This is a genomic window from Caldimonas thermodepolymerans (assembly GCF_015476235.1).
In the GTDB taxonomy this organism is placed as follows: domain Bacteria; phylum Pseudomonadota; class Gammaproteobacteria; order Burkholderiales; family Burkholderiaceae_C; genus Caldimonas; species Caldimonas thermodepolymerans.
In genome coordinates, this window is the sequence record NZ_CP064338.1 from 3,583,680 (window position 1) to 3,639,008 (window position 55,329).

Below are 55,329 nucleotides of genomic sequence, written 5' to 3' on the forward strand. Positions count from 1 at the left end.
AGACGCGAGCTTAACGGCTGCCCGGCCGCAGCGCTGCTCAGGCGAGCGCCGGCACCGGTCCCGGCAGCGCCGCGGGCGGAGGCGCGTCGAAGGCCTCGGCGAAGCGCTCCATCAGCCGCCGCACGCGCAGCGGCTGGCGCCGCGAGCAGTAGGCCAGGTGCACCCCGACCGGCGCCGGCCCCCAGGCGCCCAGCACCTGCTGCAGCTCACCCTGCTGCAGCGCCGGCTCCGCAAGCGCCGCCGGAAGCAGCGCCAGCCCCGAGCCGTGGCGGGCGGCAGCCAGCAGCGCATGGGTGTCGCTGGCCTGCAGGGTCGCGGGCACGTCGATCTCGATCGCCTGCTGCGTGACCGGGTGGCTGAAGCGCCAGGCGCGGCTGCGTCCGCGCACGCCGTGCACCAGGCAGGCGTGCTGCGCGAGGTCCGACGGCTGGCGCGGCAGGCCGCGGCTGCGCAGGTAGTGCGGCGCGCCGTAGACGCCGAAGCGCACCTCGCCGGCGCGGCGCGCGATCAGGCTGCCCGGCAGCTCGTCGGCCACGCGCACCGCAAGGTCGATCGATTGCGCCACCAAATCCAGCGGCTCGTCGGTCAGCAGCAGCTCGACCTGCACCCGGGGATGCTCGGCCATGAAGCCCGACAGCACGGGCGCGAGCGGCAGCACGCCGAAGTAGCTCGGCGCGGTGAGCCGGATCGCCCCCGCCATGTCCGAGGCGCTCTGGCTGCTGGCCGCGGTCAGTTCGGCGTAGCTGTCGAGCAGCCGGCGGGCGCGTTCGAGCACGTCCAGTCCTTCGGCCGTCAGCGCGACGCGGCGCGTCGTGCGCTGCATCAGGCGCACCCCCAGCACGGCCTCGAGCTCGCGCACCGAGCGCGAGACCACCGGGTTCGACAGGTTCAACGCTTCGGCCGCCTTCACGAAACTGCGCTTGTCGGCCACCGTCTTGAAGATCTCGAGGGCTTTGAGTCGGTCCATGGCACAAGTGTGGGCCGCGCGTGCTGCACCGCGGTAGCGCGTTCCTGCGCACTTCATGCGCGATCCTGCAAGCACGCGAAAGCGGGAAGAAACAGGAAAGAAGAAGGCGCGCGCGCGGCGCTCAGGTGGGCAGGCCGGTCTGGCGCAGGTAGCGGATGTCGTGCGCCGGCGGACGGCCGAACAGGCGCACGTATTCACGGCTGAACTGCGAGGGACTTTCGTAGCCGACGCGGTGCGCGGCGGTGGCCGCCGACACGCCTTCGGCCAGCATCATGCGGCGCGCCGCCTGCAGGCGCAGCCGCTTCTGGTACTGCAGCGGGCTCATCGCGGTGACCGCCTTGAACTGATGGTGCAGCGAGGAAATGCTCATGTGCACGCTGCGCGCCATGTCCTCGATGCGCAGCGGCTCGCGGTAGTGCTCGTGCAGCCAGGCGATCGCGCGCGCGACGCGCTGGCTGCGGCTGTCGGGCGTGGCCATCTGCGCCAGCCGCCAGCCGTTCTCGGAGGTCAGCAGCCGGTAGAGGATCTCGCGGATCGCCAGCGGCGCCAGCGCCGGGATGTCCTGCGGCGTCTCCAGCAGCCGCACCAGGCGCAGCACCGCGTCGAGCAACGGCGTCGGCGTCACGCCGGTGAACACGCCCAGCGCGCAGTCCTCGTCGTCCTGCGGCGAGGGCAGCCGGCCGGCGTCGATCATGAGCGAGGCGATCTCGCGCGGGTCGAAGTTGAGCCGGAAGCTGAGGTAGGGCGCATCGGGCGCGGCGCCCAGCACCTGGCCGGTCAGCGGCAGCTGCTGCAGCGCGCAGAAATGGTGCCGGGTGTCGTATTCGGCCAGCTCGTCGCCCAGCCAGACACGCTTGCGGCCCTGCGCGATCAGGCACAGCGACGGCTCGCAGACATTGTGGATGGCGCGGATCTCCTGCGAGGAACGCGCCAGGTACATGCCAGGGATGGCCGTGGCGTGCAGCCCGTCCTCGGGCACCTGCCGTTCGATGCAGGCGGCCAGCTCGGCTCGGCGCAGCACGGCCTGCAGGGCGTCGTCGTCGGCGCCCTGGCGATTCGGGAGCACGGATATCGACATGCACGCAGCATAGGCCGCCGCGCGCGCCGCGCGCCATACCCCTGATGCCGGAATTGCAGGATCGGGCAAGAACGCCGCACTGGGCGGCAAGCCGCCGGCGCCGGTATGCTGCAAGGCGCGCCGCCCGCGATGCCGGCGGCGGACCCGGCCTGCCACCCGATTCCCCCATGCGCCTGCAACTGCTGTCCGACCTGCACCTCGAGACCCAGCCCGACTTCGTCGCCCCGGTGGTCCCCGGCGCCGACCTGCTGGTCCTGGCCGGCGACGTCGGCTCCTACCAGTCCGGCTCGCAGCTGGCGGAGGACGACTTCGGCCTGGGCCGCTTCTCGCCGCGCCGCGGCGCGCCCTGGAAGCGGGTGCTCTACGTGCCCGGCAACCACGAGTACGACGGCCTGGAGTTCGACACCGCCCACGCCCGGCTGCGCGCGCTGTGCGAGGAGCTGGGCATCGTCTGGCTGGAGCGCGAGGTCCTCGAGCTGGAAGGCATCCGCTTCGTCGGCTGCACGCTGTGGACCGATTTCGACGCGCTGGCCGCCGGCGCGCCGGCGGCCGAGGCGCTGGCACAACGCGGCAAGGCGTTCCGCGCGGCGGACTACTACCTCAGCCGCAACACCACGCTGCGCGACGGGCGGCCGATGCTGGCCGCCGACCTGCGCGAGCTGGGGCTGGCCAGCCAGGCCTGGCTGGAGCAGGTCCTGCGCACGCCGCATGACGGCCCGACGGTAGTAATCACACACTTTGCCCCGTCGCTGCGCAGTGCCGACCCGCGCTACGGCGTCACGCCGGCCACGGCGGGCTTCTGCAACGCGCTGGACCACCTGCTGCCCCACGCCGACCTGTGGCTGCACGGGCACCTGCACTGCCGCAACGACTATGTCGTCGAGGGCGAGCACGACGGCCGCCACTGGCGTTGCCGGGTCGCGGCCAACCCGCTGGGCTATGCCCGCAAGGGCGAACAGGCGGCCTTCCGTGCCGACTTCTTCATCGACCTGCCCAACGAGCTGCAGGCGCTGCGCGGTGCGCAAACGTAAAATCCTTGGTTTCTCGACCCCAAGACTGAGGAGTCCATCATGTCGATGGCTGACCGCGACGGAAAGATCTGGCTCGACGGCGAACTGGTGGAATGGCGCGACGCCAAGATCCACGTGCTGACCCACACGCTGCACTACGGCTGCGGCGCCTTCGAAGGCGTGCGCGCCTACAACACGGTCAACGGCACCGCGATCTTCCGCCTGCGCGAACACACCGAGCGCCTGTTCAACAGCGCCAAGATCCTGCGCATGAAGATCCCCTTCTCGTTCGAGCAGGTGATCGAGGCGCAGAAGGAAGTCGTGCGCGCCAACCAGCTGGAGAGCTGCTACATCCGGCCGCTGGTCTGGCTGGGCGACGAGAAGCTGGGCGTCAGCCCCAAGGGCAACCGGGTGCACCTGATGGTCGCTGCCTGGGCCTGGGGTGCCTACCTGGGCGAAGAGGGCATGAAGCGCGGCATCCGCGTCAAGACATCGAGCTTCACGCGCCACCACGTCAACATCACGATGACGCAGGCCAAGACGGTGTCGAACTACACCAACTCGATCCTGGCCAACATGGAAGCCACCGACGACGGCTACGACGAGGCCCTGCTGCTGGATTCGGCCGGCTTCGTCTCCGAAGGCTCGGGCGAGAACATCTTCATCGTCAAGAACGGCGTGGTCTACACCCCCGACCTGTCGGCCGGCGCGCTCAACGGCATCACCCGCAACACGATCTTCTCCATCTGCGCCGACCTGGGCCTGAAGATCGTCGAGAAGCGCATCACCCGCGACGAGGTCTACATCGCCGACGAGGCCTTCTTCACCGGCACCGCCGCCGAAGTGACCCCGATCCGCGAGCTGGACCGCGTGCAGATCGGCGCCGGCGAGCGCGGCCCGGTCACCGAGAAGATCCAGAACGCGTTCTTCGACGTCGTCAACGGCCGCAATCCCAAGTACGCCGAGTGGCTGACCCAGGTCTGAACCAGCAAGGACAGCGATGAGCGCCACCCCGAAGAGCTTCGTGAAATCGGTCGTCGAGGTATCGGCCAAGGACCTGCAGGGCCACGGCGTCGTGTTCTGCCCGAACCCGAAGATGCCGCTGTGGAGCAACCACCCGCGGGTGTTCCTGCAGGTCGCGGCCGAAGGTGAAGCCCGCTGCCCCTACTGCGGCACGGTCTACCGGCTGAAGGCCGGCGAGAAGGTCCACGGCCACTGAGCCGGCCTGCCCGCCGCGCCGCATGAGTTTTTCGCGGCTCAAGCTGCTGATCCTGTCGCTGCGCGACCTGATCCCGGCCACCGCGCCGGTGATCCTGGTCGCGCTGCTGCTGGTCGCGGGCGCCTTCTGGCTCCTCGACCCCACCCCGCCCAAGCGCCTGGTGCTGGCCACCGGCGCGCCGCAAAGCGCCTACGAGGTGCTCGGCCAGCGCTACCGCGACGCGCTGGCACCCTACGGCATCCACGTCGAGCTGCGCCCCTCGGCCGGCTCGGCGGAAAACCTCGACCTGCTGCTCGCGCCCGACTCGGGCGTGGACATCGCCTTCGTGCAGGGCGGCACCTGGCGCCCGCCGCCGGGCGAACACGACCCTGAGGACCTGGGGCTGGTCTCGCTGGGCAGCCTGTTCTACGAACCGGTGTGGCTGTTCTACCGCGAGGACAGCGCGCAGCAGCTGCTGAAGAAACCGCGCCTGGAGGCACTGCCCGAGCTGCAGGGCTGGCGGCTCAACGCCGGCGCGCCGGGCAGCGGCGTCAAGGTGCTGGCCCAGGAGCTACTCGAGCTCAACGCGATCGAGGCCTCCGCGCTGCAGCTGAGCCACCTGGCCAACACCCCGGCCGTCGTCGAGCTGCTCGAGGGCCGCATCGATGCGCTGCTGTTCGTGTCCTCGCCCGACTCCCCGCTGGTGCAGATGCTGCTGCAGACGCCCGGCATCCGGCTGTTCAGCTTCGCGCAGGCCCAGGCCTACGCACGCAAGCTGCCGTACCTGTCGGCGGTGACGCTGCCGCGCGGCGTGGTGGACCTGGGCCGCGACCTGCCGGCCGAGGACGTGCAGCTGATCGCCCCCACCGCCTCGCTGGTCGCGCGCGACGGGCTGCACCCGGCACTGGTGCAGCTGTTCATGCAGGCGGCCACGCGCATCCACGGCGAGCCCGGCTGGTTCGCGCGCAAGGGCGAGTTCCCCAACGCCACGGGCACCGACCTGCCGCTGTCGGGCGAAGCCGCGCGCTACCTCAGGAGCGGCGCGCCGTGGCTGCAGCGCTACCTGCCGTTCTGGGTGTCCAATCTGGTCGACCGCATGTGGGTGGCGCTGGTGTCCATCATCGCGGTGCTGATCCCGCTGTCGCGCCTGGTGCCGCCGCTGTACGAGTTCCGCGTGCGCTCGCGCGTGTTCCGCTGGTACGCGCGGCTGCGCGAGGTCGAGGCCGAGCTGGAGCGGGGCAGCGCCGACCCCGACGAGCTGCTGCGCCGGCTCAACGACATCGAGAACCGCGCCACGCGCGTGACGCTGCCGCTGTCGTATGCGGACGAGCTGTACGCGCTGCGCCAGCACATCGACCTGGTGCGCGGCAAGCTCAAGGCCGCCGCCCCCGCACCGCGGGCCGGCACCTGACGGCTCAGCGCGACCCGCGCCGGCGCCGCGCCACGGCCGCCACGGCGATCAGCCCCAGGCCCATCAACGCATAGGTCTCGGGCTCGGGCGCGTGGGCCACGTAGGAGACGCCCATCGTCGCGTCGTAGTGGCCCGGCTGCGTCAGCCCGATGTTGGAGCCATAGATCGCCAGCGTGTAGTCGCCCGGGTCCAGGTCGGCCGCGTAGAAGCTCGCGCGCTCGGCGCGGGCGATGCCGAAGCCGGTGCCGATCGCGGTCTCGATGCCGCCGCGGATCAGCGAGATCAGGTCGATGCTGAGGCCCGAGAGGAACGAGCCGCGCGTGGGGCTGTCCGGATGCAGGTCGCGCACCGGATGCAGCGCCAGCTGGCCCCACAGCCACGAGACCGGATCGGTCAGCGTGAAGGTGTAGTAGCTGACGAAGCTCCGGTCGGGGTCGTCGTGGCCACCGCTGCCGCCGGTGCAGGTGCCCGAGAAGGTGACCGGCGTGTCGCCCGGCAGCGCACCGAGGCTGAAGCTGGGGGACGTGCAGGTGGCGGCGTGGGCCACGCCCGCCGCCCACGTGGCCGCGGCCACGAGCAAGGTTCGCAGGAACATGTGGACTCTCCCTGGGGTGTTGGTATGCCGTGCATCGTCGAAGCACCGCCCCGGGGCGTCAATCCCTCGGCACCCCCTCGCTTCGGGGGAAGCCGCTCAGCGGCCGATGCGCGCCGTGCCGATCTGCACGTCGCCGTCGGCGTCGCCCACCTCCAGCGTGCGCCAGCTGCCCTTGGGCACGACGACGAACAGGCAGGGCTGCGTCAGCGCGGCGCCGTGCATGCGGTCCGGCGAGGGACGCTGCAGCCGCACCGGCAGGCGCAGCACCTCGCCGCGCTGCACGACCTGCGCGGCCAGCAGCTCGATGCCGTAGCCGAGCGAGGGCTGCGTGCCCATCGAGTAGGCCAGCACGCGCTGGCCCGCCCAGTCCACCGGCGCCTCGAACACCGACGCCGCGGCCTCGCCCAGCGTGCGGCGCCAGGCGGCCTCGTCGTCGAACAGCGCGGCGCCCTCGCCCGGCCAGGGGCATTGCGTGGCGTGCCGCTGCTGCAGCACCGGCACCGGCGTGTCGCCCATGCGGGGCGGGTGGGCGCAAGCCGAGGCCAGCGCCGCCAGGGTCAACGCGGCCAGGGGACGGCCGCAGGCGGAAAGTCGTCTCATGCCGATGTTCTAACCCAGCCGGCGGCCGACCGTGCATGCAGCCCGACGCGCGGCACGAGGATTCCGCCGCAGGGCCGCAGGTCCGCGCCTCCGTACAATCACCGGGTCCCCAAACGCCCGAAAGCGTGCATGAGCTCCACGTCCGAATTCGTCCTCACCCTCTCCTGCAAGGACAGCAAAGGCATCGTCTACGCCGTCTCCGGCCTGCTGTACCAGGCGGGTTGCAACATCATCGATTCGCAGCAGTTCGGCGACGTGCAAGGCCAGGGCGGCACGGGCCTGTTCTTCATGCGCGTGCATTTCGAGGCGCCGCCGCACCTGGCGGACGTCGAGACGCTGGACAAGCTGTTCGCCAACGTGCGCGAGCAGTTCGGCATGCAGGCGCAGTTCCATTCGCTGGCGCGCAAGCCGCGGCTGCTGATCATGGTCAGCAAGCACGGCCACTGCCTGAACGACCTGCTGTTCCGCTGGCATTCGGGCCAGCTGGCGGTGGAAATCCCGGCCATCGTCTCGAACCATCCCGACTTCGCCGAGCTGGCACGCAGCTACGGCATCCCGTTCCACCACCTGCCGCTGGCCGCCGGCGCCTCGCTCGAGGCCAAGCGCGCGCAGGAAAAGCAAGTGGAGGCGCTGGTGACCGAGCACGGCGTCGACCTGGTCGTGCTGGCGCGCTACATGCAGATCCTGAGCCCCGAGTTCTGCGACTTCCTCAAGGGCCGCGCGATCAACATCCACCACAGCTTCCTGCCCAGCTTCAAGGGCGCGAAGCCCTACTACCAGGCGCATGACCGCGGCGTGAAGCTGATCGGCGCGACCGCCCACTACGTGACCGCCGACCTCGACGAAGGCCCGATCATCGAGCAGGACGTCGAGCGCGTGGACCACACCCTCGGCCCCGAGGACTTCACCGCGGTCGGCCGCGACGTCGAATGCGTGGTGCTGGCGCGCGCCGTGCGCTGGCACGTGGAGCACCGGGTGCTGATGAACGGCCACAAGACCGTCGTGTTCAAGTAAGCCCCGCCGATGTCCTCCGCCCCGCCCCCGTTCGCCTCGCCCGACGAAACCGAAGCCCTGTTCTACGAGTGCCTGCAGCGCGGCGACATCGAGACGCTGATGTCGCTGTGGTCGGACGACGACGAGATCGTCTGCGTCCACCCCGGCGGCCGGCGGCTGGTGGGCCTGGCCCAGATCCGCACCGCCTTCGAGCTGATGTTCGCCAACGGCTGCCTCAACATCCGGCCCGACCACGTGCGCCGCGTGCAGACGCTGACCACCGCGGTGCACAGCGTGCTCGAGACGGTCGGGCTCGGCTCGGGCGACAAGCCCCGCGTCGGCTACGTGCTGGCGACCAACGTCTACGTGAAGACGCCGCAGGGCTGGCGCATGGTGTGCCACCACGCAACCCCGGGCACGATGGGCGAGACGCAGGACACGGCCCAGGGACCGACGACGCTGCACTGACCACGACGCCCATGCACGCCTACCGGTCGCCACGCTGGCTCATCGGGGGCCACATGCAGACGATCTGGCCGGCGCTGTTCGCGCGCCGCTTCGCAGGCACCCGCCCCGACTACGCGCGCGAGCGCTGGACCACGCCCGACGGCGATTTCGTCGACGTGGACCGGCTGGTGCACCCGGCCGGCGCGGTGCCGCCCGCGCACGCGCCGCTGCTGGTGCTGTTCCACGGCCTGGAAGGCTCCTCGCGCAGCCACTACGCCGAGGCCTTCGCGCATTTCGCGCAGCAGCGCGGCTGGCACTACGCGGTGCCGCATTTCCGCGGCTGCTCGGGCGAGCTGAACCTCGCACCGCGCGCCTACCACTCGGGCGACTACGAAGAGGTCGGCTGGATGCTCGGGCGGCTGCGCGCCGCGCACCGCGGGCCCATGCTGGCCGTGGGCGTGTCGCTCGGCGGCAATGCGCTGCTGCGCTGGGCCGAGGAAGCCGGCGACAGCGCGGCCCGCGTCGTGCGCGCGGTGTGCGCGGTGTGCTCGCCGCTGGACCTGGCTGCCGGCGGCGCGGCGATCGACCGCGGCTTCAACAAGCAGGTCTACGCGCGCATGTTCCTGCGCACGATGAAGCCCAAGGCGCTGCGCAAGCTGGCCCAGCATCCCGGGCTGTTCGACGCGCAGCGGCTGATGCGCGCGCGCACGCTGTACGAGTTCGACAACGTCTTCACCGCGCCGCTGCACGGCTTCCGCGACACCGACGACTACTGGCGCCGCGCCTCGTCCAAGCCGCACCTGGCGCTGGTGCGCGTGCCCGCGCTGGTGCTCAATGCGCTGAACGACCCGTTCGTGCCGGCGGCCAGCCTGCCGCGCCCGCGCGAGGTCGGCCCCTGCGTGACGCTGTGGCAGCCGCGGCACGGCGGGCACGTGGGCTTTCCGGGCGGCGGCTGGCCGGGCCACGTGTTGACACTGCCGGAAAAGGTGTTGGACTGGCTCCAGGCGCAACTTTGAGCGAGGATGTCTCTCGAGGCGCCCGAAGGCGCGAGACCCACGAGGAAGCCCCGCATGGACGAGATCGTCAAGGCAGCCCTGAAGAAATGGCCCAACGTGCCGGCCTGCCACGGCTGGCTGGCGCTCGATGCGCGCGGCGACTGGTACATGCGCGACGACCGCGTCCAGGCCGCCGGCCCCTTCCCGCAGGTCAAGGGCAGCCGCATCACGCACGACAAGCTCAAGGAATTCATCCACCGCAACTACGCCGCCGACGAGCACGGCGCGTGGTTCTTCCAGAACGGGCCGCAGCGCGTCTACGTCGAGCTGGAAGCCGCGCCCTGGGTGTGGCGGCTCGACGCCACCCCGGACGGCAGCGTGCGCATCACCGCGCACACCGGCGCGCCGGCGCAGTTCCGCTCGGCCTGGCTGGACGAGCACGGCCGGCTGTTCCTCGACACCGACCTGGGCCTCGGCGTGGTGCACACGCTGGACATGGAAGCCGCCGCGCAGACGGTGGAAAGCGGCCGGTGGCCGGTGACCGAGGTGCGCTTCGAGGAGCTGCCCGCGCGCCACGGCTACGTGCTGAGCCCGCAGCGCGCACGGCAGCAGCAGGCCTGATCCGGCACCCCGGAAAACGAAAAAGGCCGGGCAATGCCCGGCCTCGTCTCGTGCAGCGCGCCTGCGGTGCTTACTTGACCGCGTCGACCATGTAGCTGACCGCCGCGCGGATGTCGGCTTCGGAGGCGGTCATCGCGCCCCCCTTGGGCGGCATCGCGCCCTTGCCGTTGAGCGCGCTGGCCACCAGCGCGTCCAGGCCCTGGGCCAGGCGCGACTCCCACTGGGCCTTGTCGCCGAACTTCGGCGCACCGGCCACGCCGGCGGCGTGGCAGACCTGGCAGGCCTGGTTGTACAGTGCCTGGCCGGCAGCAGCGCCACCACCGGCGGACGGCTCGGCGGCCGGCGCCGCGGCGGCCTGGTTGGCTGCGGCCACGGCCGCAGCCGCCTGCTCGGCCGCCGCGGTGTCGGCAGCGGACGGCTCGGTCTGGGCCGCCTCGGCAGACTGGGCCGCCGGGGCCTGGGGCTCGGCCAGCTTGCCGCCCGACTGGTTGGCCATGTAGACCACGGCGCGGCCGATCTCGAAGTCGGTGAAGTCGCCGCCGCCTTGCGGGCCCATCGCGCCCTTGCCCTTCAGCGCCGAGTTCAGCAGGGCGTCATAGCCCTGGGCCAGGCGCGGCGCCCAGGCCGCGTTGTCGCCCAGCTTGGGCGCGCCCGCGGCACCGGTGGCGTGGCAGGCCGCGCATTGCGCGGTGAAGACCTGTTCGCCGGTGCGCAGCGTGGCGGGGTTGGACATGTCGCGCAGCTCGACCGTGCCGACCGGCTGGATGCGACGCAGCACCGCCTCCTCGCTCAGGCCGTCGCTGCCGGCGCCGGAGCGCTTGTCGGACGCGACATAGGTGACCAGCAGGATGATGCCGATGATCGGCACCAGAAACGCGAACACCACCGTGGCGATCAGCTGCTTGGGCGTCCTGATCGGGCCTTCGTGCGGCGCGTCATGTTCGTCGTGCGTGTGTTGGTTCTCGCTCATGGGGCTCGGATCCTTGACTGCGGGAGCGTGTGTTTGGAAGTGGGGCGGGCGTCCGCGGCGCAAAACTTTGGGATTATAAGGGCCCGCCCTTGCGATCCGGTGCCGGTTTCCACACCCGGACCGCGTCGGCGCTTCCCCGCCACGCCAGGCGCGCCTTTCGCACGGCAGCACCGGCCCGCGCCGCATCCCGGCGGCCGCGAAGATGCGCATGGACTTTCGCGGGCGCTGGTGCATATTGTGGGCAGCGCGCCGGCCGCGGGCCGGACGCCGCATGCCGCACACCACCACGATGAATTCGACCGTGATCCCCCTGCGCCCGGCGCAGGCCCCCGACCGTGAACGCCGCCGCCGCGCCCCCAAGGGCCGCCAGGTGGACCCCCGGGCCCTGCAGGACGTGCGCGAGACGCTTGCCGAGCTGCCGCTGCGACGCGACCTGCTGATCGAGCACCTGCACGCGCTGCAGGACCGCTTCCGCCAGCTCACCACCGCCCACCTCGCCGCGCTCGCGCAGCTGCTGAGGCTCTCGCAGGCCGAGGTCTACGAGGTCGCGAGCTTCTATCACCACTTCGACGTGGTGCGCGAGAACGCCGACGGCAGCTTCGACGCGCCGCCGCGCCTGACCGTGCGCGTGTGCGCCGGGCTGTCGTGCGAGCTGGCTGGCGCGCGCGGGCTGCTGCAGCGCCTGCCCGCGCTGCTGGACGCCGACGTGCGCGTCGTCGCCGCGCCCTGCGTGGGCCGCTGTGCCGAGGCGCCGGTCGCGGTGGTGCACCAGCGGCCGGTGCCGCAGGCCACGCCCGAGTCCGTCGCGGACGAGGTGGCTGCCGGCCGCATCCGCGACGAGCTGCCGCCTGCGATCGGCTACGACGCCTACCGCGCCGCGGGCGGCTACCGCCTGCTGCAGGACTGCGTGCAGGGCCGGCGCGACGTCGAGGCGGTGCTGCAGGCGATGGACGACGCCGGCCTGCGCGGACTGGGTGGCGCGGGCTTTCCGGCCGGGCGCAAGTGGCGCATCGTGCGCGCCGAGCCCGCCCCGCGCCTGATGGCGGTCAACATCGACGAGGGCGAGCCCGGCACCTTCAAGGATCGGCATTACCTGGAACGCGACCCGCACCGCTTCCTCGAGGGCATGCTGGTCGCCGCCTGGGCGGTGGGCGTCGAGGCGGTCTACATCTACCTGCGCGACGAGTACCACGGCTGCCGCGGGCTGCTGCAGGCCGAGCTGGCGCGCCTGCAGGCCGACCCGCCCGTGCCGCTGCCGCGCATCGAGCTGCGCCGCGGCGCCGGCGCCTACATCTGCGGCGAGGAGTCGGCGATGATCGAATCGATCGAGGGCAAGCGCGGCATGCCGCGCCTGCGCCCGCCGTACGTCGCGCAGGCGGGCCTGTTCGGGCGGCCCACGCTGGAGCACAACTTCGAGACCCTCTACTGGGTGCGCGAGATCCTCGAGCGCGGCCCGCAGTGGTTCGCCTCGCACGGCCGCCACGGACGCCGTGGCCTGCGCTCGTTCTCGGTCTCGGGCCGCGTGCGGCGCCCCGGCGTGCACCTGGCGCCGGCCGGCATCACGCTGCGCGAGCTGATCGACGAACACTGCGGCGGCATGGCCGAGGGGCACGAGCTGTACGCCTACCTGCCGGGCGGCGCGTCGGGCGGCATCCTGCCCGCGCGCCTGGCCGACCTGCCGCTGGACTTCGACACGCTGCAGCCGCACGGCTGCTTCATCGGCTCGGCCGCGATCATCGTGCTGTCGCAGCACGACCGCGCGGTCGATGCAGCGCGCAACCTGATGCGCTTCTTCGAGGACGAGTCCTGCGGCCAGTGCACGCCCTGCCGCGTCGGCACCGCCAAGGCACGCCGGCTGATCGAGCAGGAGCGCTGGGACGTCGCGCTGCTCACGCAGCTGTCGCAGGTGATGCGCGATGCCTCGATCTGCGGGCTGGGCCAGGCCGCGCCCAACCCGATCGACTGCGTGCTGAAGTACTTCGCCCACGAACTGGAGCCCGCCGCATGAGCGCGCCGACCTTCACCTTCACGCTCGACGGCCGGGACGTGGACGCCCTGCCGGGCGAGAGCATCCTGCAGGCCGCCCGGCGCCACGGCGTCGAGATCCCGCACCTGTGCCACAAGGACGGCCTCGCGCCGGCCGGCAACTGCCGCGCCTGCGTGGTCGAGATCGAGAGCGAGCGCGTGCTCGCCCCTTCCTGCTGCCGCGCGCCCGCGCCCGGCATGCAGGTGCGTGCGCGAAGCGAGCGCGCCCGCGCCGCGCAGAAGATGGTGCTGGAGCTGCTGCTGTCCGACATGCCGGCGCAGCCGCGCACCCGCGACGACGAGCTGGCGCACTGGGCGCGGCGACTGGGCGTGGACCGGCCGCGCTTCGCGCCGCGCGAGCAGCCCGCCCCCGACACCACGCACCCGGCCATCGCGGTCAACCTGGACGCCTGCATCCAGTGCACCCGCTGCCTGCGCGCCTGCCGCCACGAGCAGGTCAACGACGTGATCGGCCTGGCGCACCGCGGCGCGCACGCGAAGATCGTGTTCGACATGGACGACGCGCTCGCCGCCTCGACCTGCGTGGCCTGCGGCGAATGCGTGCAGGCCTGCCCGACCGGCGCGCTGGCGCCGGCCAACGGCACGGCACTGCAGGAAGCCGAGCGGCAGGTGCCCTCGGTGTGCCCGTACTGCGGCGTGGGTTGCCAGCTGACCTACCACGTCAAGGACAACCGCATCCTGCGCGTCGAAGGCCGCGACGGCCCGGCCAACCACGGCCGGCTGTGCGTCAAGGGACGCTACGGCTTCGACTACGCGCACCACCCGCAGCGGCTGACGCAGCCGCTCGTCCGCCGCGCCGACGCGCCGCCCAAGCGCGGCGACTTCACGATGGACCCGTCGCGCTGGCAGGAGGTGTTCCGCGTCGCGACCTGGGAAGAAGCGCTCGACCTTGCCGCCTCGCGCCTGCGCGAGATCCGCGACGCGCACGGCCCGCGCGCGCTGGCCGGCTTCGGCTCGGCCAAGGGCAGCAACGAGGAGGCCTACCTGTTCCAGAAGCTGGTGCGCACCGGCTTCGGCAGCAACAACGTGGACCACTGCACGCGGCTGTGCCATGCCTCGTCGGTCGCGGCACTGCTCGAAGGCATCGGCTCGGGCGCGGTGTCCAACCCGGTGATGGACGTGCTGCAGGCCGAGCTGGTCATCGTGATCGGCGCCAACCCGACGGTGAACCACCCGGTGGCGGCCACCTGGATCAAGAACGCGGTGCGCCGCGGCACCAAGCTGGTGGTGTGCGACCCGCGCCGCCCGGACCTGGCGCGCCACGCGTGGCGCTACCTGCAGTTCAAGCCCGACACCGACGTCGCGCTGCTCAACGCGATGATGCACGTCATCGTGCACGAGGGCCTGGTCGACGCGGACTTCATCGCCGAGCGCACGCTGGACTACGAGGCGCTGCGGCGCAACGTCGAGGGCTACGCCCCCGAGGCGATGGCGCCGGTGTGCGGCATCCCGGCCGAGACCATCCGCGAGGTCGCGCGCGCCTACGCCACCTCGCGCGCCTCCATGATCCTGTGGGGCATGGGCGTGAGCCAGCACGTGCACGGCACCGACAACGTGCGCTGCCTGATCGCGCTGGCGCTGATGACCGGCCAGGTCGGCCGCCCCGGCACCGGCCTGCACCCGCTGCGCGGCCAGAACAACGTGCAGGGCGCCTCGGACGCCGGGCTGATCCCGATGATGTACCCCGACTACCAGCGCGTCGACGCGCCCGACGTGCGCGAGCGCTTCGAGCAGCTGTGGGGCACCAAGCTCGATGCCCGCCCCGGCCTGACGGTGGTCGAGGTGATGGACGCCGCGCTGGCCGGCCAGGTGCGCGGCATGTACATCATGGGCGAGAACCCGGCGATGTCCGACCCCGACGCCAACCATGCGCGCGAGGCGCTGGCCGCGCTGGAGCACCTGGTCGTGCAGGACATCTTCCTGACCGAGACCGCCTACCTCGCCGACGTGGTGCTGCCCGCCAGCGCCTTCCCGGAGAAGACCGGCACCTTCACCAACACCGACCGCACGGTGCAGCTGGGCCGCCAGGCGCTGACCCCGCCCGGCGACGCACGCCAGGACCTGTGGATCATCCAGCAGATGGCGCGGCGCCTGGGGCTGGACTGGGACCACGCGCACCCGCGCGAGGTGTTCGAGGAGATGCGCCGCTGCATGCCCAGCATCGCCGGCATCACCTGGGAACGGCTGGAGCGCGAGCATGCCGTCACCTACCCCTGCCCCGAGGAAGGCGCGCCGGGCCAGCCGGTGGTGTTCACCGACCGCTTCCCGACGCCTACCGGGCGCGGGCGCTTCGTGCCGGTGGACGTGATCCCGGCCGACGAGCGCCCGGACGACGAGTACCCGATGGTGCTGATCACCGGCCGCCAGCTCGAGCACTGGCACACCGGCAGCATGACGCGCCGCACCGGCGTGCTCGACGCGCTGGAGCCCGACCCGGTGGCCCTGGTGCATCCGCTGGACCTGGAGCGCCTGGGCGTGGCCCCCGGCGGCATCATCACGCTGCAGTCGCGCCGCGGCGAGGTGTCGCTGTACGCCCGCGCCGACGACAGCTCGCCGCCCGGCGCGGTGTTCGTGCCCTTCTGCTACTACGAGGCCGCGATCAACAAGCTGACCAACCCGGCACTGGACCCGTACGGCAAGATCCCCGAGTTCAAGTACTGCGCCGTGCGCGTGCGGCCCGGCGGCCGGGTGCCGCAGCGCACCGGTTACGCGGGCTTCACGGAGCAACCGGCCGAGAACGCGTTACCATAGCGGTCTTTGCGCCCGTAGCTCAGTGGATAGAGTATTGGCCTCCGAAGCCAAGGGTCGCTGGTTCGATTCCAGCCGGGCGCGCCAGATCGACCTTCCCCGGCCGGCCGTCACGCGCTGACCTCGGGCCGCCCGAAACTCCCTCGCCTCGCTCCCCGCCGCCCTCCGTTGGCCGGTTGAACGCTTCCGTCAGGAATGCCAGGAACGCCTGGATCTTCGGCGCCAGGTGCTGGCGCGAGGGGTAGACCGCATGAAGCGTGGTCTCGACCGTGCGCCAGTCCTGCAGGACGCATTGCAGCCGCCCGGTAACGCGCGGGGACTGGCGCGCGGGGACTGGCGTCCGGCCCCATGGCCGGCTTCGACGCCGAAGGGGTGCGGCGGGAATTCGGCCCCGGACCGGACGACGTGCCGGTGATGCGGGTCGCCGTCGGCTGCCCCGCGCCCGGAAACCGGCCGCGAGCCTCGCCGGCCGCTGGCCGGGGTGCTGGAGTTCCCATGAAGTCGAACACACGCAACGTCCTGCTGACCGCCATCGCACCGGTCGTCTGGGGCACCACCTACGCGATCACCACCGAGTTCCTGCCGGGCTACGCGCCGATCACCGTGGCGATGCTGCGCGCGCTGCCGGCCGGGCTGCTGATGCTGCTGCTGGCGCGGCAGCTGCCCACCGGCATCTGGTGGCTGCGCGTGTTCGTGCTGGGGGCGCTGAATTTCTCGATCTTCCTGAGCACCCTGTTCATCGCGACCTACCGCCTGCCCGGCGGCGTGGCCGCCACGGTGGGCGCGGTCCAGCCGCTGCTGGTGGTGTTCCTGGCCTACGCGCTGCTCGGCACGCCGATCCGCGCGCTGGCGATCGGGGCGGCACTGCTCGGCGTGGCCGGCGTGGCGCTGCTGGTGCTGACGCCCGGCGCCGCGCTGGACCCGGTCGGCATCGTCGCGGCGCTGGTCGGCGCGGTCGCGATGGCCTTCGGCACGGTGCTCAGCCGCCGCTGGCGGCCGCCCGTCCCGCTGGTGGCCTACACCGCCTGGCAGCTCACCGCCGGCGGCCTGCTGCTGGTGCCGGTGGCGCTGCTGTTCGACCCGCCGATGCCGGTGCCGACGCTTGCCAACCTGCTGGCGCTGGCCTGGCTGGGCCTGATCGGGATGGCACTGACCTACCTGCTGTGGCTGCGCGGGATCACGCGCCTGGAGCCCTCGATCGTCTCGCCGCTGCTCCTGCTCAGCCCGGTGACCGCGGTGGTGGTCGGCTGGGTGGCGCTGGGCCAGGCGCTCACCCCCTGGCAGGTCACGGGCGCCCTGCTCGTGGTGGCCAGCATCTGGCTGGGGCAGCGCTACGCGGCACCCCGGCCGGTGGCGGGCGCCGCGGCGGACGCGGCGCGCTGAGGCGTCGCCCGGGTGGCGGGCGGCGCGTCCGTCAACCGGCCAATGCCACGGCGTCTGCGGGCAGGTTCGCCCCGCCCGTGCCGCGCGGACGTGCGCGCTCGGCGCGGGTTTCGCTCGGCGGGTGGCCGATCACGCGCTTGTAGGCGCGGCTGAACGAGGCTTCCGAGTCGTAGCCGAGGCGATGCGCGGCCACCGAAATGCGCATGCCCTCGGCGATCCAGCGGCGCGCCTGGAACATCTTGATCCTGGTGACGTACTTCGCCGGGCTTTCGCCGACGGTGCGCGTGAAGGCCTCGGCAAAGCTCGAGCGCGAGGCCCCCATCAGCGCGGCCAGTTCCGGCACGCGCCAGTCGCGCTCGGGCTCGGCGTGGATCGCCGCCAGCACCTTGCCGACGCGGGGGCAGCGCACCGCGGCGATCCAGCCGGTGGCGTCGCTGCAGGCGCATTCGACCCAGGCGCGGATGATGGTGGCGGCCACCACGTCGGCCAGCCGCGCCAGGATGCCGCAGGCGCCGATGCGGCGGAGCTCGACCTCGCGCTCCATCGCCTCCAGCAGGGCCGGCACGGTGGGGTCACGCTGCGCCAGGTCGGCCGCGCGCATCACGTCCGGCATCATCGCGACCAGCGGGTGCAGCGGGTCGAGGTTGAAGCTCATCGTGCCGCAGAACATCACGTCGGGCAGCCCGTCGTCCGACGTGCCGGCCGCGTCGCCGCGCACCAGGTAGATGTTCTCGGACACCGCGACGCGCGCGAGCGAGGCGATGTCCACCGCCGGCACCGCCGGGTCGCTGGCCAGCACGTGGGAGCTGCCGCGCGGCAGCAGCACCGCGTCGCCGGGGTTCAGGCGCATCCAGTCGTCCGAGGTCGCGGTGCGCAGCCAGCAGCCGCCGTGCGAGACGAAGTGGAACCCGGCCGCACGCTGCGCCGGAAACGCCACCGCCCAGGGCCGGCGCAGCTCGCAGCGGCCGTACTCCACCCCGTCCAGCCGCAGGCCCAGCAGGATCTCGGTGAGCGTGTCCGGCACGCCAGGCGGCGGCGCAGGCGGGCGATGGCAGACACTGCCGGAGAAACGGTCAAGCATTTCGGATTCCTCGGCATGGAAACGCCGGGATCCTATCCCTAAGCTCGCGGTTCGCACAACACGAAACCGCTTGCTCGACATGTCTTCCACCTCGCCTACCCCCTGCCTCGATGCGGGCGCGGCCCGGGCCTGCCCGGCGGCCCGCCCCACCTCCGCAGCCCAGGCCCGCTGGCCTGCCGTCGCCTCGCTGACGCTCGGCGTGTTCGGCCTGGTCACGACCGAGTTCCTGCCGGTGAGCCTGCTGACCGCGATGGCCGGCGACCTCGGCGTGACGGCCGGCATGGCCGGCCAGGCGATCACCGCCACCGCGCTGGTGGCCGCGGTCGCGGCACCGTCGCTGCCGGTGCTGACGCGCCGGCTGGACCGCCGCCACGTGGTGCTGGGGCTGACCACGCTGCTGGCGCTGGCCAACCTGCTCGCGGTGCTGGCGCACAGCTACGCGCTGCTGATGGCCGCGCGGGTGCTGCTTGGCGTCGCGCTGGGCGGTTTCTGGTCCATGGCCGCGGCGCTGACGATGCGCCTGGTGCCCGCGTCGCTGTTCGCGCGGGCGATGTCGGTGGTGCTGGCCGGCGTCTCGGTCGCGACCGTGTGCGCCGCGCCGGTCGGTGCCTGGATGGGCAACCTGTGGGGCTGGCGCAGCGCCTTCGTCGCCGCCGGCGCGGTGAGCCTGCTGGCGCTGGCCGTGCAGCTCCGGACGCTGCCGCCCCTGCCGCCGCGCGACCACCCGGACCTGCGCGCGCTGGGCGCGCTGCTGCGCCGCCCGGCGGTGCGCATCGCGCTGCTCGCGGAGCTGCTGGTGATCTCGGGGCACTTCGCCGGCTTCACCTACGTGCGTCCGCTGATGGAGGACGTCACGCGACTGAGCGTGGGCACCATCTCGGCGATCCTGCTCGGCTACGGCATCGGCGGCTTCTTCGGCAACTTCGCCGGCGGCTGGATCGCCGAGCGCAGCGAGCGCCGCGCGATCGTGTCCGGCGGCGCGCTGATCGTGGTGCTGGCCACCAGCCTGCTGCTGGCCGGCGATTCGCCGCTCGTCACCGCGGTCGCGGTGTCGCTGTGGGGCTTCGCGTTCGGGGCCTTCCCGGTCGGCTTCCAGACCTGGATCGTGCGCGCCGCGCCGGACCAGGCCGAAGGCGCCGGCGGCCTGCTGGTGGCGGCCTTCCAGGTCGCGATCGCCACCGGCGCGATCGGCGGCGGCGTGCTGGTTGACCACATCGGCGCGCTGGGCGGGCCGGCGTTTGCCGTCACCACCCTTGCGCTCGGCACGCTGCTGACGCTGCGCCACGGCCCGCGGCCGGCGCGGGCCTGAACACCGCACACCTGCTCAGGGAGACCTTCATGACCACCGACCTCAACCGCCGCATCGTGCTCGCCGCGCATCCGCACGGCCTGCCCACGGTGCAGGACTTCCGCCTCGAGACCGGCCCGGTGCCCGAGCCCGGCCCCGGCCAGGTGCTGCTGCGCACGCTGTGGCTCTCGCTCGACCCCTACATGCGCAACCTGATGGAGCCCGTCGGCCCGGGCTATGCCGAGCCGGTGCCGCTGGGCGGGACCATGGTGGGCGGCACGGTCAGCCGCGTCGTCGCCTCGCGCCATCCGCGGTACGCCGCAGGCGACCTGGTGCTGGCCCAGGCGGGCTGGCAGGACTACGCGCTGTCCGACGGCGGCGACCTGCTGCCGCTGGGCGACGTGACGCCGCCCTCGCTCGCCCTGGGCGGGCTGGGCATGCCGGGCTTCACGGCCTACGTGGGCCTGCAGGACATCGGCCAGCCGCGCCCCGGCGAGACGGTCGTGGTGGCCGCGGCCACCGGGGCGGTCGGCCAGGTGGTCGGCCAGCTCGCGCGGCTGCACGGGGCCCGCGCGGTGGGCATCGCCGGCGGTGCGGACAAGTGCCGCATCGCCGTCGAGGAGCTGGGCTTCGACGCCTGCCTCGACCGCCACGACCCGCAGTGGCCGCAGCACCTGGCGGCCGCCTGCCCCGACGGCATCGACGTCTACTTCGAGAACGTCGGCGGCGCGGTGTTCGATGCCGTGCTGCCGCTGCTGAACCCCGGCGCGCGCGTGCCGGTGTGCGGCTTCATCGCGCACTACAACGACGGCGCCCCGCCGCCCGGGCCGGACCGGCTGCCGAAGCTGACCGCGACGCTGCTGGTCAAGCGCGTGCGCATGCAAGGCTTCGTCATCCTGGACCACTACGGCAAGCGCTACGAGGCCTTCCGCCGCGAGATGGGCCGCTGGGTCGCGGACGGCCGGGTCCGGCTGCGCGAAGCGCGCATCGACGGGCTGGAACGCGCCCCCGAAGCCTTCGTCGACCTGCTGCGGGGGCGCCACGTCGGCAAGGTGGTGGTGCGGGTCGCCGGCGGCTGAGGCCGCGGCCCGCGGACCTCAGGCGGCCTGCGCCTGCGGCGCACGCAGCTGCTGCAGCGGCTGCGCGTCCACCCAGTCGTCGACGGAGAAGTCGTGCTGCAGGATGCCCCAGCGCAGCAGGAAGTCCTTGAAGTGGCGCACGGCCTCGACCTGCTGCGGCTCGAGCGAGATGCCCAGCAGCTCGTGCACCGGGCCGTTGGAGGCACGCACCGCGTCCTCGCTGGTGCCGATCTCGTTGGCGACGAAGCGCAGCGCCTCGTCGGGATGGGTCCTGGCCCACTGGCCGGCGCGGTCGACCGCGCGCAGCAGCTCCACGACCAGGTCCGGGCGCCGCTCGGCCAGCGAGGCGTCCACGGTCAGCAGGCGCGGCGTGCCGTTGTTGATGCGGATCTTCGCGTCGGGGTGGTGGCCGAACTCGACCAGCTGCTGCGCGCCGATCAGGTTGGCGACCACGATGCCCTCGGCGCCCTTGACGAAGATCGCGTCGGCCTCGCCCTGCACCAGCGCCTGCACCTCGCGGAAGTACGGGTGGCGGCGCGGCAGGCCGAACAGGCTGGGCTCGCCGCGGAACTGGATCACCGATTCGGTGATCGGCAGGTCCACCAGCGTCACGTCGCCGGTGCCCAGCCCGACCAGCGACAGCCCGGACTCGGCGCCCTTGAGCGCGGTGGCGCGGTGGAAGTCGATCAGGTCGTTGACGCGGCGCGGGATGCCGATGCGCTTGCCCCTGAGCTGCCCGGCGCTCTCCAGCCCTCGGCCCGGCAGCGTGATCAGCGCCTGGAACTCGTCGGTCCAGGTGATCGCGACCAGCCGCGTGCGCCGACCTTCGGAGCGCGCCCAGATCGGCGGGATGTTGCCGCCCTGGCGGAAGGACCATTCGAGGTGGTGGTCGAAGTGGCTCTCGCGCACCTCGCGCAGCGGCGAGTCGATGATGGACTCCACCGCGATGCCCTGGCGGGCGAAGGCCTCGGCCAGCCAGCCTTGCCGCGCCGCGATGCCGAGCGGCGACGGCACGGGGCAGCGCGTGTACCAGACCTTGTCGGGTTGGGGCAGTCGTGCGTTCATGGGATGAGGCTCCAGTCGGAAGGATCGAGCGGGGGTCGGTGGCGGGCGCCTCACGCGTCCGCGGCGAGCCAGACGTCGGCCAGGTTGCCGGCCGTGCCGTCGGCGCCCACGGTGTGGTTGCGCACGCGCCGGTCGGCGACGGTGAAGTTCTGCTGCGCCAGCAGCGTGATGTCGGGCAGGTCGCGCGCGATGTGGCGCTGGAACTCGACGATCAGCGCGCGGCGCTTGGCGGGATCGGGCTCGGCCGAGGCGGCTTCGAGCAGGCGGTCCACCTCGGGGTTCTGGTAGCCCGAGCCGTTGGAGAACGGCAGGCCGCGCTTGAAGTTCTTCGACCAGTACAGGCGCTGGATGCCCACCGTCGGGTCGAAGGTGTTGCTCATCACGCTGACGTGCAGGTCGAAGTCGCGCTGCGTGTAGATGCGCCGCACGTAGCTCGCGAAGTCCTGCGAGGTGATGCGCAGCTCGATGCCGATGCGCCCCAACGCCTGCTTGAGGTAGTCCGCGATGCGCTGGCCGAACTCGTTGGGGATCGGCGTGGCCTGCAGCACCAGGCGCTTGTTCGGCCCGGCCTTGCCGAGCGGCAGGCCCGCCTCGTCGAGCAGGCGCGCCGCGGCCTTGAGGTCGAACGGCAGCACCGGCAGGTCGGGCTCGTAGAAGCGCGACAGCGAGGGGTGCACCGGCCCCGGGATCACCTGGCCCTGCCCGTACCAGGCCACCTTGAGCATGTGCGCGCGGTCGACCGCATGGGCGATGGCCTGGCGCACGCGCAGGTCCTGCAGCACCGGGTTCTCGAGGTTGAACTCGATGCGGTAGACGTTGTTGATGTACTCGTAGCCGCGCGTCTCGAACACCAGGTTGGGCCGGGCCTTGAGGCGCTCGACCTCCGACAGCGGCACCGGCGACGCAGGCGCGAGCAGCACCTCGCCGTTCTCGATCGCGGCCACGCGCGCGGCGGCATCCGGGATGAAGCGCGCGATCAGCCGGTCGATGTAGGGCTTGTCGCCGTCCCAGTAGTGCGGGTTGCGCTCGTAGAGGACGTGGCTGCCGCGCACCCATTCCTTGAAGATGAACGGGCCCGTGCCGACGGGCTTGTTGTTGTACGGGTTGGTGTCGGCCTTGCCGTCGCCGTACAGGTGCCTGGGCACGATGGGCGACTCGGAGGCCGCCAGCGCGGTGATGAGGTACGGCACCGGCTGGCTGAGCCTGAGCACCACCGTGTGCGCATCGGGCGTGCGGATCTCGGCGACGCGCGAGAAGGTCGCGCGCCCGCGCGGGTGGAACTCCTTGAGCAGCTGGATCGAGTGCGCGACGTCGGCCGAGGTGAAGGGCTTGCCGTCGTGCCAGCGCACGCCCTGGCGCAGCTTGAAGGTGTAGGTCAGGCCGTCGGGGCTGATGGTCCAGGCGGTGGCCAGCTGCGGCTGCGGGTTGAGCTGGAAGTCGTAGGTCAGCAGCCCTTCGACCACCTTGCCCGACACCAGCACCGAGGCGCCGGCCGAGTGCGCGATGGTGGTCAGCACCGGCGGCTCGGGGAACACCAGGTAGGTCAGCGTGCCGCCGCGGCGCGGCGTTTCCCGGGTGGCTTGCGCGAGGCCGGCCACCGGCAGCGCGGCGCCGGCCAGGCCCGCGGCGCCCCATTGCAGCAGCTCGCGGCGGGAAGAATCGAAGCGATGTTGGCCCATGGTGGGGTGATCTCCGTACAGGGGGGTTGCGGTCGTGCCGGCAGCGCTCAGGCGGCGCGCGCGGCGGTCGGGGCGTCGGCAGCGGCACGCTCCAGGGCGCGGCGGCCGGCCAGGGCACGCAGCAGGCTGTTGGACGGTGCATGGATGTGCCCGCACAGCACGTTGCGCAGGTGGCGCTCGAGCGGGTTGCGGCGCGCCAGGCCATGGTTGCCGGCCAGTTCCAGCGCCAGCCGCGTGGCCTGCACCGCGTTGTCGATCACGGTGTGCTTGACGACGCCGGCCAGCTGCGGGTCGACCGGCTCGCCGCCAGCCAGGCTCTGGTCGCAGGCGCGTGCATGGGCGCGCAGCAGCAGCGCGTTGGCAGCCAGCGCCACCTCGATCTGGCCCACCGCCTCCTGCACCGTCGGCAGCGAGGCGAGGTTGGCCCCGCCCAGCGCGGCCGGGCGGCGCTCCTGCAGGAAGCCGAGCAGCCAGTCGCGCGCGGCGCGCGCCGCGCCGTCGTAGACGGTGGCCACGAGCAGGAAGTACCACGCGTTGCCCTGCACGTCGCGCTGCAGGCCCAGCCGCGCCGGGTGCAGGCCGACGGCGTGCTCGAGCGGCACCGCCACGTCCTCGAGCACCACGTCGTGGCTCGCGGTGGCGCGCATGCCGAGCTGGTTCCAGGTCGGCACCACGCGCACGCCGGGCGCGTCGCGCGGCACGAGGAAGCTGCCCAGGCGCGGTTCGTCCTCGTCGGTGACCGCCAGCACCAGGATGTAGTCCAGCAGCGGCACGCCGGTGACGTACAGCTTGTGCCCGGACAGCCGCCACTGCCCGCCGGCGCGCCGCGCGACGGTCTTCGGCAGGCCGCCGTTGGACGGCGAGCCGAGCTCGGGCTCGACCTGCGCCGAGTTGATCAGGCCACGGCCCTGCACCGCCTCGCGCGCGACGCGCTCGGCCAGCGCGCGCGGCCAGTCGCCGTGCTCGCCGCGCGCCAGCGAGCGCGCGATCGCGGCGTGCTGGCCGAGCTGCATCGACAGGATCAGCGCGACGGACGGGTCGCCCTGCGCGATCGCGCCCACCACCGCCTGCGCGGCTTCCAGCCCCAGGCCCCAGCCGCCCAGCGCCTGCGGCACGGTCAGGGTGAGCAGCCCGGCGCGGCGCAGCGCCTCGAACTGCGGTGCGGGCGCCTCGCCGCTGGCGTCGTGCCGTTCGGCCAGCGCGGCGAAGTCCTGCGCGAGCTGCTGCGCGCGATGCACCAGCTCGGTCTGCGCGAGCTGGGACGGAGCGACATCGGCCTGGCTCATGGGATGCTCCGCCTCACAGCCGCAGGCCGGCCTGCTTCATCAGCGGCAGGATGCGGTCGCCGAAGAATTCCAGGTCGGGCTTGAAGTCGAAGAAGCTCAGCTGCAGGCCGTCGACGCCGGCACGCTTGAGCTGGATGAACTGCTCGACCACCTGCTCGGGCGTGCCGACCACCTCGATGTTGCCGCCGACGGCACGGCGTGCCGGCGCGTCCTTGCCCTCGCGGCCCTTCCACGCGTGCGCGTCGCTGTCGAAGCTGTGGAAGCCGCGCGGCGTGCGGTTGTCCGCATGCGCGACGATGGCGTCGTAGTACTGGCGCGTCTCCTTCTCGGTCTCGCGGCTGATCACCATCGGGTTGAGCAGCGTGCGCACCTCGCGGCCGATGTCGCGCGCGGCGCGCTTGACGCGCGCGGTGTGCGGCGGGAGCGCCTCGATCGCGCCCTGGAAGTCCGAGCGGCCCGGGCTGGTGATGAACACCAGGTCGGAGTAGCGCGCGGCGAACGAGATGCCCGCATCCGAGCCGGTCGCATTGACCAGCAGCGGACGGCCGTAGCGCGGCTTGGGCGTCACGAAGCCGCCGTGCATCTTCCACGACGAGATGCCCTCGAACGAGTAGTTGTCGTCCGCGGTCCACAGCTTCTGCACCACCTCGATGAACTCGGAGGCGAGCGTGTAGCGGTGGTCGTGCTCGATGCGCGGCCAGCCGAACATCTCGTGCTCGACCGCGCGGTGGCCGGTGACGATGTTGATGCCCCAGCGCCCGCCGCAGATGTGGTCCAGCGTCGCGCCCCACTTGGCCAGGTGCAGCGGGTGCAGCGGCCCGTAGAGCACGTGGATCGTCGAGATCAGGTGGATGCGCGAGGTGATCGCGGTCAGCGACGCGGTGGTCATGAACGAGTCCAGCGCGTTGCCGTCGAACACGCCGCCATAGCCGCCCTTGGGCAGCCACTGCGACAGCGCGAACACCAGGTTGAAGCCGAGCGACTCGGCCTTGAGCACGAGGTCGCGGTTGTACTCGAAGCGCCAGTCTGTCGTGCGCGGCAGCGTGGAGGCACTCCAGCCGCCGGCCTGGATGGGCAGGAACAGGCCGAGCAGGAGCGGCTCCTTCAGGGCCTGCGCGTAGGGACTGTCGGGGAACTCGGCAGGGGACGGGAACCGGTCGACGCCGACCAGTTCGCCGGGGCGATGGGTGAGGATCATGGCTGGGTGGGCAGGACGACGCTGCTTGCAATGACGATTCGGAAGCCCGCAACGGTACCCATCAACCGCCCCATCCCGAAGCCCGAAATCCGCATATCGACATGAGGCCGGGCCTCATACGCAAATGCGAAATTCGCGCTTGGAAAACGCCGCCCCGCGATGAACCATAGGCGCCCTTGTGTCGTTCATCGGGCCGCCCCGCCGCATCGCCGGCAACGCGGCGGCTGCGTCGTCTCATGCGTTCTCTGCACCGGGTTGCTTCCGTCCTTCGCCGCACGCTGCTGCTGGCGCTGCCCACCATGCTCGGCGTGGTGGTGCTCAGCTTCCTGCTGCTGCAGCTCGCGCCCGGCGACGCGGCCGACGTGCTGGCCGGCGAATCGGGCGCAGCCACCGAGGAGACGGTGGCTGCGCTGCGCGAGCGCTTTGGCCTGAATGCACCATTGCTGGTGCAACTCAAGCAGTACCTGTTGAATCTTGCGCAGTTCAGCCTCGGCGATTCGCCGCGCTACGGCATGCCGGTGGCCGACCTGATCGCGCAGCGCCTGCCCGGCACGCTGCTGCTGATGGGCGTGGCGCTGGCCATCGCGCTGTCGCTCGGCCTGCTGCTCGGCGCGGTGATGGCCACGTACGTGGGCCGCTGGCCGGACCGCGTGCTGTCGGTGCTGGCGCTGGTGTTCTATTCGGTGCCGAGCTTCTGGATCGGGCTGATGCTGATCGTGTGCTTCTCGATCCAGCTCGGCTGGCTGCCCAGCGGCGGCGCAGAGACCATCGGCGCCGGCCTCGCGGGCTGGGACGCGGTGGTCGACCGCGTGCGCCACATGGTGCTGCCGGCGCTGTCGCTGGCGCTGTTCTTCGTCGCGATCTATGCGCGCCTGACGCGCGCGGCGATGCTGGAGGTGCGCTCGCAGGACTTCGTGCGCACCGCCGCGGCCAAGGGCCTCGCGCCGTGGCGCATCACCGTGCACCACGTGCTGCGCAACGCCCTGCTGCCGGTCACGACCATGGCCGGCGTGCACCTGGCCAACATCCTCGGCGGCGCGGTGGTGGTCGAGACGGTCTACAGCTGGCCCGGCCTCGGGCGCCTGGCCTTCGAGGCCGTGATGGGCCGCGACTTCAACGTGCTGCTGGGCGTGCTGGTGCTGTCCTCGCTGCTGGTCATCGTGGCCAACATGCTGGTGGACCTGCTGCATGCCTGGCTGGACCCGCGCATCGACGCCGCGCATTGACTCCCTGCCACCGACCATGAGCTCCACCCCCACCGCAATCCGCGTCGCCGGCGCCGCTGCACGGGCGCCGGATGCCCCCGCCGTGCCGGCCGAGGCCGCGCCCGCCTGGCCCAACGTGCACGCGCCCGATGCGGCGCGCGCCCGCACCGACGAGGTCGCGCAGCCGACCAACGCGCGCCGGGCGCTGCGCGCGCTGCTGCGCAACCCCACCGCGATGGCCGGGCTGGTGATCCTCGCGCTGATGGCGCTGCCGGCGCTGGCCGCGCCCTGGCTCTACCCCGAGGACCCGCTCAGCATGGTAGACGCGCCCTTCATCCGCCCGTTCACGCAGCCCGGGTACCTCCTCGGCACCGACTCGATGGGCCGCGACGTCGCCGCCGGCATCGCGCACGGCGCGCGCGTGTCGCTGCTGGTGGGCATCAGCGCGACGCTGGTCGGCCTGGGGCTGGGCATCGCGGTCGGCGCGCCGGCCGGCTACTTCGGCGGCTGGGTCGACGAGGCGCTGCAGCGGCTGGTGATCCTGTTCCAGGCGATCCCCAACTTCATCCTGCTGATCGTGATCGTCGCGATCGCGCAGCCCTCGCTGCCGGTCATCACGCTGGCGATCGGGCTGGTCACCTGGCCGACCGTCGCGCGCCTGGTGCGCACCGAGTTCCGCGCGCTGCGCCACAAGGAGTTCGTGCTCGCGGCGCGCAGCCTGGGCTACGGGCACCTGCGCATCATCCTGCGCGAGATCCTGCCCAATGCGCTGCCGCCGCTGATCGTCTCGGCCTCGGTGATGGTGGCCACCGCGATCCTGATGGAATCGGGCCTGGCCTTCATGGGCATGGGCGACCCCAACGTGGTCAGCTGGGGCAGCATGATCGGCGCGGGGCGCGAGCAGCTGCGCACCGCGGCCTACCTGACGATGGCGCCGGGCCTGGCGATCGTGTTCACGGTGCTGGCGCTGAACCTGCTCGGCGACGGGCTCAATGACGCGCTCAACCCGCGTCTGTCGCGGGAGCGCTGACGCCATGACGCACGCCGCGCCCCCCACGCCCCTGCTCGAGGTGCAGGGCCTGACGCTGCGCTTTCCCGGGCTCACCCCGGTGCAGGACCTCGGCTTCACGGTCGGCCGCGCCGAGACGGTGGCCCTGGTCGGAGAGTCCGGCTCGGGCAAGTCGCTCACCGCGCTGGCGCTGATGCGCCTGCTGCCGCCGGCCGCGCGCATCGCGCAGGGCCGCATCCTGTTCGACGGGCAGGACCTGCTGGCGCTGCCCGAGAAGGCGATGCGCGCGCTGCGGGGGCGCGACCTGTCGATGATCTTCCAGGAGCCGATGGCCTCGCTGAATCCGGTGCGCACCGTCGGCTGGCAGATCGCCGAGGTGCTGCGCGCGCACGAGCGGCTGTCGGCCCGCGCGGCGCGCCAGCGTGCCATCGAGCTGCTCGACGTGGTGCGCATCCCCGACCCGGCGCGGCGCGTCGACGACCACCCGCACCAGCTCTCCGGCGGCATGCGCCAGCGCGTGATGATCGCGATGGCCATTGCGTGCCGGCCCCGCCTGCTGATCGCCGACGAGCCGACCACCGCGCTGGACGTGACCATCCAGGCGCAGGTGCTGGACCTGCTCGACCGGCTGCGCCGCGAGCTGTCGATGAGCCTGATCCTCATCACGCACGACCTCGGCGTGGTCGCGCAGTGGGCCGACCGCGTGGTCGTGATGTACGCCGGCCGCGAGGTGGAGCAGGCGCGGCCCGACGCGCTGTTCGCGCAGCCGCTGCACCCCTACACGCGCGGGCTGCTCGCCGCCGCGCCGCGCCTGCATCCCGACCTGCACTACCGGCGCGCGCCGCTGGCGGAGATCCCCGGCAGCATCGCCTCGGCCGTCGGCCAGGCCGGCTGCGCCTTCGCGCCGCGCTGCGCGCAGGCCCAGGCGGCCTGCCGCCAGTCCCCGCCACCGCTGCTCGACGCCGGCGCCGGCCGCCGCGTCGCCTGCACCCCGGCCCTGGCCGCGGTGCGCGCTCCTGCCCTTGCCACGCCATGACCGCCCCGCTGCTTGCCGCCACCGACGTCCAGGTCCACTTCAAGCTGCCGCAGGGCACGCTGCGCGCGGTCGACGGCGTGTCGCTCACGCTCGCGCGCGGCGAGACCGTCGGGCTGGTCGGCGAATCCGGCTGCGGCAAGTCCACGCTGGGCCGCGCACTGCTGCGCCTGGAACCGCTCACCGGCGGGCGCGTGACGGTCGACGGCGAGGACATCTCGCGCCTGGGCCACCGCGCGCTGCACCCGTACCGGCGCCGCCTGCAGATGGTGTTCCAGGATCCGTTCGCCTCGCTCAACCCGCGCCAGACCATCGGCGACATCCTCGAGACGCCGCTGAAGGTGCACGGCCTGCGCGACGCGCGCCAGCGCCGCGAGCGCGTCGCGCAGCTGGTCGACCGCGTGGGCCTGCCGCGCAGCGCGCTGGGGCGCTACCCGCACGAGTTCTCCGGCGGGCAGCGCCAGCGCATCGGCATCGCGCGCGCGCTGGTGCTGCAGCCGGACGTGATCGTCTGCGACGAGCCGGTGTCGGCGCTGGACCTGTCGATCCAGGCGCAGATCCTCAACCTGCTGGCCGCGACCAAGGCCGAGTTGGGGCTGTCGTACCTGTTCATCTCGCACGACCTGTCGGTGGTGCAGTACTTCGCCGACCGCGTCATCGTGATGTACCTCGGGCGCGTCGTCGAGAGCGCCGACAGCCGCCGGATCTGGGCCCGGCCGCGCCACCCGTACACGCAGGCGCTGCTCGCCGCGGTGCCCGGCGCCCACCGGGGCCGCGAGGCCGCGCCGCTGCCGGGCGAGCTGCCCAGCCCGCTGGCGCCGCCCCCGGGATGCCGCTTCCACCCCCGCTGCCCGCGGGCCACGGCCCTGTGCCGCCAGCAGGAGCCGGTCCTGCAATCCGTTTCAGCAACCTCGGGCGACCACGCCGTCGCCTGCCATCACCCCGACTGAGGGGCCACGACCACCATGAGCATCACCTACCGCTACCTGGGCCGCAGCGCCCTCAAAGTCTCCAACCTCGCCCTGGGCACGATGATGTTCGGCGGCCCCACGCCGGAAGCCGAGGCGCGCGAGATCATCGCCCGCGCCAAGTCGCAGGGCGTCAACTTCATCGACACCGCCGACGTCTACCAGAAGGGCGAGACCGAGCGCGTCGTCGGCCGCGCGATCAAGCAGGACCGCGACGACTGGGTGCTGGCCACCAAGTTCGGCAACCCGCTGGGCGAAGGCGTCAACCGCGGCGGCCAGTCGCGCAAGTGGATCATCGAGGCGGTGAACAACAGCCTGCGCCGGCTCGACACCGACTACATCGACCTGCTGTACTTCCACCGCGCCGACTTCGACGCCCCGCTGGGCGAGGCGGTGCGCGCCGTCGGCGACCTGATCCGCGCCGGCAAGGTGCGCTACTTCGGCGTCTCCAACTTCCGCGGCTGGCGCATCGCGGAAGTCGCGCATCTGGCCGACGCCGAAGGCATCGACCGCCCGATCGCCAGCCAGCCCCTCTACAACCTGGTCAACCGCACCGCCGAGGCCGAGCAGCTGCCCGCGGCCGCCGCCTACGGCCTGGGCGTGGTGTCCTACAGCCCGCTGGCGCGCGGGGTGCTGACCGCCAAGTACGAATCGCTGGACCATGCCGAGCCGGGCTCGCGGGCCGCGCGCAAGGACAAGCGCCTGCTCGAGACCGAATGGCGTGCCGAGTCGATCGAGATCGCGAAGAAGATCCGCGACTACGTGGCCGCACGCGACATCGACCCGGTGGACTTCGCGGTGGGCTGGGTGCTGAACAACCGGCTGGTCACCGCGACGCTGGCCGGCCCGCGCACGCTGGCGCAGTGGGAAGGCTACGTGAAGGCGCTCGAGTACCGCTTCACGCCGGAAGACGAGGCGCTGGTCGACAGCCTCGTCGCGCCGGGCCACCCGTCCACCCCCGGCTTCACCGATCCAGGCCATCCGGTCGAAGGGCGCGTGCCCTGCGTCGCGCCGGCCGGCAACGCGCAGGTGTCCGCATGAGCGCCGTCGCCGCCTTTGCCTCGCCGCGCCCGCGCACGCGCGAGGAGATCCTGGCCGGCCTGCCGGCGCTGGCAGCGGCCATTGCCGAGGGCGCCTCCGAGCGCGAGAAGCAGCACGTGCTGCCGTTCGAGCAGTTCAAGCTGGTGCGCGCCTCGGGGCTGGGCACGCTGCGCATCGGCCGCGAACAGGGCGGCCCGGGCGGCAGCATCGAGGACGTGATCCACGCCGTCACCACGCTGGCGGCGGCAGACTCCAACGTCGCCCACGCACTGCGCACGCACTTCAACACCTGCGAGCTGCTGCGCCTGGGTCCGCCCGAGCCGCACCGCCTGCGCCACATCCGGCTCATCCTCGAGGGCGCGCTGTTCGGCGGCGCGTTCACCGAGCAGGGCACGGCGCGCGCCGGGCAGAACACCACGCGCCTGGTGCGCGTGGGCAACGGCTGGCGCCTGCGCGGGCGCAAGTACTACACCACCGGCACCGCGTTCGCCGACTACGCCTCGGTGTTCGCCTTCGACGACGAGGAGCGCGGCGTCAACGCGGTGATCCCGGTCACGCGCGAGGGCGTGGAGATCCTCGACGACTGGGACGGCATGGGCCAGAACCTCACCGCCAGCAGCTCGATGGTGCTCAACGACGTGGAGGTGTTCGAGGACGAGATCGCCCCCGGCGAGCGCGACGACCTGGCCGGCCGGCACGCCTCGGCGCTGCGCCAGCTGATCCTGGTCGCCACCGCCGCGGGCATCGTGCGCAACGTGGTGTCCGATGCGGTGAACTACGTGCGCAGGCACGGCCGCCCGGCCATGCACAGCCCGGCCGAGACCGCGCGAGAGGACCACTTCGTGCAGCTGGTGATCGGCGAGCTGGGCGCGGCCAGCCATGCGATCGACGTGCTGGTGGCCGACGCCGCGCGCCAGCTGGACCGCAGCGCCGAGGCCATCCTGCGCCAGGCGCCCGATGCCGACGACGTGGTGCTGCAGGGCGCGCTCACCACCGCGCGCACGCAGCTGGTGGTCAGCCGCCTGGCGCTGGCCGCGGCCGAGCGCATGTTCGAGGCCGGCGGCGCCTCGGCCACCTCGCGCAAGCACAACTTCGACCGCCACTGGCGCAACCTGCGCACCATCTTCAGCCACAACCCGCTGCAGCACAAGGCGCGCATCCTGGGCGACCACGCGCTCAACGGGACGAAGACGCACCTGGTCGAAGGGCGCGTGTTCTGACGCGCCGGCCCGGCGCCCGGCCCGCCGGCGCCAGCCGCAGGGCCGGCGTCCTTTTCGTTGGCGGTGGCGGCCTCAGTGCGGAAACGCCAGCCGCCGCTCCATGAAGCGCTGCACGCGCTCGAACAGCAGGCTCAGCACCCAGTAGATGCCGGCCGCCCCCAGGTACAGCGGGAACGGTTGGAAGGTAGTGGAGATCAGTTCCTTGGTCGCGAGCATCAGCTCGGTCACCGCGATCACCGAGACCAGCGAGGTGTCCTTGATCAGGCTGATCAGGCTGTTGCTGAGGCTGGGCACGGCCATGCGCAGCGCCTGCGGCGCGACGACGTGGCGCAGCGTCTGGATGCGCGTCAGGCCCAGGCTCGTGCCGGCCATCCACTGGCCCTGCGGCACGCCCAGCACCGCACCGCGCAGGCTCTCGGACAGGTACGCCGCGACGTTGAGCGTCAGCGCCAGGATGCCGGCGGTCACCGGCGTGAACTCGATGCCCACGCTGGGCAGCCCGTAGTAGACGAGGAACACCTGCACCAGCAGCGGCGTGCCGCGCATCGCGCTGACGTAGACCGCGGCCGCCTGCGCCAGCACCGGCACCTGCAGCACGCGCAGCAGCGCGACGATGCTGGCCAGCGCCAGCCCCAGCACCATGGCCGAGACGGCGAACAGCAGCGTGTAGCCGGTGGCCTTGAGCATCACCGGCGCGGCGAATTCGAACAGCGCGATCAGGTCCATGAGGGGTGCATCCTCCCGTCCAACGAAAAAAGCCCTCTGCACGGGCAGAGGGCCGTCACGCCCCGGTGGCCGGCGGGCCTCTTATTGGGCCACAGGCGGCTTGCTCACGTCACGCCCGAACCACTTGTTCGAGATCTGCGCGAACGTGCCGTCGGCCTTGAGCGACTCCAGCGCCGCGTCGATGGCCTGCTTGAACTTCGGGTTGCCCTTGCGGAACGGGATCGCGTTGGTCTCGACCTTGCCGATCGGCGCGCCGGCCTTGACCGGCAGGCGGCTCTTCTGCGCCAGGTAGGGGATCAGCAGGCTGTCGTTGAGCGCGACGTCCACGCGGCCGGTGACCAGGTCCTGCAGGTACTCCGGCGCGCCGGGGTAGACCTTGACCGTCGCGCCAGGGATCGAGCGCGCCAGGTCCGCGTAGTTGCTGCCCTGGCTGACGCCGATGGTCAGGCCCTTGAGGTCGGCCTCGGAGCGGATCGGGCGCGTCTCGTTGGCGCGCACGATCAGCTGCGGGCTGGAGACCACGTAGGGCGCGCTGAAGTCGAACACCTGCTGGCGCTGCGGCGTGGCCGCCACCTGGTTGACGATCACGTCGTACTTGCCGGCCTGCAGGCCGGCCAGGATGCCGCTCCACTCGGTGGTGGTGAACTCGGCCTTGACGCCCAGCTTGCCCGCGATCGCCTCGGCGATCTCGACGTCGAAGCCGGTCAGCCGGCCCTGCTCGTCACGGAAGTTGAACGGCGGGTAGGTGCCCTCCACCGCGACGCGCAGCGTGCCACGCTGCTGGACCTCGTCGAGCAGGTCGGCCGCGTGGGCCACAGGCGCCGCGGCCAGGAAGGCGAGCATGAGGCCGGCCGAGGCCAGCCAGGTCTTGAGCAATCCCATATATCTATCCTGGAATTAAGATTGAAAACGTTATACGCCAGGAATCTATGGGAAAGCCAAAACCCTTGTCGCCCGGTGGGTTGTGGCCACCGGGCGCCGCTGCCCTCACTCGCAGCGGAAGCTGGCCGCGTCGTTCGGATCGCCTTGGCCGTCGTACACCGCCTGCTTCGGGTAGGCGCACAACGGCCGGGTCAGCGTCACCTGACCGCCCGCGACCCGCGAGGCGATGAAGTCGTCGGGCGCCTGGCCGGTTTCGACCCAGCGGTCCATCGCGGCCAGCAGGTCCCGCTGCGGCGCGACCGGCACCGCCGTGCCATCCCCGCGCAGCGTCGTCGCGCCGCTGCCGCCGCTGCAATGCCCCATGCCGGGGACGAGGAACAGACGGTAGAACGCATCGACCGCTTCCTGCGATCCCTGCGCGGTGCGCACGCCCTCGTAATAGTTGATGCTGTCGAAGGCGCTGACCACCGGATCGCTCCAGCCGTGGTAGACGAGCAGCTTGCCGCCGGCGGCCTTGAAGGCGGACAGGTCGGTGCTGGTCTGGTCCACCAGCGGCGAGATCTTCGCCCGGGCATAGCTGACATCGCGGTCGAAGTCGAAGGTCCACCAGTTCCAGTGCGGATCCTCGAAGACCCAGTACCGCCAGAAGTCGGCGCGCACCGGCTCGCCGGCCCCCATGTAGCTCGACCAGCCGGCCTCGCTGCCCACCGGCCAGCCGGGGTACAGCTGTTCGCCCGTGCGCGGGTTGCGCGGGCCCTGGTAGATGAGCTGGGCCGCACGGACCTGGTCGGCCGTCAGGCAGTCGGGCGCCTCGGCACCGGTGCATTGCAGCGACGTGACATCGAAGTGCGCGCTGGTGCAGGCCCGCGGGTCGTTGATGACGCCGTCGGTGACACCGTCGAGCGCGTCGCAGGCCGCGACCGCGCGCTCGGTGATCAGGCGCAGCTTCTGCGGCGTCACGTACTGCGTGAGGTTGTCGTTCTGCGGCCGGTTGGCGCGGAAGCGCCACATGAACTCGATGTTCAGCGCGGTCCGGTTGTTGCCCGGCGCGCCGGCGATGATCCCGTCGAAGTCCTCGGGGTAGCGCTGCGCCTCGGCGAATCCCTGGTGCCCGCCGGTCGAGCAGCCCAGGTAGTAGGCGCGCTGCGCCGCCTGCCCGCGTTTGGCCTCGAGCAATGCCTTGCCGGCCACGGTGATGGCATGGATCGAGCGGCTTCCCCAGTCGACGATGCGCTCGGGATAGGTCACGCCCCACAGCATGTCTTCGGTCTGGTGCCCGGTGTCGCCGCCCATCACCGCGTAGCCCTGGCGCATCGCGTAGGCCATGTCGCCATAGCTGAGCGCGGGACTGTAGCCACCGTTGCCGGTGGTCACGAGCTTGCCGTTCCAGGCCTCGCCTTCGGGCACCCACAGCTCGAAATGGATCTCGGATTGCGACGTCGGCGTCGCGACGGCTTCGATGCGGCAGAAGGCCGGCAGGTCGGCCAGCTGCTGCATCGTGCCGGGCGGGTTGTAGGTGCCGGCCTCGACCGGCGTCACGGCCTTGATCGTGGCCTGCTCGAGCTGCACGTCGGCAAAGGCCTCCAACGTGCAGGCGCGCGCTGCCGCCACGGGCGGCTCGTCCGCGGGGCTGCCCCCGCCTCCCCCTCCGCCGCCGCAAGCGGCCAGCAGCAGGGCCATCCAGGCGGGTGTGCAGCGCGCCAGGCGATGGTGCATGGTCTTCATCTTCATGGTCGGTCTCCTTCACGTCTCCAGGTCGGTCCTGCCGGCACGGCCCGTCACCCCGGACCGCACCGCGCAGGCGTGCGTCAGGGCAGCACGGGGTTGTCGATGGCCTGCTGGATCAGTCGGTCGGCGTCGCGCTGCAGCAGGAAGCGCTCGGCCACCAGGGCTTCGGCCGCCGTCCGGACGGCAGCGACATAGCCGGCTTGGTTGCCATAGAGCGATTCGAGCGAGGGGCGCGTGTCCCCCGCCGCAATGCGCTCGGCCTCGGTGCGATGGAACGGGATGAACGCGCCGCTCAGGTTGGCAAGGTCGTCCCACGCCGGGTTGGCAACGTAGTTGAACTCGATGCTGGTCCCGACGGGCGCGCGCACCGCAACGCTGCGGATGCCTGCCAGCGTGAGTCCCGTGTGCGGGTCGACCTGCGGCACGAGGATCGCGTAGTCGCGCCCGGTGTAGTGGGGCGGCAGGTACGTCGCGATGCCGGACTCGTCCTCGGGGATGTACTGCGGGCCGAAGTCGAGCAGCTTGAAGCCGTTGTGCAGCGCGCGGTACTGGAACTCCGGGATCTCGGTCGGCGTGCCGTCGACCGGCCACTTGACGCCACGCATCACCGGGAACGTCACCTGGTGCGGGCGCACCAGCGTGCCGTCGTCGATGCGCGGCACCTGGCTGTCCGGTGGCGGCACGTCGCGCACCACCCAGTCTTCCAGCGCGATGAAGAGGGCCCGGAACGTGTCGTTGAACTCGGCCACGGTGCCGCGCGGATACACGGTCGACGACGGCGACCAGCTGATGCTGGACAGCCCCCCGAGCCCGCCATGCTGGGTGCTCGAGTAGTAGTAGATGCGCACGTTGTCCGGCTGCTCGAGGTCGCGCAGGCCGAGCGCGTCGGTCAGCACCGGCGAGCCCTGCAGCTGCCAGAACTCCGTGCCCGACAGGCCAAGGAAGAACTTCGGACAGGCGTTGCTCTGCGTGCAACGCCGCATCACGCCGCCGCGCCGGCCCGCCACGTCGTCCTGATAGTCGGCGGCCAGCCCCCGCGGGGCGGTCTGCCCGAAGGCCGTATGGTCCGTGCGCAGCCCGCCACCGCCTCCCGGCACCGCGAAGCGCATGTTGACGTTGGTCTGGCGCGCCGCGACGTGCGCGAACATGCCGTCGCACACGCGCCGGCCGTCGCGTCCCTCGTTGAAGCCGAGGTGCAGGAACGTCTTCATCGCGTTGCCCGACTGCGACGTGCCCTGGCACAGCGTGTGGGTGATCCGCCCGGCCAGCGGGTTGGGATTGCCGTCGGCGTCGGCCTGCGCGTCGCGGAAGAAGCTGATGGTGTCGCGCAGCGCGGCCAGCCCCACGCCCATCACCAGCGGGTCGCGCGCCACGTAGACCAGCTCGTAGAGGTAGTCCGGGTCGAACCCTTCCTTCAGGCAGATGCGCGTCTCGTCGGGCGTGCCGGGAAAGGGGTTGTCGGTGGTGTTGCAGTCGGCGAACTTCCAGTCGCTCGCGGGAATCGGGATGCGCGGGTCGGTCTCCTTGACCCGCTTGGTCAGCGAATAGCCGGGCTGGGTGTTGTCCAGGCTGGCCGGCGGGTACGGCATCATCGTGCCGTTGAAGACGCCTCCGGGCAGGCTCATCACCGGGGTCGGCACGGCAGGCACCAGCTCGGCGCGGTACGGGCCGGTGATCGGCGAGCCGTCCGGGTTGCGCGCCACCGGCACGGTGACGGTCAGGCGGTTCGGGCTGCTCTTGGGCACGTCGCCCTGCCAGGCCGAGTACAGCAGCACGTAGCCGCGCTCGAAGTAGATCGCGTCGCTCGGGGCCGTGGCCAGGTTGGGCTCGGTCAGGACATTGCCGCGGTTGGGCGCGTCGTAGCGCAGCACCCCGCTGGCACGGCTCATGTCCTTGGGCTTGAGCATCATGAACTCGGCCGTGTACTCGACCATGCCGCGGTCGTTCACCGGCGCGAGCTCCAGGTCCTGGATGATCGCGTTGCGGGGATCGCGCGGATCGACCTCGCCCTGCAGCATGCCGCGCACCCGCTCGTATTCGCCCACGTCGCCGAAGCTGCCGGGGTAGGGCTCGACACTGGTGATGGTCAGGCGCATCTGCGGCTGCGGTCGGGGTTCGGGGCGGGTGCCTCCGCCGCCGCCACAGCCGGCCGCCAGGACCAACGCGCAGGCCCAGGGAAGGATGCGCAGGAAACCTCGTTTCATGGCTGTCTCCTTTCTTCCGGTGGAAGTCGGGGCGCGCGCAGGCAAAGCGCCGCCCCAGGGGCGGTTGCGCCGCCTCTGTCTGGTCGTCGCTGGATGACCGGGCTGCCGCGATGCAGCGCGCAGGGGCGCCGCATCACGCATCCGTCAGGGCGTCACTCGGGCTGGATGCCGGCGGCCTTGATGATCTCGCCCCACTTGCGCGTCTCGGCCGCCTGGAACTGCGCCAGCTCCTCGGGCGTGCCGGTGAACGGCTCGGAGCCGCTCGCCTCGAAGAAGGCCTTCGCGGCCGGGCCGTTCGTGGCGCGCCGCAGCAGTTCGTTGAGCCGCTGCACCACCGGCGCGGGCGTGCCGGCCGGCACGTAGGCCGCGAACCAGTAGCCGATCTCGTAGCCCGGCACGCCGGCCTCGGCGATGGTGGGCACCTGCGGCAGCAGCGGCGAGCGCTTGGCCGCGGTGACGCCCAGCGCGCGCAGCTTGCCGCCCTGGATCTGCGGCACGCCGGTGGACATGTCGGCGAACATCATGTCGATCTGCCGGCCCAGCAGGTCGGTGATCGCGTTGGGATTGCTCTTGTAGGGCACGTGCAGCAGCTGCACCTTGGCCATCTGCTGGAACAGCTCGCCGGCGGTGCGGCTGGACGAGCTGCCGCTGCCGAAGGACAGCTTGCCGGGGTTCTTGCGCGCGTGCTCGATGACGTCGGCCACCGTCTTGAACGGCGATTCCGGATGCACCACCAGCACCTGCCCGCCCTTGCCGAGCGCGGTGACCGGGGCGAAGTCCTTCACCGGGTCGTAGCCGATCTTCTTGTACAGGTGCTCGTTGGCCGCGTGCGTGGTGTTGGTCGTGATCAGCACGGTGTACCCGTCGGCCGGGGCGCGCGCCACCGCCTGCGCGGCCAGCATCCCGCTCGCACCGGCCTTGTTCTCGATCACCACGGGCTGCCGGGTCTCGGCCGTGAAGGCCTCGGCCAGCGCCCGCGCGATCTGGTCGGTGGCACTGCCGGCCGCGAACGGCACGACGAAGGTCACCGGCTTGTCGGGGTACGCCGAGGCGGCCGTGGCCGTGATGCCCAGGGCCAGCAAGGCGGTGGCAACAAGGCACTGGCGGCGGTTGAGGACGTGGGCCATGGTTTGTCTCCTTTTCTCTGTTGGATGTGGATGGGCGGGGAAGCGAAGCAGCGACGCCCTAGGGCGCGGGTGGCGGGCCGGCCAGCAGCAGGCCCAGCTCGGCCGGCAGCTCGACCGGCAGGTCCAGCAGCCAGAACGCCAGCGACTTGCCGTGCGTGTCGAGGTTGAGCGCGTCGTTGACGCCGCCGTCGAGCACGCCGTCGAGCACGAAGTTCATCGCGTGCAGCTGCGGCAGCAGGTAGCGCCGCACGCTGGTCGGCCCGCGGTGCGCGAAGTGCGCCTGCACGGCCTGCTCGGTGAGCTGCTCGACCAGCACCGGCCAGAAGTCGGGATGCCAGGCGATCACGCTGATGTTGGAGCGGTCGCCCTTGTCGCCGGCGCGCCCGTGCGCCAGGCGGTACAGCGGGACCTGCAGGGTCGCGGCGTTCATGCGGGAGCTCCCTGGTCGTCGACCATGAAGTAGCCGGCCGGCACCGCCTCGCGCGGCACCAGGCAGGACGCGATGCCCAGCCGCGGGCGCAACGCGGTGCGCACGCCACCGCCGCCGGCCGGGCCGCAGGTGTACAGCGCGGTGACCTCGCGCACCAGCACCTCGGCCGCCTCGCGCTGCGCGTGGTTGAGCGCGACGCGCAGGCGCACGTCGCGGGCGTCGCCGGCAGGATGGCCGTCCCACCAGCGACCGTCGTCGTCGGCGAACACGCTGGCCACCCCGACCAGGTCGAAGCGCAGCGGGCCGAGCCCGTCGAGCCGGCGGCGCAGGATGTCGGCCGCCAGCCGCGCCCGTGCCTCGGCGCGCGGGCCGGCATAGGAGATCTCGCCTTCGGCCAGCCAGCCGTTCTCGAAGCAGACGTTCACCTTGAGTCGCGCCGGGCGCGGATGCCCGCGCACGCCGGACAGCCGCACGCGGTCCGGGCCGACCTGGACGACCTCGGCGGCGGTGAGGTCGGCCACCACGTCCGGCGTCAGGTAGGCGGCCGGGTCGTGCACCTCGTACAGCAGCTGCTCCTTGACCGTGCGCACGTCGACCAGCCCGCCGGTGCCGGCGGGCTTGCCGATCACGCAGCTGCCGTCGTCGGCGATCTCGGCGATCGGGTAGCCGACGTGCGCGAGGTCGGGCACGTCCTTGTAGCCGGGATCGGCGAAGTAGCCGCCCGTGACCTGCGCGCCGCATTCGAGCAGGTGGCCGGCCATCGTCGCGCCGGCCAGGCGGTCCCAGTCGTCAGGCGCCCAGCCGTAGTGGGCCAGCACCGGGCCGACGGTCAGCGAAGGGTCGGCCACGCGCCCGGCCACGACGATCTCGGCGCCGGCGCGCAGCGCCTGCGCGATGGCCTCCGCGCCGAGGTAGGCGTTGGCGCTGACCACCGGCTGCGTCGGTGCCGCAGCGCCGAGCGCCTGCATCAGCATCGCGCGGTGTTGCGGGCCGCTCAGGTCGTCGCCGCGCACCACCGCGATGCGCGGCGGGCGCAACCCCAGCTCGCGTGCCAGCGCCTGGAGGCGCCGCGCCGCGCCGAGCGGATGGGCCGCGCCGAAGTTGCCGACGATGCGGATGCCCGCGTCCAGGCAGGCACCCAGCACCGGGCGCAGCATCAGGTCCAGCAGCGGCTCGTAGCCGGCCTGCGGCTGCTGGCGGCGCGCCAGCTGGGCCAGGGCCAGCGTGCGCTCGGCCAGCGTCTCGAAGATCAGCACGGCGGGGCCGCCGCTTTCTGCCAGCGCCTGCACCACGGGGCCGGCCGCATCGATGCGGTCCCCCGAGAAGCCGGCCGCGCAACCGACTCGCAGCAAGGGTGGGGTCATGGTCTCCTCGTTGCAGGACGGCCATGCCCGCCGCCCTGTCGTCAGGGGCCGACTCTAGGGCGTCGCGTTTCATCTGTGAAATCGAAAGTTGGTATAGATTGATCTGTCATGCAGATGAATCTGTCGACCCGGCAGCTGCGTGCCTTCCTGCACCTGGTGGAGGAACGCAGCTTCACCCGTGCGGCGACACTGTCGCACCTGTCGCAACCGGCCTTCAGCGCGCTGATCCGCTCGCTCGAGGACGAGCTGGGCGTGCGCCTGTTCGACCGCACCACGCGCAGCGTCGAGCTCACCGCCGAGGGTCGCGCCTTCGAAGCCGCGGCGCGGCGCGTGCTGCGCGAGGCCGAGGACGCCTGGACCGACGTGCGGCAGCTGGCGGCGCGCCAGCGCGGGCGCGTCGCGCTGGCCGTGCTGCCGGCACTGGCCGCCGGCTGGCTGCCGCAGGTGCTGGCGCGCTTCCATGCGCAGTGGCCGGGCATCCAGCTCGACGTGGCCGACGTGCTCTCGGAGGACTGCATCGAGCGCGTGCGCAGCGGACGCGCCGACCTGGCGCTGGCCGCCACGCGGGTGGACACGCCCGAGCTGCGCACCGAGCTGTTCTGCACCGACGACTTCCACCTCGTGTGCCGGCGTGACCATCCGCTGGCCACGCAGCCGCAGCTGCGGCTGGCCGACATCGCGGCGCACCCGATGATCCAGCTGTCGCGCTCGAGCAGCGTGCGGCAGTACGTCGAGGCCGCGATCCACCCGCTGCAGCTGAACACGATGATGGAGCTGGACCAGCTCAGCACCGTCGCGGGCATGGTGCGCGCCGGACTGGGCATCAGCGTGGTGCCGGCGCTGACGCTGTTCCACTTCGAGCACCCGCAGCTCGCCACGCGGCCGCTGCCGCTGCGCGGGCTCAAGCGGCAGATCTTCCTGGTGCGCCGACGCGACCGCAGCCTGTCGGTGGCGGCGCAGGCGATGTACGAGCAGCTGATGGCCCTGCGGCCCCGGCAGACCGCGCCGAACCGGCGGCGCGGCGCGTGAGCGCGTCGTGCGGGATCAAGCGGCGCGTTCCGGTGCCACGGGGGCGGCCTCGCGCGCCTCGCGCCCGATGCGGCCCAGGTGCGTGCAGCCGAAGCCGCGCGCGTACTTGAGGCCGTAGCCGAGCATGCGGTCGAAGCCGATGTGGGCGCACCAGATCAGCCCCGCGGCCAGCCACGCCGGCGAGGCCACGAGCACGCCCGCCACCAGGCAGGCCAGCGCGCCGGGATAGGCGTGCGTCGTGTTGTAGGCGAGCGCGCCCGCGCGCGCGCCGCCGAGGTAGGCCAGCAGCGCCAGGTCGGGCAGCAGGAAGCAGGCGGCAAACCAGCCCCAGCCGGCCCCGTGGTGCGCGTAGCAGGCGACGGACGCCGCCAGGACGCAGGCGCCCTCCAGCCGCAGCAGGGTGCGGACGCCTCCCGTGGTGATGCCTTGCATGGGCCTCCTCGATGCGTTGACAACGTGGTGCGATGCGCCACGCGCAGGACGTGCGCGGCGCGCGAGCCCCCATTCTGTCAGGCGGCGCGCCGCCTTGCGCTCAGATCGAGCCGCCCAGGGCCAGGTACAGCGCCACCTGGTTGTTCAGCTGCGCGAGCCGGTTCTCGGCCAGTGCATCCTCGGCGCGGCGGCGGCTTTCCTGGGCATCGAGCCAGTTCTTCAGCGGCACTGCGCCGTTGCGGTAGCGCACCTCGTAGAGCCGCTCGACCTCGCGCGCCGACTGCAGCGATTGCAGCAGCCGCGCGCCCTGCTCGGCCAGCTCGGCGCGCGCCGACAGCGCGTCCTCGACCTCGCCGAAGGCGGTGTAGAGCGTCTGGCGGAACTGCACCACCGCGCGCTCGTAGGCGGTGTGCGCCAGCTCGTTGTCGAGCTGGCGCTGCTGCACCTGCAGGAACGGCAGTGTCAGGCCCGCGCCCAGCACCGCATACGGGTTGGACAGCAGGTTGACCAGCGCGGTGCTCGCGCTGCCCAGGCCCGCCGTGAGGCTGAGCGCCGGGTAGTAGCTCGCGCGCGTCGCGTCGGCGTCGGCCAGCAGCGCGCGCAGCCGCGCCTCGGCGGCGCGCAGGTCGGGGCGGCGCCCCAGCAGCTCGGCCGGCAGGCCCGGCGCGACCGGCGGCAGCTCCAGGTCGGGCAGCGCCTGCGGCTCCTGCGGCAGCACATCGGCCAGCGCGCCGGCCCCCGGGGCGCGGTCGAACAGCAGCGCCAGCGCATGGCGCGTCTCGGTGCGCTGCTGCTGCAGGGCCGACAGCGAGGCGCGCTGCGAGGCCACGGCCTGCGCCGCCTCGTTGAGCTCCAGCGACGACACCGCCCCGGCCTGGTACTGCGTGCGCACCAGCTCCTGGGTGCGCTCGGCATGGGCGACGCTGGCCTCCGCGCTGGCAATGCGCTGGTTCAGGTAGCCCAGCTGCCAGTACAGGCGCGCCACCGTCGCGGCCATCGACAGCGTGGCCGCCTGCAGGTCCTCTTCGGTGGCCGTGGCTTCCCACTGCGCGGCGTCGTTGACGCTCGCGACGCGGCCCCACAGGTCGATCTCGTAGCTGACGTTGACGCTGGCGCCGAAGCTGCGCGTGGTGCGGGCGTCGCCGTCCAGCTCGCGGCGGCCCTGGGCGCTCACCGAGCCGGACACCGAGGGCCGGCCGGCCGCATCCACCAGCCCGGCCTGCAGCTGCGCACGGCGCAGGTCCAGCGCGGCGGCGGCCAGGTCGTTGTTGCGCGCGAAGGCGGCGTCGACCAGCGCGTCGAGCGTCGGGTCATCGAAGGCGCGCCACCAACGGTCGGCCGGGGCGGCCGCTGCCGAGGTCGACGCCGCCGGGGTGGTCGACCACGCGGCGGGCAGCTCGGCGGCCGGCCGCTCGTAGGGCGTGCGCAGCGTGCTGCAGCCTGCCATCGCAAGCGCCAGGGCCAGTGCGCCCAGACGCAGGGAAACGGAGGGACGGGAGGAAAGTCGGTTCATCGCTCGATCAGTCGCGCGACAGCGCGTCCACCGGATTGAGGCGCGCCGCACTGCGCGCCGGAAGGAAGCCGAACACGATGCCGATCAGCGTCGAGCAGGCGAACGCCGCCAGCATCGACAGGCCGGAGAACGACAGCGTGAAGTCGCTCGAGAAGCGGGCGAACACGGCGCCGAACGCCAGCGCGCCCAGGATGCCCAGGATGCCGCCGCACAGGCACACCAGCACCGCCTCGATCAGGAACTGCTGCTGGATGTCGGCCTGCCGCGCGCCCACGGCCATGCGCACGCCGATCTCGCGGGTGCGTTCGGTGACGCTGACCAGCATGATGTTCATCACGCCGATGCCGCCCACCAGCAGCGAGATCACCGCGATCGACGAGATCAGCAGCGTCATCGTGCGCGTGGTGCTCTCGATGGTCTGGCGGATGCTGTCGGTGTTGAGGATGTAGAAGTCCTCGCGGCCGTGCAGGCGCGTCATCAGCTGCTTGATGCCGGATTCGGCGGCGCTCATCGGCGCGTCGTCGGCCACCCGCACCGTGATGCTGCGCAGGTAGGGCTGGCCCAGCAGTCGGTACATCGCGGTGGTGTACGGCACGTAGACGTTGAGGCTGTCGGCGCTGGCGCCGAAGCCGGTGCTCTTGCCCGTCACGCCCACCACGTAGACCGGCATGCCCCCCAGCAGCAGCACCTGGCCGACCGGGTCGGTGCGCGGGAACAGCGCGCGGCGCGCGTTGTCGTCGATCACCGCGACCTGCGCGTACTGCTGCACCGCGGCACGGTCGAAGGCCATGCCCTCGGCGATGGTGAGCCCCCGCACGCGGAAGTACTGCTCGCCCACGCCGCTGACCGTCACCGAGGCCTCGGTGTTGCCGAAGCGCGCGGTCAGCGACGTGCTCACGTTGGGCGTGACGCTGTCCACGTAGGCCTGCTGCGCCAGTGCGTCGGCATCCGAAGGCTTGAGCGTGCGGATGCGGCTGGCGCGCGGGTCGCCGAAGCCGGTGCCGGAGTAGATCTCGATGGTGTTGGTGCCCATCGCGCTGATGTTGGCCAGCACCTGCTGGCGCGATCCCTCGCCCAGCGCGACCACCGACACCACCGAGGCGATGCCGATGATGATGCCGAGCATGGTCAGGAAGGTGCGCATGCGGTGCGCGTTCATCGCCATCAGCGCCATGCGGAAGGCTTCGGCCAGCCGGTCGGCATGGCGCCCCAGGCTCGCGTAGGTGCCGCCGCGTTCCTGCAGCGCCCCCGGTGCGGCGCCCTGCGGCACGGTGGCGGTCGGCGCGTCCGGGTTGGCCCGGTCGGAGACGATCTCGCCGTCGCGGATCTCGACGATGCGCTGCGCGTGCGCCGCGACCTTCATGTCGTGCGTGACGATCACGACGGTGTGGCCCTGGGCGTGCAGCTCGCTCAGGATCTTCAGCACCTCCTCGCCGGAATGCGTGTCCAGCGCGCCGGTCGGCTCGTCGGCCAGGATCACGCTGCCGCCGTTCATCAGCGCCCGCGCGATCGAGACGCGCTGCTGCTGGCCGCCCGAGAGCTTGCCCGGCACGTGCTGCATGCGCTCGCCCAGGCCCAGCCGCTCGAGCAGCTGGCGCGAACGCTCGTGGCGCTGCTCGCGCGGCACGCCGGCATAGACCGCCGGCACTTCGACGTTGCCCTGCGCGGTCAGGTCCGACAGCAGGTGGTAGCGCTGGAAGATGAAGCCGAAGTACTCGCGCCGCAGTGCGGCCAGCTCGTCGGCATCCAGGGTGGCGACCTCGCGCCCGCCGATGCGGTAGCTGCCGCGCGTGGGCTGGTCCAGGCAGCCGAGGATGTTCATCAGCGTCGACTTGCCCGAGCCGGACTGGCCGACGATGGCCACCATCTCGCCGGCACGGATGTCGAGGTTGATGTCCTTGAGCACCGCCAGCGTGCCTTCGCCGGCCGGGAACTCGCGCCAGATGCCGCGCAGGCTCAGCAGCGGCTCGTCGGCGGCCGCGGCACCGGCCAGCTGACGGGGGTCGGGGCGCTCCATCACAGCCTCCGCGGCATGCGCATCGGCTGCCCGCCTTGCGGGGCGCTGGCCGGGGCGGCGGTGCCGGTGATGACCTTCTCGCCTTCGTTCAGGCCTTCGAGCACCTGGGCCTGCACGTTGTTGTCCATGCCCACGCGCACCAGGCGCTCCTGCACGCGCCCCTGCGCGTCGAGCACCTTGACCACGCGGCGGCCGTCACCCTGCACTGCGCCCAGCGCCGAGGACGGGATGATCAGCGCATCGCGCGCCTCGCCGCGCACGATGTGCACGTTGGCCGTCATCGAGATGCGCAGCTTGCCGTCCGGGTTGGGCACGTCGAACAGGCCGTTGTAGTAGATCGCCGTGGCGCTGGTCGCGCTGCTGGACGAGCTGCCGCCTGCGCCGCCGGAGCTGCTGCTGGCGATCGCGTCGGTGGCCGGCTCGATGGTGCGCAGCGTGGCTTCATAGCGGTGCTCGGGCTCGCCCAGCACGGTGAAGTACACGCGCTGGCCCGGCTTGACGGTGACCACGTCGGCCTCGGAGATCGATGCCTTGACGGTCATCACGTCGGTCTGCGCGACGATGATGATGGTCGGGGCCGACTGGTTGGCGTTGACCGTGGTGCCCTCCTCGGTGACGACCGCCACCACCTGGCCGTCGATCGGCGAGGTGATCTGCGTGTAGCCGAGGTTGACCTTGGCGGTCTCCAGGCTGATGCGCGCCTGCTCGACCTGGGCCTTGAGCGCCTCGACGTTGGCCTGGCTGGTGCGGAACGCCGCCTGCGCCGCTTCGAGGTCCGCCTGCGAGGTGGCGTCGGCCGCGCGCATCTGCTCCTGGCGGCGCAGCGTCAGGCGCTGCTGCTCGAGCTGGGCCTCGGCCGAGCGCAGCTGCGCGCGCACGTTGGCCAGCGCCGCCTCGGCGTTGAGCAACGCGTTGCGCTGGGTCATCGAGTCGATCTCGGCGACCAGCTGGCCCTTCTTCACGCGGTCGCCCAGCGCGACCTTGAGCGACTTGACCTGGCCGGACACCTGCGCGCCGACGTTGACCTGCTTGTAGGCCATCAGCGTGCCGGTGGCCAGCACGGTGTCCTCGATCGCGCCACGGCGCACCTCGGCCGTGACGTAGGTCGGTTGCGCCGTGCGGGCGGCGTAGTAGCGCCAGCCGGCGAAGGCGGCCACCGCGACGACGGCGGCCAGCAGGACGTTGCGTACGAGGGGAGAAACACGGAATGCCATGGTGCGGGATGATGGGGCACGCGCTTGGCGCGCACGTGTCCGACAGGTAAAGCCTTTGTAAAGCGATGCGATGCTCGCACAACACGGGCGCGCCGGGCGTGCGACCGGTCACGAATCGCGCTTGAGCAGGGCGGGCCGGGTCGTTTACGCTTCGCCCCATGTCTGGCCTGCCCCCCTCCCTGCGCGCGCCGGCACTGGCCGCGGCCCTGTGTGCAGCCGCCGTGCTGGCCGGTTGCGGCTCGGCGCCCAAGCGCGGCGGCGGCTACTACAAGGACGACGGCCCGGGCGCCAACCCGCCCGCCGGACTGTCCTCGAAGCCGGATGCCGAACCCCGCATCGAGCCCTATGCCCGCGGCACGCTGCGTCCGTACACGGCGCTCGGACGCAGCTTCATGCCGATCACCGACGACCGACCGTTCCGCCAGCGTGGGCTCGCGTCCTGGTACGGACGCAAGTTCCACGGCAAGCCCACGGCCAGCGGCGAGCCCTACGACATGTACGAGATGACCGCCGCGCACCCGACGCTGCCGCTGCCCAGCTACGCACGCGTGCGCCACCTCGCCTCGGGGCGCGAGGTCATCGTGCGCGTCAACGACCGGGGGCCCTTCCACGACGGCCGCATCATCGACCTCAGCTATGCCGCGGCGCTGAAGCTGGGCTTCGTGCAGCAGGGCAGCGCGATGGTGGAAGTCGAGCGCATCACGCACGCCGACATCCGTGCCGGCACCTGGCAGCGCAGCCCCGCCCCCGAGGCCACCGCGGTGGCCCAGGCCCCTGCCCCGCCGCCCCCCGCACCCGCACCGGCACCCGTCCCTGCGCCCGCCCCGGCGGTCGTCCCGGTCGCCGCCCCGGTGACGGTGGCCGCCGCCCCCGCGGCGCCTGCACCTGCGGCCGAACCCGCGCCGGCGCCCCCACCCGCCCCGGCGCCTGCGGCGGCGCCCGCGAGCGGCGGCTTCTGGGTGCAGCTGGGTGCGTTCCGCCAGCGCGAGGGCGCCGACAGCTTCCGGCGCCAGGTGGCGGACGAGGCAGGCTGGCTCTCGCCGCTGCTGGCGGTGTTCGACGACGCCTCGCTGTTCCGGCTGCAGGCCGGGCCGTATGCGACGCGCGACGAGGCCGCGGGCATCGCCGAGCGCATCCGCGACGCGCTCAAGCTGGTGCCGCTGATCGTCGAGCGCTGAGCCTCACTCGCCCTTGAGCTGCAGCGCGCGCTCGTAGAGCGGGTTGCGCGGCGCGCCGGTCAGCTGTGCGGCCAGCGCGACGGCCTGCTTGAGCGGCAGCGCCTCCATCAGCGCCCGCAGCGCCGGCTCGGCCCGCGCCAGCGCATCGTCGGCGGCCTGCGCCTGGCCGTGCAGCACCAGCACGAACTCGCCCTTGCGCCGGTTCGCGTCCGTCCCGAGCCAGGCGGGCAGCTCGGCGGCCGTCATCGTCGCGATGGTCTCGAACTGCTTGGTCAGCTCCCGGCACATGGTGAGCCGCCGCGCGCCGGCGGCCTGCGCCAGCGCGGCGGCCAGCGCCTCGATGCGGTGCGGCGCCTCGAAGAGAACCTGTGCCTCGGGCCGGCGCGCCAGGTCCTGCACGGCCTGCTCGAGCTCGCGCGCCTTGGTGGGCAGGAAGCCCACGAAGCGGAAGCCGCCGGGCTGCACGTCGCCTGCGGCGCTGAGCGCCGCGGTGGCGCTGCTGGCGCCGGGCACCGGCACCACGGCGTGGCCGGCCTGCTGCACCGCCGCCACCAGCCGCGCGCCGGGATCGGACACCGCCGGGGTGCCGGCGTCGCTCACGTAGGCGACGCGCTCCCCGGCGGCGAGCCGCTCGACCACGCGCTGCGCGGCCTCGCGCTCGTTGTGCTCGTGCACCGCCAGCAGCGGCCGCTCGATGCCGTAGTGGCGCAGCAGCGCCGCGGTATGGCGGGTGTCCTCGCAGGCCACGGCGTCGACCAGCTGCAGCACGTGCAGCGCGCGCAACGTGATGTCGGCCAGGTTGCCGATCGGCGTGGCGACCACGTAGAGCGCGCTTGCGGGATACTGCTGGCCGCCTGCCGCCTCGGCGGCAGCCTGCAACAACAACGAGGCGTCGATGGTCACGACGAAGGCCCTGGGTGATGAAGGGGAGGAACGCGCGCTGGCGCACCTGCGGCGCGCGGGGCTGGAACTGGTGCAGCGCAATTATCGCGTCGCGGGCGGCCCGGGACGGCCGGCCGCCGAGGTCGACCTGATCCTGCGCGAGCGCGACGGCACGCTGGTGTTCGTCGAGGTGCGGCAGCGCCGCTCGAGCGGCTTCGGCGGCGCGGCGGCCAGCGTCACGCCGGCCAAGCAGCGCCGCATCGTGCGCGCCGCGCAGCACTACCTGCTGCAGCTGCGCACCCCGCCGCCCTGCCGCTTCGACGTGGTGGCCATCGACGGCGACGGCCTGCAGTGGTTCAAGGCGGCATTCGAGGCCTCGTAGCACGCCGTTGCGAACCCCGTGGAACCCTGCCGGAAACATGGGGTCACACGGCCGTGACTTATGATCCCTCCCGCATCGGACCGCGCGCCGGTGCCTCCCTCCATTCCCTCGAGGACCGCCCCCAGCCATGCTGGAACAACGGATACAACAACAGTTTTTCGAAAGCGCAGACCTGAAATACCAGGCAGCCGACCTGCTGGCGCGTCCGATCGCCGATGCGGTGCAGGCCATCGTCGGCTGCATCACCGCGGGCGGCAAGGTACTCGCCTGCGGCAACGGCGGCTCGGCCGGCGACGCGCAGCACTTCGCGGCCGAACTGGTCGGCCGCTTCGAGCGGGAGCGCCCCGGCCTCGCGGCCATCGCGCTCAGCACCGACACCTCGGTGCTGACGGCGGTGGGCAACGACTACGGCTTTGCCCGGATCTTCTCCAAGCAGGTGCAGGCCCTGGGCCAGCCCGGCGACGTGCTGCTGGCGATCTCGACCAGCGGTAACTCTGCCAACGTCCTGGAGGCGATCCAGGCCGCGCACGACAAGGAAATGACCGTCGTGGCCCTGACCGGGCGCGGCGGCGGCAAGATCAAGGAGCTGCTGGCGGAAACCGACGTGCACATCTGCGTGCCGCACGATCGCACCGCACGCATCCAGGAAGTCCACCTGCTCGTGTTGCACTGCCTGTGCGACGCGATCGACACCCAATTGCTCGGAGAACAGGACCACGCATGACCCGCACCCGTACCTCCTCGTTTCTGGCCCGCGCCATGACCCGCCCGGTCGTGGCCGCCCTTGCTGCCGCCACGCTCGCTGCCGGGCTGTCGGCCTGTGCTCCCCTGGTCGTCGGCGGCGCGATGGTCGGCGGCGTGATGGTCGCGCTGGACCGCCGCACCTCCGGCGCCCAGGTCGAGGACCAGGCCATCGAACTGAAGGCGATCAACCGCATCAAGGAAGTCGCCGGCGACCGCGTGCACGTCAACGCCACCAGCTTCAACCGCATGGTGCTGCTGACCGGCGAGGTGCCCACCGAGGAAGACAAGCAGGCCATCGAGCTGGCGGTCTCGCGCATCGAGAACGTGCGCTCCATCGTCAACGAGCTGGCGGTGATGGAGAAGAGCTCGCTGGCCTCGCGCTCCAGCGACGTGATCCTGGCCGGCAAGGTCAAGGCCACGCTGGTCGACGCGCGCGACATCCAGGCCAACGCGTTCAAGGTGGTCACCGAGCGCGGCATCGTCTACCTGATGGGCATCGTCACCGAGCGCGAGGCCAACCGCGCCTCGGACCTGGCGCGCAGCGTCAGCGGCGTGCGCAAGGTGGTGCGCGTGTTCGAGATCGTCAGCGAGGAAGAGCTGGCCCGCATCCTGCCCAAGACCGAGCCGGCCGACACCAGGACCGACCCGGCGGCGCAGTAAGACCCGCCTCGCCCCAAACGCAAAAGGCTCCCGCGGGAGCCTTTTGCGTCGCCCGGGTGGCAGCGCTTCAGCGCAGCCGGCGGATCAGGCTGGAAGTGTCCCAGCGCCCGCCGCCCATGGCCTGCACCTCGGCGTAGAACTGGTCGACCAGCGCGGTGACCGGCAGGCACGCGCCGTTGCGGCGGGCTTCGTCCAGGCACAGGCCCAGGTCCTTGCGCATCCAGTCGACCGCGAAGCCGAAGTCGAACTCGTCGCGCACCATGGTCGGTCCGCGGTTCTCCATCTGCCAGCTCTGCGCCGCGCCCTTGCTGATCACGTCGAGCACCGCGTTCATGTCCAGGCCCGCCTTCTGGCCGAAGGCGATCGCCTCGGACAGGCCCTGCACCAGGCCGGCGATGCAGATCTGGTTGACCATCTTGGCCAGCTGCCCTGCGCCGCTGTCGCCCAGCAGCGTGACCGCCTTCGAATAGGCCATCGCGACCGGCTTCATCTTCTCGAACGCGGCCGCGTCGCCGCCGCACATCACGGTCAGCACGCCATTGATGGCGCCCAGGTTGCCACCCGAGACCGGCGCGTCGACGAACGCGAAGCCGCGCTTGCGGGCGATCGCGCTCAGCTCGCGCGCGACGTTGGCCGAGGCGGTGGTGTGGTCGACGAAGATCGCGCCGGCCTTCATGGCGGCGAAGGCGCCGTGCTCGCCGGTCGTGACGCTGCGCAGGTCGTCGTCGTTGCCCACGCAGGCGAACACGATGTCCGCGCCCTGCGCCGCTTCGGCCGGGGTCTTCGCCAGCGTGCCGCCGTACTCCTGCACCCAGCGCTCGGCCTTGGCCGTGGTGCGGTTGTAGACCGTCACCTTGTGCCCGGCACGGGCCAGGTGGCCGGCCATCGCATAGCCCATCACGCCCAGGCCGATGAAGGCGACGGCATGCGGGGTGATGGGGTCGTAGGTCTTCGTGCTCATTCGATGCTCCTCAAGCGACGAAGGCCCCGAGCCGCTCGGCGGGGCTCGGGGCCGGGTGGCGACGGGCTCAGACGATGGTCAGGTGCTCGGTGCCGGCCGCCAGGTCGGCGTTGCGCGCGCGCTGGCTGTTGAGCTTGATCTGCAGCCGCAGGTCGTTGACCGAATCGGCGTTGCGCAACGCGTCCTCGTAGGTGATGAAGTTGCCTTCGTAGAGGTCGAACAGCGCCTGGTCGAAGGTCTGCATGCCCAGCTCGCGGCTCTTCTTCATGATCTCCTTGATCTCGGCGACCTCGCCCTTGAAGATCAGCTCGGAGATCAGCGGCGTGTTCAGCAGGATCTCGACCGCCGCGATGCGGCCCTTGCCCTCCTGGCGCGGCAGCAGGCGCTGCGAGACCATGGCCTTGAGGTTGAGCGACAGGTCCATCAGCAGCTGGGCGCGGCGCTCCTCGGGGAAGAAGTTGATGATGCGGTCCAGCGCCTGGTTCGCGCTGTTGGCGTGCAGCGTGGCCATGCACAGGTGGCCGGTCTCGGCGAAGGCCACCGCGTGCTCCATCGTCTCGCGGTCGCGGATCTCGCCCATCAGGATCACGTCCGGCGCCTGGCGCAGCGTGTTCTTCAGCGCCGCCTCCCAGCCGTCGGTGTCGATGCCGACCTCGCGCTGGGTGACGATGCAGTTCTTGTGCGGATGCACGAACTCGACCGGGTCCTCGATCGTGATGATGTGGCCGTAGGAGTTCTCGTTGCGGTAGTCGACCATGGCCGCCAGCGTCGTGCTCTTGCCCGAGCCCGTCGCGCCCACCATGATGACCAGGCCGCGCTTGGTCATCGCGATTTCCTTGAGCACCTGCGGCAGGCCCATCGCGTCGATGGTCGGCAGCGTCTGCGGGATCACCCGCAGCACCAGGCCGACCTGGCCCTGCTGCACGAAGGCGTTGACGCGGAAGCGCCCGATGCCCTGCGGCGCGATCGCGAAGTTGCATTCCTTGGTGCGCTCGAACTCCGCGGCCTGCTTGTCGTTCATGATGGAGCGCGCCAGCGCCATCGTGTGCTGCCCGGTCAGCGGCTGGGGCGAGACCTTGGTGACGCGGCCGTCGACCTTGATGGCCGGGGGAAAGTCGGCCGTCAGGAACAGGTCCGAGCCGTTGCGGGCGATCATCAGCCGCAGCAGGTCGTTGATGAATTTGGAGGCCTGATCTCGTTCCATGGCGTCGGTCCGATCGGTGTCAGCAAACTCGAAATGATGCGCAGCGCCGTGTTCAGCTGCGCGACAGCAGCGCGCTCAGGCGGGCACTGACCTGGCGCAGGCGCAGCGACAGCCGCCGCGCCAGCGAGGCCAGCAGCGCGAGCCCGAGGCGCGGCTCCTGCATGATCATGCGATCCAGCCCCTGCGCGTCGACCACCGCGAGCACGCACGGCGTGACGGTGGTGCAGGCGGAAAAGCGCGAGCCGGCGTCGAGCAGCGACATCTCGCCCAGCATGTCACCGGCATGCGCCTCGGCCAGCCGTGCCCGGCCGCCCCAGGGCTGCACGCGGTCGACCGCGATGGTGCCGTCGAGCACGATCAGCATGTAGTCGCCCTGCTCGTCCTGCCCGATCACTTCCTTGCCGGCGGGCACCTCGACGAACTCGAGGTACTGCGCCATGCGCTCCAGCTCGTCGCGCTCCAGCGTCGCGACATAGCGGTCCACCCCCCACAGCTCGGCGAAGCGCGCGGCGCCGCGCGCGCGGTCATGGGGCTGCGCCTCCACCTCGCGGGCGCGCTCCGCCCAGGTGGCGAACCGGGCATCCTCGTCGGAACGCTCCTGGAACATGGTGGAGAAGAAGCCGGAGTCTTCGCCGCTGGCTGCCGCGGAAGCCGGTTGCGAAGGGGTGGAAGCGCCGCCTTTGAGTTTCTCGATCAGCTTTTTCATGGGGGATGCTTGCACTCGCGGGCGGCCGCGCCCGGCGCGTCAGCCGGGGAAGTTCTCCGGGAACTTGGCCTTGGCGCGCGCTTCGGCCGGCGAAATCAGGTTGCGGCGCACCAGGTCGGACAGGCACTGGTCCAGCGTCTGCATGCCCATGCTGTTGCCGGTCTGGATCGCGGAGTACATCTGCGCGATCTTGTTCTCGCGGATCAGGTTGCGGATGGCCGCCGTGCCCAGCATGATCTCGTGCGCCGCGATGCGGCCCGAGCCGTCCTTGAGCTTGCACAGCGTCTGCGAGATCACCGCGACCAGCGACTCGGACAGCATCGCGCGCACCATCTCCTTCTCGGCCGCGGGGAACACGTCGACGATGCGGTCGATGGTCTTGGCCGCGCTCGAAGTGTGCAGCGTGCCGAACACCAGGTGGCCGGTCTCGGCCGCGGTCAGCGCCAGGCGGATGGTCTCCAGGTCGCGCATCTCGCCCACCAGGATCGCGTCCGGGTCCTCGCGCAGCGCCGAGCGCAGCGCGTTGGCGAAGCTCAGCGTGTGCGGGCCCACCTCGCGCTGGTTGACCAGGCACTTCTTGGATTCGTGCACGAACTCGATCGGGTCCTCCACCGTCAGCACGTGGCCGTACTGGTTCTCGTTGAGGTGGTTGATCATCGCCGCCAGGGTGGTGGACTTGCCGGAGCCGGTCGGCCCGGTCACCAGCACCAGGCCGCGCGGCTTGAGCGCGAGCTCGGCGAACACCTTGGGCGCGTTGAGCTGCTCGAGCGTGAGGATCTTGGACGGGATGGTCCGGAACACGGCGCCCGCGCCCCGGTTCTGGTTGAACGCGTTGACGCGGAAGCGCGCCAGCCCCTGGATCTCGAACGAGAAGTCGCACTCCAGCGTCTCCTCGTAGGCCTTGCGCTGGGCGTCGTTCATGATGTCGTACACCATGTCGTGGACCTGCTTGTGGTCCAGCGGGTCGACATTGATGCGACGCACGTCGCCATGCACGCGAATCATCGGCGGCAGGCCGGCAGACAGGTGCAGGTCGGATGCCTTGTTCTTGACCGAGAAGGCCAGCAGCTGGGTGATGTCCATGTGTGCTCTTGCCGGCGGGCACCGCCGTACGGAAATGCGCGTAGGGCCAGGGAAGGCAGTAAGCTCGCGCCATTATGGCGACGATCGCGGAGAACATACAACAAGTGCGCCAGCGCATCGCGGCGGCCTGCGCGCAGGCCGGGCGCGACGTGCAAAGCGTCACGCTGCTGGCAGTGAGCAAGACCTTCCCGGCCGAGGCCGTGCGCGAGGCCATCGACGCGGGGCTGACGCGCTTCGGCGAGAACTACGTGCAGGAAGGCGTCGAGAAGATCGGCGCGCTGGCCGGGCTGCGCGAGCGCCTCGAATGGCACCTGATCGGCCCGCTGCAGAGCAACAAGACCCGGGTGGTCGCGGAGCACTTCGACTGGGTGCACTCGGTGGACCGGCTCAAGATCGCCGAGCGCCTGTCGGCGCAGCGCCCCCCCCACCTGCCGCCGCTGCAGCTGTGCCTGCAGGTGAACATCAGCGGCGAGGCGACCAAGAGCGGCATCGCGCCCGAGGCGGTGCGCGAGCTGGCGCTGCAGGTGTCGCGGCTGCCGCACGTGCGGCTGCGCGGGCTGATGGCGATTCCCGAACCGGCCGCCGATGCGCAGGCCCAGCGCCGTCCGCACCGCGCGCTGCGCGAGCTGCTCGACGCGCTGAACCGCGA

At 71.8% G+C, this 55,329-nt stretch carries 51 protein-coding genes and 1 tRNA gene (1 of these 52 cut by a window edge); 26 read left to right on the top strand and 26 right to left on the bottom strand.

Going from position 1 to position 55,329, the window contains the following annotated elements; all coding sequences use genetic code 11:
- Positions 1-37: 37 nt before the first annotated feature.
- Complete coding sequence (locus IS481_RS16955; RefSeq protein ID WP_165908672.1) at positions 38-967, bottom strand: LysR family transcriptional regulator; 930 nt, start codon at positions 965-967, stop codon at positions 38-40.
- A 121-nt stretch (positions 968-1,088) separates the two neighbouring features.
- Complete coding sequence (locus tag IS481_RS16960) at positions 1,089-2,033, bottom strand: AraC family transcriptional regulator (protein ID WP_232529349.1); 945 nt, start codon at positions 2,031-2,033, stop codon at positions 1,089-1,091.
- A gap of 179 nt (positions 2,034-2,212) precedes the next feature.
- Between IS481_RS16960 and IS481_RS16965 the strand changes: the two genes are divergently transcribed.
- From IS481_RS16965 to IS481_RS16980, 4 genes are read left to right on the top strand one after another with little or no spacing between them, the layout of a single operon-like run.
- Complete coding sequence (locus IS481_RS16965) at positions 2,213-3,076, top strand: metallophosphoesterase (protein WP_104356346.1); 864 nt, start codon at positions 2,213-2,215, stop codon at positions 3,074-3,076.
- A gap of 39 nt (positions 3,077-3,115) precedes the next feature.
- Complete coding sequence (locus tag IS481_RS16970; protein WP_104356347.1) at positions 3,116-4,039, top strand: branched-chain amino acid transaminase; 924 nt, start codon at positions 3,116-3,118, stop codon at positions 4,037-4,039.
- 16 nt (positions 4,040-4,055) lie between these two features.
- Positions 4,056-4,274 carry a zinc-finger domain-containing protein gene (locus tag IS481_RS16975; protein ID WP_104356348.1) on the top strand — a complete coding sequence of 73 codons (219 nt, stop codon included), beginning with the start codon at positions 4,056-4,058 and terminating at the stop codon, positions 4,272-4,274.
- 22 nt (positions 4,275-4,296) lie between these two features.
- A complete protein-coding gene (locus tag IS481_RS16980; RefSeq protein ID WP_104356349.1) occupies positions 4,297-5,664 on the top strand; it encodes a TAXI family TRAP transporter solute-binding subunit in 1,368 nt (455 codons plus the stop codon).
- A gap of 4 nt (positions 5,665-5,668) precedes the next feature.
- Here the strand turns inward: IS481_RS16980 and IS481_RS16985 are convergent, their stop codons facing one another.
- Together IS481_RS16985 and IS481_RS16990 are read right to left on the bottom strand one after the other, a co-directional pair.
- Positions 5,669-6,259 (bottom strand): FxDxF family PEP-CTERM protein, encoded by a 591-nt coding sequence (locus IS481_RS16985; protein ID WP_104356350.1) that lies wholly within the window; start codon positions 6,257-6,259, stop codon positions 5,669-5,671.
- A gap of 96 nt (positions 6,260-6,355) precedes the next feature.
- Entirely contained in the window at positions 6,356-6,859 is a 504-nt protein-coding gene (locus IS481_RS16990; protein ID WP_104356351.1) for a protease complex subunit PrcB family protein, read from the bottom strand.
- A gap of 129 nt (positions 6,860-6,988) precedes the next feature.
- Between IS481_RS16990 and purU the strand changes: the two genes are divergently transcribed.
- From purU to IS481_RS17010, 4 genes are read left to right on the top strand one after another with little or no spacing between them, the layout of a single operon-like run.
- On the top strand, positions 6,989-7,873 hold the full coding sequence (gene purU, locus IS481_RS16995) for a formyltetrahydrofolate deformylase (RefSeq protein ID WP_104356352.1): 885 nt from the start codon (positions 6,989-6,991) through the stop codon (positions 7,871-7,873).
- Between the two features lie 9 nt (positions 7,874-7,882).
- Complete coding sequence (locus IS481_RS17000) at positions 7,883-8,320, top strand: YybH family protein (RefSeq protein ID WP_104356353.1); 438 nt, start codon at positions 7,883-7,885, stop codon at positions 8,318-8,320.
- A gap of 11 nt (positions 8,321-8,331) precedes the next feature.
- A complete protein-coding gene (locus IS481_RS17005) occupies positions 8,332-9,315 on the top strand; it encodes a YheT family hydrolase (protein ID WP_104356354.1) in 984 nt (327 codons plus the stop codon).
- 54 nt (positions 9,316-9,369) lie between these two features.
- Positions 9,370-9,915, top strand: a complete 546-nt coding sequence (locus tag IS481_RS17010) for a DUF2946 family protein (RefSeq protein ID WP_104356355.1) — start codon at positions 9,370-9,372, stop codon at positions 9,913-9,915.
- A 70-nt stretch (positions 9,916-9,985) separates the two neighbouring features.
- Here the strand turns inward: IS481_RS17010 and IS481_RS17015 are convergent, their stop codons facing one another.
- Positions 9,986-10,885 carry a c-type cytochrome gene (locus tag IS481_RS17015; protein ID WP_104356356.1) on the bottom strand — a complete coding sequence of 300 codons (900 nt, stop codon included), beginning with the start codon at positions 10,883-10,885 and terminating at the stop codon, positions 9,986-9,988.
- A gap of 289 nt (positions 10,886-11,174) precedes the next feature.
- Between IS481_RS17015 and IS481_RS17020 the strand changes: the two genes are divergently transcribed.
- The 4 genes from IS481_RS17020 to IS481_RS17035 all read left to right on the top strand — a co-directional run bounded on the left by IS481_RS17020 (position 11,175) and on the right by IS481_RS17035 (position 17,062).
- Positions 11,175-12,893 carry an NADH-ubiquinone oxidoreductase-F iron-sulfur binding region domain-containing protein gene (locus IS481_RS17020; protein ID WP_104356430.1) on the top strand — a complete coding sequence of 573 codons (1,719 nt, stop codon included), beginning with the start codon at positions 11,175-11,177 and terminating at the stop codon, positions 12,891-12,893.
- Positions 12,890-15,682 (top strand): formate dehydrogenase subunit alpha, encoded by a 2,793-nt coding sequence (fdhF, locus tag IS481_RS17025; RefSeq protein ID WP_104356357.1) that lies wholly within the window; start codon positions 12,890-12,892, stop codon positions 15,680-15,682. Before IS481_RS17020 ends, fdhF begins: the two co-directional genes overlap by 4 nt.
- Positions 15,683-15,690: 8 nt before the next feature.
- A tRNA-Arg gene (locus IS481_RS17030) sits at positions 15,691-15,766 on the top strand.
- 408 nt (positions 15,767-16,174) lie between these two features.
- A complete protein-coding gene (locus tag IS481_RS17035; protein ID WP_104356358.1) occupies positions 16,175-17,062 on the top strand; it encodes a DMT family transporter in 888 nt (295 codons plus the stop codon).
- A 31-nt stretch (positions 17,063-17,093) separates the two neighbouring features.
- Here IS481_RS17035 and IS481_RS17040 read toward each other — a convergent pair whose 3' ends face one another.
- Positions 17,094-18,143, bottom strand: coding sequence for an AraC family transcriptional regulator (locus IS481_RS17040; RefSeq protein WP_104356359.1), 1,050 nt, complete (start codon positions 18,141-18,143; stop codon positions 17,094-17,096).
- A gap of 79 nt (positions 18,144-18,222) precedes the next feature.
- Between IS481_RS17040 and IS481_RS17045 the strand changes: the two genes are divergently transcribed.
- Entirely contained in the window at positions 18,223-19,452 is a 1,230-nt protein-coding gene (locus IS481_RS17045) for an MFS transporter (protein WP_104356431.1), read from the top strand.
- A 29-nt stretch (positions 19,453-19,481) separates the two neighbouring features.
- Positions 19,482-20,510: an NADP-dependent oxidoreductase gene (locus IS481_RS17050; RefSeq protein WP_104356360.1), complete on the top strand. Its 1,029-nt coding sequence runs from the start codon at positions 19,482-19,484 to the stop codon at positions 20,508-20,510.
- Between the two features lie 18 nt (positions 20,511-20,528).
- Here the strand turns inward: IS481_RS17050 and IS481_RS17055 are convergent, their stop codons facing one another.
- Genes IS481_RS17055 through IS481_RS17070 form a run of 4 tightly spaced genes read right to left on the bottom strand, consistent with a single transcriptional unit; the run spans position 20,529 to position 25,738 of the window.
- Positions 20,529-21,575 (bottom strand): ABC transporter substrate-binding protein, encoded by a 1,047-nt coding sequence (locus IS481_RS17055; RefSeq protein ID WP_104356361.1) that lies wholly within the window; start codon positions 21,573-21,575, stop codon positions 20,529-20,531.
- 50 nt (positions 21,576-21,625) lie between these two features.
- On the bottom strand, positions 21,626-23,254 hold the full coding sequence (locus IS481_RS17060) for an ABC transporter substrate-binding protein (RefSeq protein WP_104356362.1): 1,629 nt from the start codon (positions 23,252-23,254) through the stop codon (positions 21,626-21,628).
- Between the two features lie 47 nt (positions 23,255-23,301).
- Positions 23,302-24,540, bottom strand: coding sequence for an acyl-CoA dehydrogenase family protein (locus IS481_RS17065; RefSeq protein ID WP_104356363.1), 1,239 nt, complete (start codon positions 24,538-24,540; stop codon positions 23,302-23,304).
- Between the two features lie 13 nt (positions 24,541-24,553).
- On the bottom strand, positions 24,554-25,738 hold the full coding sequence (locus IS481_RS17070) for an LLM class flavin-dependent oxidoreductase (RefSeq protein ID WP_104356364.1): 1,185 nt from the start codon (positions 25,736-25,738) through the stop codon (positions 24,554-24,556).
- Between the two features lie 236 nt (positions 25,739-25,974).
- Between IS481_RS17070 and IS481_RS17075 the strand changes: the two genes are divergently transcribed.
- The 6 genes from IS481_RS17075 to IS481_RS17100 are packed head-to-tail and all read left to right on the top strand — an operon-like array spanning position 25,975 to position 32,214.
- Positions 25,975-26,964, top strand: coding sequence for an ABC transporter permease (locus IS481_RS17075; protein WP_104356365.1), 990 nt, complete (start codon positions 25,975-25,977; stop codon positions 26,962-26,964).
- 16 nt (positions 26,965-26,980) lie between these two features.
- Complete coding sequence (locus IS481_RS17080; protein ID WP_104356366.1) at positions 26,981-27,973, top strand: ABC transporter permease; 993 nt, start codon at positions 26,981-26,983, stop codon at positions 27,971-27,973.
- A gap of 4 nt (positions 27,974-27,977) precedes the next feature.
- Positions 27,978-28,988: an ABC transporter ATP-binding protein gene (locus tag IS481_RS18600; protein WP_104356367.1), complete on the top strand. Its 1,011-nt coding sequence runs from the start codon at positions 27,978-27,980 to the stop codon at positions 28,986-28,988.
- Positions 28,985-29,935, top strand: coding sequence for an ABC transporter ATP-binding protein (locus IS481_RS18605; RefSeq protein ID WP_104356368.1), 951 nt, complete (start codon positions 28,985-28,987; stop codon positions 29,933-29,935). Before IS481_RS18600 ends, IS481_RS18605 begins: the two co-directional genes overlap by 4 nt.
- Positions 29,936-29,956: 21 nt before the next feature.
- Positions 29,957-30,994, top strand: a complete 1,038-nt coding sequence (locus IS481_RS17095) for an aldo/keto reductase (RefSeq protein WP_104356432.1) — start codon at positions 29,957-29,959, stop codon at positions 30,992-30,994.
- The gene (locus IS481_RS17100; RefSeq protein ID WP_104356369.1) at positions 30,991-32,214 is read left to right on the top strand and encodes an acyl-CoA dehydrogenase family protein; all 1,224 of its coding nucleotides are present in this window, start codon (positions 30,991-30,993) and stop codon (positions 32,212-32,214) included. Before IS481_RS17095 ends, IS481_RS17100 begins: the two co-directional genes overlap by 4 nt.
- A 72-nt stretch (positions 32,215-32,286) precedes the next feature.
- Here the strand turns inward: IS481_RS17100 and IS481_RS17105 are convergent, their stop codons facing one another.
- The 7 genes from IS481_RS17105 to IS481_RS17135 form a co-directional block, all read right to left on the bottom strand.
- Positions 32,287-32,940, bottom strand: coding sequence for an amino acid ABC transporter permease (locus tag IS481_RS17105; protein ID WP_104356370.1), 654 nt, complete (start codon positions 32,938-32,940; stop codon positions 32,287-32,289).
- Positions 32,941-33,021: 81 nt separating this feature from the next.
- A complete protein-coding gene (locus tag IS481_RS17110) occupies positions 33,022-33,822 on the bottom strand; it encodes a transporter substrate-binding domain-containing protein (RefSeq protein WP_198425437.1) in 801 nt (266 codons plus the stop codon).
- A 105-nt stretch (positions 33,823-33,927) separates the two neighbouring features.
- Entirely contained in the window at positions 33,928-35,553 is a 1,626-nt protein-coding gene (locus IS481_RS17115; protein WP_104356371.1) for a tannase/feruloyl esterase family alpha/beta hydrolase, read from the bottom strand.
- A gap of 77 nt (positions 35,554-35,630) precedes the next feature.
- Complete coding sequence (locus IS481_RS17120; RefSeq protein ID WP_104356372.1) at positions 35,631-37,754, bottom strand: alpha/beta hydrolase domain-containing protein; 2,124 nt, start codon at positions 37,752-37,754, stop codon at positions 35,631-35,633.
- Positions 37,755-37,906: 152 nt separating this feature from the next.
- On the bottom strand, positions 37,907-38,881 hold the full coding sequence (locus IS481_RS17125) for a Bug family tripartite tricarboxylate transporter substrate binding protein (RefSeq protein WP_104356373.1): 975 nt from the start codon (positions 38,879-38,881) through the stop codon (positions 37,907-37,909).
- Positions 38,882-38,939: 58 nt separating this feature from the next.
- The gene (locus tag IS481_RS17130) at positions 38,940-39,311 is read right to left on the bottom strand and encodes an AtuA-related protein (protein WP_104356374.1); all 372 of its coding nucleotides are present in this window, start codon (positions 39,309-39,311) and stop codon (positions 38,940-38,942) included.
- Positions 39,308-40,675, bottom strand: coding sequence for an acyclic terpene utilization AtuA family protein (locus IS481_RS17135; protein ID WP_104356375.1), 1,368 nt, complete (start codon positions 40,673-40,675; stop codon positions 39,308-39,310). The genes IS481_RS17130 and IS481_RS17135 overlap by 4 nt, the downstream gene beginning before the upstream one ends.
- Positions 40,676-40,789: 114 nt before the next feature.
- On the opposite strand from IS481_RS17135, the gene IS481_RS17140 reads away from it, so the two are divergent.
- Positions 40,790-41,704 (top strand): LysR family transcriptional regulator, encoded by a 915-nt coding sequence (locus IS481_RS17140; RefSeq protein WP_104356434.1) that lies wholly within the window; start codon positions 40,790-40,792, stop codon positions 41,702-41,704.
- Between the two features lie 15 nt (positions 41,705-41,719).
- Here IS481_RS17140 and IS481_RS17145 read toward each other — a convergent pair whose 3' ends face one another.
- The 4 genes from IS481_RS17145 to IS481_RS17160 form a co-directional block, all read right to left on the bottom strand.
- Positions 41,720-42,136: a DUF4260 domain-containing protein gene (locus IS481_RS17145; RefSeq protein WP_104356376.1), complete on the bottom strand. Its 417-nt coding sequence runs from the start codon at positions 42,134-42,136 to the stop codon at positions 41,720-41,722.
- Between the two features lie 100 nt (positions 42,137-42,236).
- Positions 42,237-43,649 (bottom strand): efflux transporter outer membrane subunit, encoded by a 1,413-nt coding sequence (locus IS481_RS17150; RefSeq protein ID WP_104356377.1) that lies wholly within the window; start codon positions 43,647-43,649, stop codon positions 42,237-42,239.
- Positions 43,650-43,656: 7 nt separating this feature from the next.
- The gene (locus IS481_RS17155; protein ID WP_104356378.1) at positions 43,657-45,666 is read right to left on the bottom strand and encodes a MacB family efflux pump subunit; all 2,010 of its coding nucleotides are present in this window, start codon (positions 45,664-45,666) and stop codon (positions 43,657-43,659) included.
- Positions 45,666-46,880, bottom strand: a complete 1,215-nt coding sequence (locus tag IS481_RS17160; RefSeq protein ID WP_104356379.1) for an efflux RND transporter periplasmic adaptor subunit — start codon at positions 46,878-46,880, stop codon at positions 45,666-45,668. Before IS481_RS17160 ends, IS481_RS17155 begins: the two co-directional genes overlap by 1 nt.
- A 158-nt stretch (positions 46,881-47,038) precedes the next feature.
- On the opposite strand from IS481_RS17160, the gene IS481_RS17165 reads away from it, so the two are divergent.
- Positions 47,039-48,058 carry a septal ring lytic transglycosylase RlpA family protein gene (locus IS481_RS17165; protein WP_104356380.1) on the top strand — a complete coding sequence of 340 codons (1,020 nt, stop codon included), beginning with the start codon at positions 47,039-47,041 and terminating at the stop codon, positions 48,056-48,058.
- A 3-nt stretch (positions 48,059-48,061) separates the two neighbouring features.
- Here IS481_RS17165 and rsmI read toward each other — a convergent pair whose 3' ends face one another.
- On the bottom strand, positions 48,062-48,961 hold the full coding sequence (gene rsmI, locus IS481_RS17170) for a 16S rRNA (cytidine(1402)-2'-O)-methyltransferase (RefSeq protein WP_104356381.1): 900 nt from the start codon (positions 48,959-48,961) through the stop codon (positions 48,062-48,064).
- Here rsmI and IS481_RS17175 point away from each other — a divergent pair.
- From IS481_RS17175 to IS481_RS17185, 3 genes are all read left to right on the top strand, one after another.
- The gene (locus tag IS481_RS17175; RefSeq protein WP_104356382.1) at positions 48,954-49,322 is read left to right on the top strand and encodes a YraN family protein; all 369 of its coding nucleotides are present in this window, start codon (positions 48,954-48,956) and stop codon (positions 49,320-49,322) included. The two genes, rsmI and IS481_RS17175, sit on opposite strands and share 8 nt — an antisense overlap.
- A 127-nt stretch (positions 49,323-49,449) precedes the next feature.
- Complete coding sequence (locus IS481_RS17180) at positions 49,450-50,046, top strand: phosphoheptose isomerase (RefSeq protein ID WP_104356383.1); 597 nt, start codon at positions 49,450-49,452, stop codon at positions 50,044-50,046.
- Positions 50,043-50,726, top strand: coding sequence for a BON domain-containing protein (locus IS481_RS17185; protein ID WP_232529351.1), 684 nt, complete (start codon positions 50,043-50,045; stop codon positions 50,724-50,726). The genes IS481_RS17180 and IS481_RS17185 overlap by 4 nt, the downstream gene beginning before the upstream one ends.
- A gap of 67 nt (positions 50,727-50,793) precedes the next feature.
- On the opposite strand, the gene IS481_RS17190 is transcribed toward IS481_RS17185, so the two are convergent.
- From IS481_RS17190 to IS481_RS17205, 4 genes are all read right to left on the bottom strand, one after another.
- A complete protein-coding gene (locus tag IS481_RS17190) occupies positions 50,794-51,687 on the bottom strand; it encodes an NAD(P)-dependent oxidoreductase (RefSeq protein WP_104356385.1) in 894 nt (297 codons plus the stop codon).
- Positions 51,688-51,754: 67 nt separating this feature from the next.
- Positions 51,755-52,891 (bottom strand): PilT/PilU family type 4a pilus ATPase, encoded by a 1,137-nt coding sequence (locus IS481_RS17195; RefSeq protein WP_104356386.1) that lies wholly within the window; start codon positions 52,889-52,891, stop codon positions 51,755-51,757.
- 52 nt (positions 52,892-52,943) lie between these two features.
- A complete protein-coding gene (locus IS481_RS17200; protein WP_104356387.1) occupies positions 52,944-53,597 on the bottom strand; it encodes a cyclic nucleotide-binding domain-containing protein in 654 nt (217 codons plus the stop codon).
- Positions 53,598-53,636: 39 nt separating this feature from the next.
- Positions 53,637-54,680, bottom strand: a complete 1,044-nt coding sequence (locus tag IS481_RS17205) for a type IV pilus twitching motility protein PilT (RefSeq protein WP_104356388.1) — start codon at positions 54,678-54,680, stop codon at positions 53,637-53,639.
- A 74-nt stretch (positions 54,681-54,754) separates the two neighbouring features.
- On the opposite strand from IS481_RS17205, the gene IS481_RS17210 reads away from it, so the two are divergent.
- On the top strand, positions 54,755-55,329 hold the 5' portion of the coding sequence (locus IS481_RS17210) for a YggS family pyridoxal phosphate-dependent enzyme (RefSeq protein ID WP_104356389.1). The gene runs 112 nt beyond the window's last position; 575 of the gene's 687 nt are visible here — the first part of the coding sequence; it begins with the start codon at positions 54,755-54,757; the stop codon falls past the right edge of the window.

Excerpts from the sequence above, each read along its gene's own strand:
- IS481_RS16955 (WP_165908672.1), bottom strand. The coding sequence starts at position 967 with ATGGACCGACTCAAAGCCCTCGAGATCTTCAAGACGGTGGCCGACAAG.
- IS481_RS16965 (WP_104356346.1), top strand. The coding sequence starts at position 2,213 with ATGCGCCTGCAACTGCTGTCCGACCTGCACCTCGAGACCCAGCCCGAC.
- IS481_RS16970 (WP_104356347.1), top strand. The coding sequence starts at position 3,116 with ATGTCGATGGCTGACCGCGACGGAAAGATCTGGCTCGACGGCGAACTG.
- IS481_RS16975 (WP_104356348.1), top strand. The coding sequence starts at position 4,056 with ATGAGCGCCACCCCGAAGAGCTTCGTGAAATCGGTCGTCGAGGTATCG.
- IS481_RS16980 (WP_104356349.1), top strand. The coding sequence starts at position 4,297 with ATGAGTTTTTCGCGGCTCAAGCTGCTGATCCTGTCGCTGCGCGACCTG.
- IS481_RS16985 (WP_104356350.1), bottom strand. The coding sequence starts at position 6,259 with ATGTTCCTGCGAACCTTGCTCGTGGCCGCGGCCACGTGGGCGGCGGGC.
- IS481_RS16990 (WP_104356351.1), bottom strand. The coding sequence starts at position 6,859 with ATGAGACGACTTTCCGCCTGCGGCCGTCCCCTGGCCGCGTTGACCCTG.
- purU (WP_104356352.1), top strand. The coding sequence starts at position 6,989 with ATGAGCTCCACGTCCGAATTCGTCCTCACCCTCTCCTGCAAGGACAGC.
- IS481_RS17000 (WP_104356353.1), top strand. The coding sequence starts at position 7,883 with ATGTCCTCCGCCCCGCCCCCGTTCGCCTCGCCCGACGAAACCGAAGCC.
- IS481_RS17005 (WP_104356354.1), top strand. The coding sequence starts at position 8,332 with ATGCACGCCTACCGGTCGCCACGCTGGCTCATCGGGGGCCACATGCAG.
- IS481_RS17010 (WP_104356355.1), top strand. The coding sequence starts at position 9,370 with ATGGACGAGATCGTCAAGGCAGCCCTGAAGAAATGGCCCAACGTGCCG.
- IS481_RS17015 (WP_104356356.1), bottom strand. The coding sequence starts at position 10,885 with ATGAGCGAGAACCAACACACGCACGACGAACATGACGCGCCGCACGAA.
- IS481_RS17020 (WP_104356430.1), top strand. The coding sequence starts at position 11,175 with ATGAATTCGACCGTGATCCCCCTGCGCCCGGCGCAGGCCCCCGACCGT.
- fdhF (WP_104356357.1), top strand. The coding sequence starts at position 12,890 with ATGAGCGCGCCGACCTTCACCTTCACGCTCGACGGCCGGGACGTGGAC.
- IS481_RS17035 (WP_104356358.1), top strand. The coding sequence starts at position 16,175 with ATGAAGTCGAACACACGCAACGTCCTGCTGACCGCCATCGCACCGGTC.
- IS481_RS17040 (WP_104356359.1), bottom strand. The coding sequence starts at position 18,143 with ATGCTTGACCGTTTCTCCGGCAGTGTCTGCCATCGCCCGCCTGCGCCG.
- IS481_RS17045 (WP_104356431.1), top strand. The coding sequence starts at position 18,223 with ATGTCTTCCACCTCGCCTACCCCCTGCCTCGATGCGGGCGCGGCCCGG.
- IS481_RS17050 (WP_104356360.1), top strand. The coding sequence starts at position 19,482 with ATGACCACCGACCTCAACCGCCGCATCGTGCTCGCCGCGCATCCGCAC.
- IS481_RS17055 (WP_104356361.1), bottom strand. The coding sequence starts at position 21,575 with ATGAACGCACGACTGCCCCAACCCGACAAGGTCTGGTACACGCGCTGC.
- IS481_RS17060 (WP_104356362.1), bottom strand. The coding sequence starts at position 23,254 with ATGGGCCAACATCGCTTCGATTCTTCCCGCCGCGAGCTGCTGCAATGG.
- IS481_RS17065 (WP_104356363.1), bottom strand. The coding sequence starts at position 24,540 with ATGAGCCAGGCCGATGTCGCTCCGTCCCAGCTCGCGCAGACCGAGCTG.
- IS481_RS17070 (WP_104356364.1), bottom strand. The coding sequence starts at position 25,738 with ATGATCCTCACCCATCGCCCCGGCGAACTGGTCGGCGTCGACCGGTTC.
- IS481_RS17075 (WP_104356365.1), top strand. The coding sequence starts at position 25,975 with ATGCGTTCTCTGCACCGGGTTGCTTCCGTCCTTCGCCGCACGCTGCTG.
- IS481_RS17080 (WP_104356366.1), top strand. The coding sequence starts at position 26,981 with ATGAGCTCCACCCCCACCGCAATCCGCGTCGCCGGCGCCGCTGCACGG.
- IS481_RS18600 (WP_104356367.1), top strand. The coding sequence starts at position 27,978 with ATGACGCACGCCGCGCCCCCCACGCCCCTGCTCGAGGTGCAGGGCCTG.
- IS481_RS18605 (WP_104356368.1), top strand. The coding sequence starts at position 28,985 with ATGACCGCCCCGCTGCTTGCCGCCACCGACGTCCAGGTCCACTTCAAG.
- IS481_RS17100 (WP_104356369.1), top strand. The coding sequence starts at position 30,991 with ATGAGCGCCGTCGCCGCCTTTGCCTCGCCGCGCCCGCGCACGCGCGAG.
- IS481_RS17105 (WP_104356370.1), bottom strand. The coding sequence starts at position 32,940 with ATGGACCTGATCGCGCTGTTCGAATTCGCCGCGCCGGTGATGCTCAAG.
- IS481_RS17110 (WP_198425437.1), bottom strand. The coding sequence starts at position 33,822 with ATGGGATTGCTCAAGACCTGGCTGGCCTCGGCCGGCCTCATGCTCGCC.
- IS481_RS17115 (WP_104356371.1), bottom strand. The coding sequence starts at position 35,553 with ATGAAGATGAAGACCATGCACCATCGCCTGGCGCGCTGCACACCCGCC.
- IS481_RS17120 (WP_104356372.1), bottom strand. The coding sequence starts at position 37,754 with ATGAAACGAGGTTTCCTGCGCATCCTTCCCTGGGCCTGCGCGTTGGTC.
- IS481_RS17125 (WP_104356373.1), bottom strand. The coding sequence starts at position 38,881 with ATGGCCCACGTCCTCAACCGCCGCCAGTGCCTTGTTGCCACCGCCTTG.
- IS481_RS17130 (WP_104356374.1), bottom strand. The coding sequence starts at position 39,311 with ATGAACGCCGCGACCCTGCAGGTCCCGCTGTACCGCCTGGCGCACGGG.
- IS481_RS17135 (WP_104356375.1), bottom strand. The coding sequence starts at position 40,675 with ATGACCCCACCCTTGCTGCGAGTCGGTTGCGCGGCCGGCTTCTCGGGG.
- IS481_RS17140 (WP_104356434.1), top strand. The coding sequence starts at position 40,790 with ATGAATCTGTCGACCCGGCAGCTGCGTGCCTTCCTGCACCTGGTGGAG.
- IS481_RS17145 (WP_104356376.1), bottom strand. The coding sequence starts at position 42,136 with ATGCAAGGCATCACCACGGGAGGCGTCCGCACCCTGCTGCGGCTGGAG.
- IS481_RS17150 (WP_104356377.1), bottom strand. The coding sequence starts at position 43,649 with ATGAACCGACTTTCCTCCCGTCCCTCCGTTTCCCTGCGTCTGGGCGCA.
- IS481_RS17155 (WP_104356378.1), bottom strand. The coding sequence starts at position 45,666 with ATGGAGCGCCCCGACCCCCGTCAGCTGGCCGGTGCCGCGGCCGCCGAC.
- IS481_RS17160 (WP_104356379.1), bottom strand. The coding sequence starts at position 46,880 with ATGGCATTCCGTGTTTCTCCCCTCGTACGCAACGTCCTGCTGGCCGCC.
- IS481_RS17165 (WP_104356380.1), top strand. The coding sequence starts at position 47,039 with ATGTCTGGCCTGCCCCCCTCCCTGCGCGCGCCGGCACTGGCCGCGGCC.
- IS481_RS17175 (WP_104356382.1), top strand. The coding sequence starts at position 48,954 with ATGGTCACGACGAAGGCCCTGGGTGATGAAGGGGAGGAACGCGCGCTG.
- IS481_RS17180 (WP_104356383.1), top strand. The coding sequence starts at position 49,450 with ATGCTGGAACAACGGATACAACAACAGTTTTTCGAAAGCGCAGACCTG.
- IS481_RS17185 (WP_232529351.1), top strand. The coding sequence starts at position 50,043 with ATGACCCGCACCCGTACCTCCTCGTTTCTGGCCCGCGCCATGACCCGC.
- IS481_RS17190 (WP_104356385.1), bottom strand. The coding sequence starts at position 51,687 with ATGAGCACGAAGACCTACGACCCCATCACCCCGCATGCCGTCGCCTTC.
- IS481_RS17195 (WP_104356386.1), bottom strand. The coding sequence starts at position 52,891 with ATGGAACGAGATCAGGCCTCCAAATTCATCAACGACCTGCTGCGGCTG.
- IS481_RS17200 (WP_104356387.1), bottom strand. The coding sequence starts at position 53,597 with ATGAAAAAGCTGATCGAGAAACTCAAAGGCGGCGCTTCCACCCCTTCG.
- IS481_RS17205 (WP_104356388.1), bottom strand. The coding sequence starts at position 54,680 with ATGGACATCACCCAGCTGCTGGCCTTCTCGGTCAAGAACAAGGCATCC.